The organism is Nitrosarchaeum sp. (genome assembly GCF_025699065.1).
Classification (GTDB): Archaea; Thermoproteota; Nitrososphaeria; order Nitrososphaerales; family Nitrosopumilaceae; genus Nitrosarchaeum.
The window spans coordinates 57,672-113,264 of the sequence record NZ_JAILWF010000006.1; the positions used below are offsets into that span (position 1 = coordinate 57,672).

Genomic DNA, 55,593 nt, shown 5'->3' on the forward strand with positions numbered 1-55,593 from the left:
TGGAAGAATCTTAAGAATGATGGATTACCACGATACTAATTACTTTAGATTGTTTTTCTTATTTTTATGATTCTTCATTATTTCTGTATGCAATTAAAAATCCTAAACCACCACATACAACTCCGATCGCAAGAAAAGCGATAAATCCTCCAATTGGTTCAATAAATGAATCCATAATCGCTGGATATTTTGGACCTAGTTTTCCTTCAGTAAAAATTGAAAGTAGTCCTGTTCCTGCCAACCCCGCATATGTCATAATCATCATTGCACCTGCACCACCTACATTCATTCCGACAAGATGTATTCCAGCTAGTATGTTTGATTTTTTTGTAAATTTTTTCCCCAAAGTAATTTCAAGATGACTGTAAAATAATGCAGTAACTGCAACTGCAACTATTATTATTAAATGAAATATTATTCCTAAAAAGAACCATTTTGCAGTTCCATCAAATGACAATGACAAATACTGAATTATGTTAATTTGACTGTTCATCATTTGTATTGTAACAATTACTAGGGCCATAACTGTGATTAATGCCCCTTGAATTATTGCTGCAATTATGAATCTGTCCACCCATCTTAGTTTCATGTTTTGCATCTATCTGTTATTGTATTATCTTTAATTTATATCCCTAGATTATTTTACTAGGCCATTCCTGAGATAAATCAATTATCTTATTTTTGAAATTTTGCTAATTGCCTAACTATATCGCTGGTAGTAATTATCCCAATTATTTTGTTGTTTTCAGATACTGCCAGTTTACGAATTTTTTTTGCAGCCATTTGTTTTGCAGCTTCTAAAATTGATTTGTTTGGACTTATTGTCTCTAAAGGAAACGATGCTACCTTTTCTACTGTCATATCTAATGGATATTTGTTTGCTGCAACTTTAATTGCAAAATCTCTGTCTGTGATTATTCCCATAGTCTCTGTATCTTTTTTTACAAAAACTGAACCTATTCCTTGCTCCATCATTTTAGAAATTTGATATATTGTCGTAGATTGTGGTGCTATGATCAGTTCTTTTGCCATTATTTCTTTGACAAGAATTTGTGATAGTTCTTTTTCTAAATTATTATTTGATGCTTCATTATTTTTCTTTGATCCGAAAAATCCCATCGCATAACTTTAATGAACAAAAACTTAAAGATTTCTAAATTTCATCTGTTCTTATTTGCTTAAAATCATTAATTTTAACGGTTCATGCTGAGATTATTATAGGATTTTTGATAATTTTTCAAATAATTTATTTCCTATACCATGGTCTTGCCTCTAACCAATCAATTTCAGCAATCATCTGTTCTACTTTTTTTACGATTGCTATTACTGATCTATACTGCTCATACATCTCAATCTCCTCTTCTTTTGATAATACATTTGCTTCTGCATCATCAAAGAATTTGTTTTCTTTATTGAGATGATCAAATAGAAATATAGAATATGTTCGTAGGTATCTGGCAACTGGTTCTCTTGCATCTTGACCACTTTTCCACTTTTTCAGATATTCTGAAATTTTTCTGGCTATATTTCTTCCAAATTCATGCTCTATCATGAATTTTCTAATTTCTTCTTTTAGATTATCATAGCTTGCAACACATGGAAAATACGAATCCTCCTCTCTTGAATGGTGAATTGTGTCTACAAATTCTGATATTACAACAGTAATCTTTTCAAGGTCTACAAATGGAATTTCAGTTCCTTTGTAAATCTCATCTGCACATTTTGCAACTATTTTTTCTAGACGTCTAACTTGATCATGATCTGCTCGTAATTGATTTGTTGCACTCATAATGCTTTAGTATTTTCTTCTTTATTTTAGTTATTTCGTTCAAAACTAAATCTTAAAACACCATTTTTTCAATTATTTTACTAAATCTCCATGGACCACATTGTGCGTCTGAACTTTCACTTTGAAACAATCCTTGTTTGTTTAAATGATTGACAATATGTGCTGAAAATGGTAATGCCCCTGTGGCACCTGGAGAGTTATAGTTCAAAATATGAAAAGACATAGAATCTTCTTCTAAAATCACATCTGGAACAAACTGACCTTTTTCATTAATCACAGATGATCTAATTCCAGCAGTCCCCTTTTCTGTTATTTTTTCCACGTCAATTTTTGGTAAGAATCGCTTAACTCTGTTTATCATTTTCGATTTTGACATTGAAGATTGAATTTCATTTATTGCAAGTTCTTGAAACTGTTTATCAAAAATTGCTTTTCTTGCACCTGAATTTAGCATCTCTAATAATTTTGGAATAAACTCCTTGACGTTCTCTACTTTGTTGTATCCATATGGACTAAACACTGGTACTGCATTTGGTCCAATCTCGCAACTTCCATCAACTCTGATAATCCAATGTGGATCTAAAAATGGATAATCTGGATATTCTGGTACCGAATACACGCTTGTTTTTGTCAAATTGTTGTACTCTTTTGGTGCCTTCCAATATTCTCCTCTAAAGTGTACATCTGTGAATTTCTCTGCAATGCCCATTTTGTGTGCGATATCTATTGACTCGCCCCCTGCAGCATTTATGATAAAGTTTGCAAAAATCTCATGTTCGTTATTTAGTATGATTTTCCATTTATTTTTGATTTTTTTTATTTCAGTTACTTTGGTATCTGTAAGCAATTTTATTTTGTTATTCGTACTATCTTTAATCACAGCATTTGTTAATTTGGAATAGTCAGTAGATCCATCTTTGTATACATAAAGTGCCGATTCACATTTTATCTCTGGTTCGATTTTTTTTAATTCATTTTTTTCCATTAATTTTATGTCGTTATCTTGTAATCCATTTTGTTTCCCCCATCTCAAGTACTTCTCTAAAACTTTGTGTCCTCTCTCATCAAATGCAACTTCAATCACCCCGTCTTTTTTAAATGGTAAATTTTTCAATTTGGAATATTCTTCCCACATCTCATATCCGTTAAAAGATGCTTTTGCAAACATCTTTTTTTTCTCAGGATTGTATAGATATGGTGCATGAACTTTTCCCGTGTTTCTACCACTTGTATGAAATGCAACATTATGAGATTGTTCAATTATTGCAATCTCTTTTGTTTTGTTTAGAAAACTAAGAAAATATGATATTGAAGTTCCAAGAATACCTCCTCCTATAATTATGAGATCGAAATTATGTGTCAATACTTTTCCATTTTACATCGCTCAGTATTAAATTAAATATCTTGTAATCAAGATTAATATCTTATAAAATCTGAGTTTTAGTATGTTGCCTGATAGATGTTCTATAATGGAAAATGGAAAGCAATGTGTTAATCCGCCCGAATTTGTAGTCTCAGTTGTTGTAGAAAAAGACGAATACATGGTTGGAGTTACATGCAATAAACATAAACAGATAGTCTCAGGAAAGATACAATCTCTTCAAACTGAAGAAAAAATACCTCATGGAAAAATAAGTTTTTCACCATTAAAAGCAGTTGGAACTGATTGCATTCATGGTGATTCTGATGATTTTGTTCAATTGGATACACAATTATCCAAAAAATTGAAATAATTTCTTTTTATTTACATTGTATTGCTTTTTAATGTGTTGTCTGATCTAGTGAAAATTGACAACATTTTACTAATTATAAAAAATGCAGGTGCAGTTTCTGAAATTAGAAGCAATTCTTTGAGTATCAAACAAAAAGAGAAATGGATTACAATTGGTGACAATGATGGCCCTGCTCATATGCACATTAACACTGAATTAATTCAAAATGCTGAGTTTATCGAGGAACAAAAGCCTGAACGTACTAGTTTCAGTGTTCAATTTTTTGATAAAGATGGAATTCGTATCTTGGGTGCATTTTTTACAAAGATGTATGATCAAAGTATGAATCTTGATACTGAAAGAAAAAAAACTTTTGATAATCTACGTCAAAAGTATAATTCAAAGATTAAATTTTAAAAAAAACCTTGTCTGAAAAGGACAAGGAGAAAAATTTTATTTATTCTTGTAATAGTTTTTTCTTCTTTTCTTTTTCAGATTGTTGTTTAGCTAATTCTAATTCTTCGTTTGTATGCTTGAATTTTTTCAATCTGAATTCAATTTACATTCTATGTATAAAAACTGCACAGTTTCTCATGGATGGCTCTAAGCGTAAGTCTAGATATGTCAATAACCTACCGAGTAAACGGGTTTTTTATGATTAATTCCTAGTTCCAAATTCTTTATGGTAATCTTTGCCATTTTCGTCCTTGTTTCTTTGGTTGAACTTCCAATATGTGGTGCTAGTACAATGTTTTGTATCTTTGTCAATGGATGCTTTTTTCTAATAGGTTCGCTCTCGTAGACATCCAAAGCAGCTCCTGCGATGATCTTTTTCTTTAATGCTATTGTGAGATCTTTTTCATTAACTATTTTTCCTCGTGCTGTGTTGACCAAGTATGTAGTCTTTTTCATTTTTCTAAATATTTTCATATCAAATAATTGATTTGTTTCTTTAGTATGTGGAACATGGATTGAAATTATGTCACTATGTTTAATCAGTTTGTCTAATGTGACATATTTTACTCCAAGTGACTTTTCTTTATTTTTTGATATAGGTTTTCTGTTATGATAAATTATTTTCATATCAAATGCTTTCGCTCGCTTTGCAAGAGTACTTCCTATTCTTCCCAATCCAAAAATTCCAAGTGTTTTTCCTTGAAGATCAATTCCTACATAGTCATATGCACCATAAATCTGTCTCCATTTTCCTTCTCTGATTGTTCTGTCTCCCTCTGAAACTCGACGTAAAATATCTAGTATTAATGAAAATGCTAAATCTGCAGTTGCATCCGTAAGAACTTCAGGTGTATATCCTACGTGAATTTTCTTTTTTATTGCATATTGTGTATCGATATGATCATAACCTACGCTAAATGTGCTTATGACCTTGAGATTTTTTCCAGCATCTATAATTTCTTTGTCAATCTTATCATATGGAAAACAAATCAGCCCGTCAACATTTTGAATTTTCTTCAATAGTTTTGTTTTTGGAATTGGGATTTTTCCTGAATGAATCTCTATTTGATATTTCTTTTTTAATTCATTTAATGCAAAATTATGTAGTGTTCTGGTGAGAAAAACTCGCTTTTTTTCCAATATTTGTGATATTTGTCTCAAACCATTTATACGATTTCTTTCTAAATAATTAGATGTCAAAATCCGAAACTGAAGAGTTTGCTATTTGTATTGAATGTGGTAATTCTATTGAGAAATGCGTATGTGTATGTCCTTATTGTGGTGAACGAGATAAATGCGAATGTGTGTTATTTGATTCAACTACGGGTGGTTAGCATAATTTATCCATCATATTATTAATGCCTATAAATGAGAATAATTGGTATGGGTTCTGTTGATTTTACTTGGTTAATTGGTGGTCCACAGGGAAGTGGTGTCGATTCTGGAGCTAATGTTTTTTCTAAAGTTTGTGCCGAGATGGGTTATCATATTTTTGGTAAGAGAGAATTTTACTCTAATATCAAAGGCGAACACAGTTATTTTGCAGTTAGAGTCTCTGATCATAAAATTCGTTCAAATGTAAATGACGTTACACTAATGGCGTCATTTGATGCTGAAACAATTTTTAGGCATTTTGATGAGGTTGCAAGTGGCGGCGGAATAATATATGATTCTGATTTGGATAAAATTACTACTGATGAGGTACATACACTTGATAATTATTTTAAAGAAAGATTACATCGAGAACTTGAATCAAAAAACAAACCATTTACGATTGCTGGAGTTCTTGAGATTGCAAAAGAAAAAGGTGTTCATCTATACCCTTTATCCTTTAGAGAAATACTCTCAAATCTTGCTGAAAAAACAGAGAATCCTAAACTTCGTGGATTAATTCGAATGTTTAATGTTATCGCAGTTTCATTATCGTTAGGATTAATCAAAATGCCACTTGATCCACTGCTTTTATCCATTGACTCTATATTTTCAAAAAAACCTCAGATAGCCGAGATTAACAAACAGGCAGCAAATTTTTCATATGATTATGCCAAGTTAAACTTTGGTGCTTTTCCATATTCTTTAACAGGAATTGAAAAACAACATGACACAATTCTTGTTCAAGGTCATTTCGGAACCTCGATTGGAAAAATGGTTAGCGGATGCAGATTTCAATCATACTATCCTATCACCCCAGCTTCAGATGAAAGCGTATATCTTGAATCCAACGAACTTTTGGAAATCCAAAATGATAGACCAGGTTCAACGATTGTAATTCAAACTGAAGATGAGATATCTGCAATGGGTATGATGATTGGTGCAGCACTTACTGGTACACGTTCTTCTACATCTACTTCAGGTCCAGGATTTGCATTAATGACTGAGGCAATAGGTTGGGCAGGAATTAATGAGGTTCCAATTGTTATTACTTTGTATCAGAGAAGTGGACCATCAACTGGTCTTCCTACAAGACACGGCCAAGATGATTTATTGTTTGCAGTTAATGCAGGACATGGTGATTTTCCAAAAATTGTTTATGCATCAGGAGATATTGAAGAGAGCTTCTATGATACAGGTCGATGTTTCAATTATGCAGACGTATATCAAATACCTGTCATTCACATGATGGACAAGTTTCTTTCCAGTTCTGTTGTTACATGCAAAAGATTTGATCCAAAGAAAATTTCAATTGATAGGGGTTTATTGCTAGATAAAATTGATGGTGAGTATAGGCGATTTGCATTTACTGAAGATGGGATATCTCCTCGTTCTAAATTAGGTCTAGATAATGGTGTTTTTTGGAATACTGGAGACGAATCTGATGAATTTGGTCATATTACAGAAGACCCTCAACTTAGAATCAAAATGATGGATAAAAGAATGTCTAGACTGGACCTTGTGTTAGAGCGGGTTCCGCAAGAAGAACAAGTTGTCTCATTTGGAATCCATGATATTACGATAGTTTCTTGGGGTTCTACCAAAGGTCCTATCTTAGATGCTCTTTCTATGCTTAAAAAAGAAGGAATCGATATTGGATTTATTCAAATGAAGCTAATTCATCCTTTCCCAGCTGAACATGTCAAGGCACTTTTAAAGGATGTAAAAACCATCATTGACATTGAGGCAAATCATTCTGGACAGTTAGGTAAGATCTTAAAGCAAAATGTAACCCGAGAAATTGATTATTTTATTTTAAAATACACTGGAAGAGGAATGACAAGCACTGAAATTTATGATTCATTAAAAAAGATAGTTGAAAATAAAGCAAACAAAAGAGAGGTACTAAGTCATGGCGCTTAAACTGGCAGATTACAAAACTAATGTACATAATGATTGGTGTCCTGGGTGTGGTGATTTTGGAATTGTTAATGCATTACAAATGGCGTTGGCAGAAATGGGAATAGAACGTGATAAGGCAACAATTTTTTCTGGAATTGGTTGCTCTGGAAAGACATCTCATTTTATCAACACTTATGGAGTTCATACATTGCACGGAAGAGTTTTGACTTTTGCTCAGGGAGGAAAACTCGCAAATCCGGAGATGACTGTGGTTGCAGTTGGCGGTGATGGAGATGGATTGGGAATCGGTGCTGGTCATTTTGTTGCAGCTGGCAGACGAAATGTTGACATGACTTACATAATATTTGATAACGGAGTTTATGGATTAACTAAAGGACAAGCATCTCCAACGCTAAAACTTGGTGAGAAAACAAAATCCCTTCCTTCACCAAATACTAACTATAATGTAAATCCAATTGGGTTGGCAGTAGCTAGTGGTTTTACTTTTGTAGCGCGTGGTTATTCATATGATGTTAGACATCTAAAAGATTTAATCATAAAGGCTGTTCGTCATAAGGGACTCTCATTTCTTGATGTATTGCAACCATGTCCGACTTACAATGATATCAATACAAGAGATTGGTATGCTGGAGTTGATTTAGCAGAAGAATCCATGGAAAGACACGCTAGAATCTACAAGCTTGAAGATACTCATTATGACTATAGTGTACATTATGACGATGAAACTGAAGATAACGAAAAAATGTCTCAAGCAATGATAAAATCTCTAGAATGGGGAAATAAAATCCCGATAGGAATATTTTATCAAAATGAACTAATTTCTGAATATTCTACCCGACTAATTGATAAAATCCCAAATTACCTTGAAAACCCCCCATCAAAACAAAAGATATCAGAAAACGGTTTGCCTATCACTGATGTTTCAACAATCCTTGATTCCCTCAGAGTTTAACAAGTCTGAAACCTAATAAGTTATAGACTAGTTTAATTTTAGATCACCTTACTGTTGAACATAAACGAGGCAAATAAAATATTTAGAAAATCAATCATTAAAGGTTTCTTTGAACCAGAACTTGTCAATCTTGATTTTAAAAAATCATCAGTCAAACATCCATCCATAAATGACGATGGTTTAATGCAGTCTGATCTACTTCATGTATTTTTTGATGTTGATACCGGCTCCGATTATCCTGATGCTGATGAATGGTTTATTGTAGAGTTGCTTTTTCCGCACGATGTTAAACTACCTGATAATTTGAAAGGAACTGATTACTTTACAACCATTTCAGTTGAAAATGGAAAAACATTTTGGCATCATCGTGAACTCATTCGTTACAAATATGGTAAATCAAAAAAACTTGATGATGCTTTAGAGTTTCTGGAATCAAAATACAAAGAACTACACAGTTTACTTGAACCCCTTCAAAAAGATCTCAAATAATTAATTCCATCGATCTCCACTAAATGAATATATTTTATTTTCAGATTTTGCAGTTTTTAGACGCCATCTTGCTGTTTGAGGATCAAACTTGTAGATTATTTCCAAAATGTCTGATGGTATCTTCTCTGGGTCTAAATGATATGGAAGTAACTCTAAAACAAAATCTATCTTTTCAATTGCATTATCATATGACTGCTTATCATCTGTATCTATAACAAAAATTATTTTTGGATTTCCAAAAAAATTAATGTTAATCTTTAATGCATTTCCGGCACCTCTACGCCTTTTCATCTCTTTGAATACTGCCTTCATTTTTTCCCAGCGTTTAAAATCAAACCATTGAAAAAATTCTTCATTAAATGCAAGTGGTATGTCTATATTTAAAAAACTGACAAAATTTTCATCGTTCGCTTCGATCTCCTCTTGACTGATCATGAATCTGGAATTCAAATATCCATAAATTACTTCAATCTCCCAAGGTGATATTCCATAATATTGCAAGGATATTTTCAAATTCTCATCATTCATCAACTGTAAATCGTGAAAATTGTAATTAAAGCTTCAAATCAAGACTGGATGTGTCCATATCCTCATCAAAATTAAAATTATAGCGTAAAAAATACCTCATTATGAAAAAGGAATTTGTAGTAAGAAGTATCGATTCTGCTCCTGATGGAGCACCATATGTCGTTGTCTCTCTTTCTTCGGTTAAAGATCTAAAAGAAGGAACAATGCAATCACCTCAATCTCCTTTTGGAGCTCCAAAGGTCATGGGCTTTACCAACATGAATGACATGATGAAGGATCTCAACAAGATGTTCTCAGGAATGGGTGGAATGGGTATGCAAAGTGGCGTTACCCAACTTAAACTTGAGATGCACGAATACAAAGAGATGGGTTTGTCTGTGGGTGATAAAGTCTATCTTGAATTAACCAAAGAAGAAACTTTGGGCATATAGTAAATCGACTTTTTATTTTTTGATTATCTTAGATAGTACTGACAAATTTCCACAGATAAAATATGCTTACAGTTCCAATTACAAATAACATTGGTTTCCATGCAAATACTGGGATACTGGGTGTTGCAAGTTTTACTTTATAATTGTCAAAAATTGTGTGAACATTCTTTTTAATTTTATCGTGCCATATTTTGTAATCTACTTGATATTTTTTCATTATCTCTTCTACTTCGTATATTACAGGTGTTCTTTGAGATACAAGATGCTGAAGATAGTCTCTTGAAACTTCAACTTCTGCATGTATTCCTATCAGTCCTTTTTTTAGATCTACCAATCTAATGTGCATCTCCCATGGCTTCTTTAGTTTAAGGTTCAAACCGTTTCCAATTTGATTTGGTTGTTTATGCTCTAATTTGACTTTGGTAAATCCTTCAGATGTAAAAATTTTCATTAAATCTTCAAAACTTTTCTTAACTACGATGTGTAGCTGTTCTACCCCTTTACTGTCTACGTTAATACTATGTTTTAATCCGTCCAAAAATGAAATTGTTTTGGGATATTTTGTTAGATACTCCATTAATTCTGTGCTGAAAAAACCTCTATTTAAAGCAGAACCAATAAAATTTCTAGTGACTTGTTGGATTTGTTAAACCTCTAACGTATACGCATTGATCAGGAGATATGGCCATCTCAGTCGGGCTAATTTTTCTATCTGTAAGTTTAGCTCCTGAGTTTCTAACAATCGCAAATGGTTTTGATTCTGCGGCTTCACCCATCTTATGATTTGCAATTGTTGCAAGATTATCTGCAACTGCTTGAAATGTCACTTTCAATGGATTTCCATCAAGGTCTTTTTCTGCTCTCATGTCTAATACTGGTTCTATTCCTGCACATGCTATTGCTACACCAGATGTTCCAATACGTGATGGCATTAATCTACTATCTACTAGAATAATTCCAACATGGATTAAGAATTTTAAAAAAATCTTTCTCCTGATTTGTTCAGCTATGATGTAGGGATTATTTGGATATAAAATTATTTTTCCTTTTTTGGCATTTGATTTATCAATTCCTGCATTTGGGGCCATTATGTTGTCTGCTGACGTAATGACAAATCCTGCAATTCCGCCAAAAATTTTATCTGATTCTCTTAAAACTATCTCTGCAATTTCTGCTCTCATTTGAAATTTCTTGGATACTTCAATTCCGTCTTTTGATGCTCTAACACTGTTAAGATCAACTAGCCTTCCTTGAGAATTGGAGATAAATTTAGTGGATATTACTATGACATCTCCATTCTGTAATTTTTCATCATTTTTCTCTAATGTTTCAAGTAATGTTTCAAAGACATCAAATTTTTTTTCCTTTCTTTCTGAAACTAGAGGTAATACTGTCAGTGACATGTTGTGAAGTAAAATTTCTTTTCTTTTTTACTGTTGTGTACTGGTGCTCTAGGATTTTACTTTGAATTAGTTGAATCAGAATGGTTTTTTATCTAGATCACTAGCAATGTTTTATGGAATTTCAAATACTCAAAAACCCAATGAGCATATTAGAAGTAAATCTAAACAAAGATGAATCAATTACTGCAGAAGCAGGCGCTTTGGTATTTTTGCAAGGTGAAATCCAAATAGACACAAAAATACGTTCTGGAATTCTAAAAGCAGTCAAAGTCTCACTTTTAGGAAATGAGTCATTTTTTGTAAACAAGTATACTGCAAAACATGATGGATGTGTTTTAGGTTTTACTGGTCCTCCCGTTGGTGATATTGTTGAAATTTCAATTAATAATAATTCTGGATTTATTGTTCAATCAGGTTCTTACATTGCATCGACTCCTGGTGTAGAAATTGATACAAAGTGGCAGGGATTTACAAAGGGAGTTTTTGGAAGCGAACTATTCATGCTAAAAGCAACAGGAGAAGGAAAAATATTTTGTAATGCATATGGTGGAATTATCCAAAAAAATATTTTATCCGGTGAGACATTTATTCTTGATAATTATCATCTTGTTGCATTAAGTATTGATTCTGATTACCAAGTTACAAAGTTTGGAGGACTCAAAAATACTATTCTTGGTGGAGAAGGATTGGTTACAAAAATATCTGGTCCTGCAATAATCTATTTTCAAACAAAGAATCTCAAAGAGTTAATTGATTTACTTGGAGTAAAACACACTCAAGAAACTCAAGGAAATAATTTCAATATTGGTGGTTTTAGAGTTGGAATGTGATTTTACCTCAATATTCTTTAGATTGTTAGATGAATGTCTGAAAAGCTTTTAATCTGTATTAAGGGCTTTTTCGATTATGAATATTACTGAAAAAATACTTGCTCGTGCTTCTGGCAGACAACAGGTTGCTCCAGACGATGTAATATTCGCAAATGTAGATAAAGTAATGGTTCATGATGTATCTGGACCTGGTGTAATCAAAGTATTTGATAAATTAAAAAAACAAGGAGTTAATGTTGACAAATTATGGGATCCGACTAAAGTTTGGGTAGCTGAAGATCACTTTGTTCCTTCAGCAGATAAAATGTCTGCTGAAAATGTGATCAAATTATCTAACTTTACGAAAAACTATGGAATTGAAAAACATTTCAAGTATGGTATGGGTCAATATGGAATCTGTCATACCCTTTCTCATGAAGAGGCACTAGTATTACCCGGTGAGGTGTATGTTGGAGGCGATTCTCATACAAATACTACCGGTGCACTTGGTTCTTTTGCATGTGGATTGGGACATACTGATGTAGCATACGTATTGCTAAATGGAAAGATTTGGTTTAAGGTTCCTCAAACATTATACTTTAAGCTAAATGGAAAACTCCCAGATCATGTAATGGCTAAAGATTTTATTTTAAAAATCATTGGTGATATTTCCACTGAAGGTGGTGCGTACAAAACAATGCAGTTTGGTGGAAGTGGAATTAGTGAAATGTCCGTAGAAAGCAGATTGACAATGTGTAATATGACCACCGAGGCTGGAGCTAAAAATGGAATTGTTGAACCAGATCAAAAAGTTGTTGATTATCTTACAAGCAGAGGCGCTAAGAACATTACACTAGTTCATGGTGATGCTGATGCTGAATATGAAAAGATATACGAATACGAAGGTTCTGAAATGGAACCTCTTGTTGCAAAACCTTTTTCTCCAGAAAATATTGCAATCGTCCGAGAAGCTCCATCTGTTGAATTGGATAAATCATACATTGGCTCTTGTACTGGTGCAAAGTATGAAGACTTGGAAGCTGCTGCTAAAATCCTCAAAGGGCGAACAGTTAAAATTAGAACTGAAATCTTGCCTGCTTCTATCTCTATTTACAAACGAGCAATGGAGAATGGATTGCTCAAAATATTCTTAGATGCAGGTGTTACAGTAGGACCACCTACATGTGGAGCTTGTTGCGGTGCACATATGGGAGTCTTGGCAAAAGATGAAATTTGTATCAGCACTACAAACAGAAATTTTCCAGGAAGAATGGGTCATGTTGATTCTCAAACATATCTTTCATCCCCTCTTGTGGCAGCAGCATCTGCTGTAACTGGAAAGATTACTGATCCGAGGGATTTGAAATGAAAGGTAATGTCATAAAATACGCAAGAGACAATATAGATACTGATGTAATAATTCCAGGTCAATATCTCAAAGTACATGATTATGCTGAGCTTGCAAAACATGCTATGGAAGGACTTGATCCTGATTTTCATTCTAAAGTAAAAGAAGGCGATTTTATTTTATCTGGAAGAAATTTTGGATGTGGATCATCCCGTGAACATGCCCCGATTGCACTTGCTCATTCTGGAATAAAGGCAGTACTTGCTTTATCATTTGCAAGAATATTTTATAGAAACGCAGTTGACGGTGCATTTTTACTTCCTATAGAAATTGATCAAGATGCATACTCTGATATCGCTGAAGGTGATCAGATTGATATCGATTTAAAATCAAATCAAATCAATAATCTCACAAAAAACAAAACCTATAAAATGAAACCCTTTTCTGATATTATTGGAAAAATAATAGAAGCTGGCGGTTTATTCAAATACAAACCAGATTAGGATTAAAATGGGAAAAACACTTTTTGAAAAAATTTGGGATGCACATGTTGTTGTAGAAAAAGAAAACAGTCCATCTCTAATCTACATTGATAGACATCTTGTTCATGAAGTAACTTCTCCTCAAGCTTTTGATGGACTTCGTATGAATAATAGAAAAGTAAGAAGACCTGATCTTACAATTGCAACAATGGATCATAATGTTCCTACAAATAATAGAGGACTTCCAATTTTAGATCAAACATCTTCTGTCCAAATACAAACTTTAGAAAAAAACTGTAAAGATTTTGGAATTAAGCTGTTTGATATTAACAGTCCTAATCAAGGAATTGTTCATGTCATTGGACCTCAATTGGGAATTACTTTACCTGGAACAACTATTGTCTGCGGCGATAGTCATACATCCACTCATGGTGCTTTCGGTGCACTAGCATTTGGAATTGGAACTAGCGAAGTGGAGCATGTCTTGGCATCTCAAACTCTTTGGTTAGAAAAACCAAAGCCCTTTGAAATTAAAGTAGAAGGAAAACGAAAAAACCCTCATGCTGTTACTGCCAAAGATATCATATTATCAATTATCAAAAATATTGGAACTTCTGGTGGGAATGGGACAGTGATTGAGTATTGTGGTGAGGGTATATCTGATCTTTCTATGGAGCAACGAATGACTATTTGTAATATGTCTATAGAAGCAGGAGCCCGTGCAGGCTTGATTGCCCCTGATGAAAAGACTTTCGAATATCTTAGAGGTAGACAATACACTCCAAAAAACTATGAATTCCTAGTTGATTATTGGAGAGAAAATCTAAAAACTGACAAGGATGCAAAATTTGAAAAAAAATATACTTTGCATATTGATAATATCGCACCTCAAGTAAGTTGGGGTACAAATCCTGGAATGACAATTGATGTGACTGAATTAGTTCCATCTCCAGAAGATTTTGCTAAAGGCGATCAAAACCAAAAGAAAGGCGCAGAAAAAGCACTTGAATACATGAATCTGAAATCAGGAACTCCTATGACTGAAATAAAAATTGATAGAGTGTTTATTGGCTCATGTACAAATGCTAGACTGGAAGATCTAATTGAAGCATCTAAAGTTGTTAAAGGCAGAAAAGTATCTCCTACTGTCAAAGCTATGGTTGTTCCTGGCTCTCAGATGGTAAAAAAACAAGCAGAAGACCTAGGTCTTGATAAAATTTTCATTGATGCTAATTTTGAATGGAGAGAATCTGGATGCAGCATGTGTCTTGGAATGAATCCAGATATCTTATCACCTGGTGAGAGATGTGCAAGTACTTCAAATAGAAACTTTGAAGGCAGACAAGGAACTGGTGGCAGAACTCATTTAGTAAGTCCTGTTATGGCAGCAGCTGCTGCAATATTTGGACACTTTGTAGATGTAAGAGAAATGGATTTGAATTGAAATGCTATCTTTTAAAAAAATTAAAACTATTATCACTCCATTAGATAAGGTAAATGTAGATACTGATCAAATTGTACCAAAACAATTTCTAAAACTAGTCCAAAAATCTGGATTTGGAAAATTTCTTTTTTATAATTGGCGATACGATGATCAAGGGCAATTAAAATCTGATTTTGTATTAAATGAGCCTAAATACAAAAATTCCAAAATTCTCGTTGCCGGGGATAATTTTGGATGTGGTTCTAGTCGAGAACATGCAGTTTGGGCCTTGCTAGATTATGGATTCTCAGTAGTCATTACCCCTTCATTTGCTGATATTTTTTATAGCAATTGTTTCAAAAATGGACTATTACCCATTGTTTTAGATGAAAAAACAATTGAAAAACTACAACAAGAAACTGGTGATGTAGAAGTAGATCTGGAAAATCAAATAATCAAAACAAATTCTAAAACAATTTCATTTGATATTGATTTACACAAGAAAAAAATTCTTTTAGAAGGTCTAGATGATATTGCTCAAACTTTATTTTATGAGAAAAAAATTACTGAATTTGAAAACCAATCTAAAATCCCATCTGTTTTATGATTTTTTTTACCGTATTCTCGTTTCTTTCTAAAACCATCGGAGATTCTGCATCTATCCACTCTCTATCTTCTATGTCGTAGGCGCTAATTTTTCCTTCTTTAGATAATTGTTGTAAAATATCAAATGAAAGATTGATCTCTTTTTGTTTTTTTGTTTTAATTCTTTTAATTATGTCTTTTCCTAAAACATAAACTCCTAGGCATTCCGATAACTGTAGTTTCATAGTTGGTTTTTCTTTAAATTCTTTAATTATTCCATCTTCTACAACTGCAAATCCTGTCTCTTCTTTTCTTTTTGTTCTTGTTGCAATACATGCTATGCTATTTTTTTCTTTGAAGACCTTTCTCATCTTGACTAAATCTATGGCGCATAGATTATCTACAAACCACAAAACAAATTCATCTTCTCCTTTGAGATTATTTTCAATATGTAATAGATCTCCCCCAGTTCCACTTTGTGAGTCTTGTACAAATGTGATTTTTTTTCTTTTACTTGTATGGCTAAAATAATTTTTAATCTGACCGCCCAATCCTTGATAGTCTGAAATTATGATGATCTCTTTGATAAAATCAAATGAACTTAGATATTTTGTAATATAATCAATTAACGGTTTACCAAATATTGGCGTCATTGCCTTTGGAAAATATTCGGTATATGGTTTGCCTCTTGTTCCTTTGCCACCAGCTAAAATTATAGCCTTCACAACCTAACGGTATGATTTTTGCTTTCTTCTTCTTGCGCCGGGTCCGCCAAATTTCTTTGGTTCTTTTCTTCTGGCATCACCGCTAATCAGATATTTGTCAAAATCTGTAATTCTTTGTCTAAGATCTTCTCTTGTTGATTTTGGGAATGGGTGGTCTTTTGGATCTTTTTTAGATTTAGTCCAGCCTGTAAGTGCTCTTGAGATGCCGGTAGCTGCTGCACTAGCTTGCCCCATAAATCCACCCCCTCTTACTCTAACTGAAATGTCTATTTTATCTCTCAAATCTCCAGTAATTTCCAATGGAGCTAACATAACCTCTCGAGCAGTTTCTTGAGGTATCATCTCAATTGGTATGTTGTTAATTCTGATTTTACCACGTCCTTTTGTAATGTATACATGCGCACTAGATGTTTTTCTAGTTGCAAAATAAATTTCAGTTTTTGGTGTTGTCATTCAGTCCACCCAATTATTTTTGCAATGTCCCCAATAGTTGTATAGTTTGCTGCAGATTTTGTAATTTTTGCTTGTTTGAATTGAATCTTTTCAAATCCACTTAATTCTCTTGGTGAACCAATGTATGTTCTTAGTCTTTTATGTGCTAATAATCCAGATGGTTTTTTCTTTGGTAACATACCTCGTACCATTCTTGTCATTATTGTGTCTGGTCTTCTTGCATGCACTGGACCATGTTTTGGATGAATGACACTGTTTACCTCTAAAAATTTCCTGTAATGATAAATTATGTTTGTTCTTGTTCCACTTAGCATAATTTTTTCACAATTTACAATTGAAACTCTGTTTCCATTTAACAATAATTTGGCAACATTTGATGAGAGTCTTCCTGCAATGTGATCCGTAGCATCGACTACAATTGGTCTGTCTGTTGATATGACGTTTTCTTGACTAGCCAAGTAGTACAACTCCTTTTCCTGTTGGGTTCTTTTCAATTAATTCTGAAAATGTAATGACTTTTCCGCCTTTTTCTAAAATCTTTGCTGCTGCGGTATTTGAGATTGAAAATGAGCAAAGTGTAATCTTATGTTCGATATCTCCAGTTCCTAATACCTTACCTGGAAATACAACTGTATCTGCATCTTTAGTTAATTGAGCAATTCTGTTTAAATTGATAAATCGTCTTGCAATGGACGGTTTTAATGCATATTTTGCCATCTTTGCCCAAATCGGAGCATCGTTTTTAGCAGATGCCTTCTTTAGATCCTTTGCCATGCGTATGACGACTTGATTAGTCATGTGAATAATCCGGTTTAAAACCCAAATATAATGTGTATGCTTAGTTTATTCTTTTATTTCGTTAATCATTTCTTTAAACTCTGATAATCTATTGCTTAACTCATCTACTCCTGCAAGGATTATCTGTTCTGGCTTTAATGCCCCTGTTGATTCAACTGTTAGTATTCTCTCATTTTCTTTATCTGTCTCAGTTAAAACTGAAATATTTGCTGAATTCCATTTAGCATGCTCTGTTCCGCGGCCAAGTCTAGCATAACATTCAACTTTGATTCTTTGACCAGCAGCTAACTGAACAATTGGAATTTTATCTGAAGTTGCCTTGACAGATTCATCCTCTGATGTAAGATCACTTGATAATATCGTTCTAGTGACATCTGAATCTCCTGAATCTAAAACAAACATCACTTTACAATTAGAACAGCCTGTCTCACTTTTACAATCGCATTTAGATGGTTCATTGAATCTTGATAGATCTGTCTTAATTGGAATCAATCCTAATCTATGTGCTAATCCCTCATCTGGTAGTACCGAAGAATTTTCAATTATATCTACAGTATCAATAGCAAATACTGGAATACCGTTTAGACAAATTCGTCTAAGTGCATTTGCATACTGTAACGGAACTCCTTTGAGCTTGATTGATATTTTTTGATTTTCCTTGTTAATTACCTCTAAAGAAGACAAATCTTAGAAGAAAATTTTCAAAATCCACATAAAAATCTAGCTGGAATTAGGTATGGATCATGGGGGCTTTATTGAGATTTAAGACTGAATTACCCCATTGCGATTATCTTTTAAAAATAGATTGCCATTTAGCTTAAAGTGCTTCATAAAACCTACTGTCTGAATTCGAGAGTATCCTTATCACCTACTGTTTATGTCGTACTGTTCTATTTTGTGAAATTTATTTTTTAGAATGTTCATTGTACCGTGACATGTTTTGTTAAAGGATATGTAATTCCTTTTTTATCATGTCCCATTATGTTAAAGCAGATAAATTCATGAAATTGTTCAAGAGTTACACCTCCACAAATTCTACAGATAAATCGTGTTGGTATTCTACATTTTCCACACAATGAATAATTTAGCAATAAACCTCCACATTTTCTACATGACTCATCAGGCAAACTAATCACCAAAAAAACTATGCTGCTTGTCCTATCTTAATTCTAAAATTATCTTTATGGTTTTTTGAAGTATGTAATTTTTCTTCAGTTGAAGAACAATATCCACATAAAGGATTAACCATGGTTGAATCAAATTCAATTTCTCCTATTGCTTTTTGACAGACAATACAAGATACAATTTTAGTGTCGTAGATATTCAACGATTTACTACCTCCAAAATTTTAATAGATCTGAGATTCTGGTGTGCAATACTGATTACTTTGTTTGGATCTAATTCTGGTTCTGATGATATCAGCATTAATTTACCCTCATGAGGAATTGTGATGATATTTGCTTTATTTCGATATGATACTATTGCATGTATATTTCCAAGTGAATCATCAAACTCTTTTCTCATTGACAAGTCAAGTGCTACTTCCATAAACAACATCTCCATTTTTTGTTTATCATTTTCTAATGGTATGATATTGGAACTAAATCCCCCTGCAATCTTCCTTCCCTTGTTATTTATTATTGCTGCAAATCTTATTCCTTTGATTTGACACATCTGATTACAAATGTAATCATAAATGTAGACTTGTTTACTTTCCATTTAATATTCATCTCCCTCATCTAACAGAATCCATGATAAACCAGCTAGATCTTCCCATTTGAATTCCTGATTTTGTATTCTTTGAAGTGTTTTACCTTTTTTTACTGGGATACTTTTTACCAGCATTTCTGAAGGCTCAGGCTGCCTTTGTATTATGATTGTTGACATGATAGGTTTTTGATTCACAAATATATTGTCATAGATACTGATTTGTGGCATGCCTTATTTTTGATTTTATTTTCTATGAAAAATTAAAAATAGAAATTAAAAATATGTGATCTTAATTTTTTTAATTATTGGTAGTGTGAGGTATGGTAATGATACATTAATTCTAAAGCAACACAAAGATTTCTTTTCAATGTTCTTATTTTGATTAGTTCTGATGCTAGCATCGTACTTTGAACACTATCGTTTGTTTTGATGGTCATTACAATTCGATTGAAAATTATATTTTCTCTTTGAAATAATCTCTGTAATACAATCTCTAAATCTCTAGTTTTTGTCTGCGTCTGTACAAAATATGGTTTGATAACTGTAAAGTTCAAACCATTATTTTCAAACGATTCTATTTGATTCATAGTTTGTTATTCTCTTGCAAATACTTAGTTTTGGTTTCTTGACTGTGGCATGCCTTTTACTGAGTTGCCCATGATTTGCATCCGCACTTTGTGCATTTTAGAACTAGTGGACTGCATGTGTTTGTATCGTATACACTTGGTATCGATGGTGCAAAACAAATTTTGCATAGTTTTGTTGTTTCAAGTTTTTTACCTTTTATTACTGGGAATCTTTGAACCAGTGTTTCTGAAGGCGCAGGTTGCCTTTTTTGGATTTGAATTTGACTCATGGTATAGTAATGTATGAACAAATATTAGACAATGGTTAGTGATTTGTGGCATGCCTTGTTTTTATGATAATTTTGAAAATCTGACAAAGAACGTATTGCTTACAGCAAAATTGTATTTGTTAGAGATAAATACCAAATTAACATAGGATATTTCAGAAATGACTGATGTAACTGTGGTTAGATATTCTTATGAAGGTGAAAAATTTGAAATCTTAGTCAAGCCTGATCCTGCCTTGGATTACAAAATGGGTAAGAAAAAAGACATATCTTCAATATTGATTGCAGATGAAATCTATACTGATTCTGGTAAGGGTACTAAACCATCAACTGAAAAATTGCTCAAGGCTTTCAAAACTGAAGATGTAATTGAGATTGCAGAAATTATGCTAAAAAAAGGAGAACTGAATCTCACTACAGATCAAAGACGTAAGATGCTTGATGATAAGAGAAAACAAATTGTTGCATTTATTGCAAAAACATACGTCGATCCTAGAACTCATTTGCCTCATCCTCCACTAAGAATTGAACAAGCATTAAAGGATGGACGAATCACAATAGAACCACAAAAAAATGTTGAAGAACAAGTTCCAGACATTGTAGAAAAATTACGTTCTATCATAGCTTTGAAATCTGAAAATCTAGATCTTGAAATTACAATACCTGCACAGTATGCATCACAATCATATGCTGTTTTGAAATCTGTCGGAGTTTTAAAAAAAGAAGAATGGCAAAATAATGGTTCTTTAAAAGCAATACTTGAAATACCCGCTGGAGCAAGGCCAAATGTGATTGATAGATTGGGTTCTATAACCAAAGGTTCTGCAACAGTTGAGGTTATGAAGTAATGGAAAATAAAAGAAAATATGTTATACCTGGCGATGTAATCACGACTGGTCCTTTCAGACCAGAACAAAATGTCATTTTGGACGGAAACAAAATTATTTCTACGGCTATAGGAATTTCAGAAATTTTCGATGATTCTATTAAAGTAATTCCATTGACTGGAAAATATATCCCAAAAATCGATGATCTTGTAATTGGCAAAGTCGTATCTCATACCTCGCTTTCTTGGGAATTAGATATCAACTCCTGCTATGTTGGATTTTTACCTGCTCAGGATGTATTTGGACGAGATTTTTCTGCGCATGCTGATGAACTTTCATCTAAATTAAAGGCAGGCGATCTAGTCGCAGCCAGAATTGCTAATTTTGATAGAACCCGAGATCCACTTGTAACAATAGCTGATAGAGATCTTGGTAAGATTGACTCTGGTCACCTAGTTTCAATATCTACTAGTAAGGTACCGCGCTTAATTGGAAAAAGAGGAACTATGATCCAAATGATTGAAATGGCTACAAATGCAGCTATTACGATTGGCCAAAATGGTTGGATTGTTGTCTCCTGTGAGACTCCCGAGGGATTATTAAAGGCAAAAAAGGCAATCAAAATGGTTGATGAAATGGCACATGTTGCTAATTTGACAGATCAAGTGAAAGAAATGTTAGAATCAAAAGGTGAATCATAATGGGCGGAAGAGAAGCAACCCTAGTTCTACTAGATGAAAATGGAATTCGTTGTGACGGTAGAAAAGTTGACGAACCAAGACGAATCATGATTAAAGCTGGTGGATTGAAAAATGCTGATGGCTCAGCATACATTGAATTTGGCGATAATAAAATTTTAGTTGGAGTATTTGGACCACGTGACGTTCATCCAAAACACATGTCAAACACTGATACTGGTATTTTACGAGTTAGATATCACATGGAACCATTCTCTGTAACTGAGAGAAAAAATCCTGCACCATCAAGAAGAGAAATTGAAATTTCCAAAGTTATCAAAGAAGCTTTAGAACCTGCAGTTATGCTGGAGAAATTCCCAAGAACTGCAGTTGATGTATTCATTGAAGTTCTTCAAGCCGACGGCGGTACTAGATGTGCTGCACTTTCTGCAGCATCAGTTGCATTGGCTGACGCTGGGATTCCAATGAGGGATATGGTAGCAGCTTGTGCAGCTGGAAAAGCGGCTGACACAATTATTCTTGATGTTAATAATGAAGAAGACCAAGCAGGACAAGCAGATATGCCTATTGGCTATATGCCAAGTCTAGAAAAGATCACATTACTCCAATTAGATGGTGTATTAACACCAGAAGAATACAAAAAATGTGTAGAGACTGGAATTAAAGGTTGTAAAATTGTTTATGAATTACAAAGAAAAGCACTTACTGACAAATATTTTGGAAACGGGGAAAAATAAATGACATCCACTAGTGTACTTGATGATCTAAAGAAATCTCAAATTCTAGAATTATTAGAACAGGGAAAAAGAGTTGATGGAAGGGCACTAGATGAACCAAGAAACTTGATCATTGAAACAAATGCAATTCCAAAAGCAAATGGTTCTGCAAGAGTTCGATTAGGTGACAGTGAAGTAATATGTGGTGTTAAAATCCAACCCGATAGACCTTTTCCAGACATGGGTGACAAAGGAATCTTCATTTGTACCGCTGAGCTTTTGCCACTTTCTCATCCAACTGTTGAAACTGGACCACCTGGTCCTGACGTAATTGAACTAGCAAGAGTAGTCGATAGAGGTATTAGGGAAAGTCATATGATTGATTTAACTCAACTAGTAATTGAAAAAAACAAATCTGTAGTTGGAGTCTTTGCTGATAATGTTGTAGTAGATTACGATGGCAATTTGTTTGATGCATGTGCTTATGCTGCAACAGCTGCAATCCTCTCATCAAAAACTCCAAAATGGGAGATGAAAAATGATGTACCCACTTTAGTTGAAGGAGAAGAATCAGATGTTCCAATTTCTACTATTCCAGTTTCTGTAACTATGGGTAAAATAGGAAACCACATAATCGTTGATCCAAACGGTGATGAATGGAGCAGTATGGATGCAAGAATTACAATCACTACTGATTCTAATGGAAACATCTGTGCTTTACAAAAAGGAGGAAATGATGGATTTACTTTTGAACAAGTAATAAAATGCGGTGAATTATCAGTCAAAGTAGGCGCAAAAATAAGAGAAAAGTTAAAACAAGCAAAGGAATCTGGTCAATAAAATGGCAAAACAAAAATCACTAAAAGGCTTAGGTGCACGATATGGTATTAAAATTAGAAAACAATATTCAAAAATTCATTTTCAACTAAAAGAAAAAAGACACTGTCCTGAATGTGGTTCTCAGCAGTTTAACCGAGATGCAGTTGGCATATGGTCTTGCAAAAAATGTAGTTTCAAAGTAGCTGGAACAGCATACGATGTCAAACTTTAGTGCAAAAATTATTGTTGATGCAAAAGAAAAAACAAAAGCAATTTTTGATTCAATAAACACTGATAATGATTTTTACCCAGAAAACCCTACAAAAACTAAGATATCTTTTGATAAAAAAATTACAATATCTGTAGAATCTAATCATATGCCACATTTGAGAGCAAATCTTAATTCAACTTTGAGATTAATTCAGGCAAGCTACGATTCTATTGAATCGGTAAAGATATAATGAAATCCCGGAATTTGTATTAACATGTCATCAGGACAAATGCCACCTTGGCTTCAAGAACAACTCATGAAGATGCAACAATCCCAACAAAATCTTCAATCTATAATGACACAAAAACAACATCTTGAAATGGAAAAAGTTGAAACTGAAAAGGCACTTGAGGAATTAAAAAAAGCAGCTGACGATGATAATGTATACAAACATGCTGGCTCTATTTTGATAAAGTCTACAAAAAAAGAACTAATCGATGAACTAGAAGAGCGAAAAGAAATGGCAAAAACACGTGCAACTGTTCTCGAAAAACAAGAATTAAGAATTAAAGAATCACTCAAAGAACAAGAAGCAAAAATTACTGAAATGATGCGAGGCCCATCTGCTGGTACTCAGCAACCAAAACCATCATCTGGAAGTACACAAATTCCAAAACCACAACCAGACGACAATCCTAGAAAATAATCACTATGTTTATTTCAAAAGGATATTAACAAATTAAGAAAATTACATTTAGTGAAACTAGAAAATTTACGAATCATAGTAGATGAACGAGAACGTAAGAGTGGTATTCCTGACTTGCTAAAGTCTGTAGGTCTTAATCTTGAAATGAAGACGTTGCCGATTGGAGATTATATTGTTGCACCTGAAACTGTGGTGGAACGAAAAAGCATTCGTGATTTACTGTCTTCTGTTTTTGATGGTAGGCTTTTTGATCAATGCACTAGACTAAAAGAACACTTTGAATTTCCAATTGTGCTTATGGAGGGAAACGTCGATGAAATTGAAGAAATTACTGATAATCCGATGATTTTTTATGGTGCACTATCAACCGTTGCTTTAGATTTTAAAATTCCAATAATCCCTACTCCCAGTGCAATGCATACTGCAAAATTGCTTGTTTCATTATGTTCTAGAACTGATGCGATTAAAGGACCCTATCTGAAAAAAATAAAAAAATCAACTGATCTAGAAAAACAACAATTATCTTCTCTTTGTAGTTTGCCCGGAGTTGGAGAAAAATTTGCAGTTAGAATGCTTGAAAGGTTTGGAACCCCATTGAAAGTATTTACAGCTACTACCAATGAACTTGCAAAAGTTGAGGGGCTAGGGGATGCAAGAGCTAAAAAAATAAAAAAAGTACTTGAATCTCAAAGTAAACACCTAAAAAAATCAGATCAAAAAACTTTGCATGATTCATGATACTGTTAAATAAATTAACAAATCTGTGTCGGTATGCTAGTCTCAATAAATTGGTTAAAAGATCATCTCTCTGATCAAAACATCATACTTTTAGATACTCGTCCAAAAACTATGTTTTTGTATGGTCACTTACCACAATCTCAGTCACTTACAATAGATCAAGTAATCCAATTTGATCAATATGGTTCTAATTTGGTAGCAGATGAGAAAAAAATCATTGAACTTTTTGGCTCACTTGGAATTGATGATTCAAAAACTGTAATAATTATTGGAGATTCTATGGATCCCTCTGCAGCTAGAATTGCATGGACTCTACTTTACTTTGGACATGAAAAAACATTTTTGCTTGATGCAACCATTATGGACTTGCAAAAAAATGGATTTGAATTAACAAAAAAATCATTTATTCTCCAACCTGCAAAATTTATTCCAAAAATTAAATCTGAAATTCGTGTAGATGCTATACAACTTAAAGATAATCTGAATAAATTCACAATTCTGGATGCAAGAACTCCTCAAGAATTTATGGGAAGTCATATTCCAAATTCAAAATTGATTCCATTTACTGATGGGATAGCATACGATGGAAAGTTGTTTCAACCTAGGGACTTTTTAGAAAATCTTTTCTCTCAAAGTAATGTCTCTAAAGAGAATGAAATTGTATGTTATTGCATGCATGGACACAGGGCATCAAGTTTATTTTTACAATTAATGATTGCCGGTTATCAAAACATCAAATTGTATGATGGGTCATTTGTTGACTGGTATGGAAGGAGACTCCCCCTTGAGTAATTTTCTCTTTAGAGGAGTACCGCACATAGGACACTCTTTTCCAGAAGTATGATTTGTATGACATCCCGGACAATAATGAACCCATTTTCCGACATCTTGAAAAGTATTTGTCATAATAGGTGATATCTTCAAACCAATGTTTTTTGCAACATTTGTAATTGCAAAATCGTCGGAAATAATTTCACCTTGCAGATTAATACAAAGTGCAATAATTGAAATATCTTGTTTTGATAGTTGCGGAAAGTCTCCTGTTTCTTTGGCAGATGCTATTGCAGTATTTGTTGATTCTTTATCTGGATCCATTATTTTTAATCGATTAGTCTCTAAGAGAGTTCCAAGCGCATCCTCATTTTTTTTGATATGCTTTATCTCCTCGTATACTAGAGATGTTGTATAGCAATCACTTGCTGACCCAAATGGGACTCCTGCATAAAATGCACTCGCATCTAATATTCTAAAATCCAAGTTTGCTCATCTGTCTCAGTCCTCGTTTCTTCAATCTAACAAAGACTGCTGGTTTTCTATATTTCTTTATAGTTATCGGTTCCCCATATCCTGCCGATTTTACTACCTGTGCATCCATTACTATACTACAATCATGGGATGATATTATTTCTATTTTTTCATCTGGTACTACTATGGATTCTAATCTGTAAACTGGGGCTACTGGTGTAATGATCAAAACATCCAAACTCTCATGTAGAATTGGGCCACCCAATGAAAAAGAGTGTCCCGTTGATCCACTTGGAGTGGCAATTATGACTCCATCCATCTTTTGCTTAACTGTATCATTTTGAAATTTTATCTCAATTTCGGCAGTTTTTGTAAGGTTTGTCCTGCAGATGTATATCTCATTTAATGCTGGTGGAAACTCTTTACCTCCACTTGATGCCACTACTCTGGTTCGCTTATCTAAAAAGAACTTGTCTTTTAGAATTTTATCAATTGCATCATCTATCTCATCTATTGTTATCTCTGAAAGTATTCCTCTGTTTCCTCCTACGTTAATTGTTAGAATTGGAGTTTCATTTTCAAGATATCTAAAAACTCTAAGCGTTGTACCGTCACCACCTAGAGTAACTACCAAATCGAGATCTTCTTTTTTTAATTCATCTAATGCTTCTACTTTTTTTGCACCTTCTACTTCTACAGGTGCAATTGTGTAAACTTTGGATTTTCTTGCTAAAAACTTTTTTGTAATAACTCTTGCAGCATCTTCAGACTCTTTTGAACCTACTTTACTAACCACTGCTACTTTCTGAAGTTTCAACTAGTTCTACTAAATCTCATTTAGTTAAAAAGATATTTTTTATTTAATTTACTACAAAAACAAATAAGTATGAATCCCATTTGTAAAATAGCATGAATTACGCACATCCTGAAGTTTTAGTAGATACAGAGTGGGTATCAAAAAACCCCCCAAATACAAATAGAAAATTAGTTGAAGTCGATTATGATCCAGTTAACGGATATCAAAAAGGACACATTAAAGGTGCATCTTTAATTTGGTGGAAACGAGACATAAACGATCCTGTCACTAGAGATATTATTAATAAAAAACAATTTGAAACACTAATGTCGAAAAATGGAATTACTGAAAACTCTGAAGTGATTCTTTATGGTGATTTCAATAATTGGTTTGCAGCATTTGTTTTTTGGGTTTTCAAATACTATGGTCATGAAAATATAAAAATCATGGACGGTGGTCGAAAAAAATGGGAACTAGAAAGCAAAGAATACACTACAGATGAACCACAGATTCCTCAATCAACATACAAAGCACAACCTCCCGATGAAGGACTCCGAGCTTATCTGTTTGATGTTAGCAGAGCATTAGGAAGAGAAGATACTGTTATGGTAGATGTAAGATCCCCAAAAGAATTCTCGGGAGAAATCACAGCCCCTCCAGAATATCCAATGGAGCATGCCCAACGTGGTGGACATATTCCAAAGGCAAATAACATTCCTTGGGCAACTGCTGTAAACGATGCAGATGGCACATTCAAATCTGTAGAACTGCTCAAACAAAATTATGAGTCAAAAGGAGTAACTCCAGACAAAGATGTTATCTGTTATTGTAGAATTGGAGAGAGATCATCTCATAGTTGGTTTGTCTTAAAATATCTACTTGGTTACTCAAAGGTTAGAAACTATGATGGTTCCTGGACTGAATGGGGTAACATGATCGGAAATCCTGTGGAAAAATAACTTGTCACTAGACCTTCCAATACTCCAGAAAGGATCATTTTATTTCATAAAAGATGGTATTGGTAATTTTATTTTAGAAGACAAAACCAAACGTGGGCTAACAGTAAAGGAGACATCAGTTGATGAAAAACTAAATGTTCCAGCTGATAAAGGCATGATTCATGACATGGATGGAATTGGACATTGGGTGGTTATTAGATGGTATTTTCCAAAAACCCAATTTAATCTCATTAAAATTTCCGAATACGCTGAAGCAATGGAAAAAAAGTATGCTGAACTAAGGGAGCTTACTTGTCCTGACGATAATGACTGATAACCTTTTTAAAGAAATTCAATTCATAAAAACCAGATGTCATTACTTTTAAAAGATCGCGTTTGGTCAATGGAGGCACCAACAGCGAAACGTGGAGTATATCCTCTTCATGGATTTAAACTTGGACTTTATAGATTACCAATTAAACTAGAAGATCCTTTGGAGATTAAATCTGTACATGATGGTCTCAAAAAGGCATTTGAAATGGATGCATATGCAGATAGAATTTTTGCAACATATCGCTGGAAAGAACAAAACATGAAAGATCCTGATGCAAAGGGATACGAAGAAGTAGAATTATCTGTTACAGTTGAAATTGTTAGTGGTGAAGTGGTTGATATTATTTATCAAATTTTCCCAATTGAGAAATTTGGTGATCCAAATTGGGTTAAAGATTATAGAAAAAAGGCAGATCATTTTGCAAAGATGGTTATTGATACTATCTTGCGTAATACTATTTTGGCAGATAAGATGATTTCATATCTTGCAAAAGCTGAGAAACTTAATCATGCTCAAGCAACACAAAGACTAGAAGATCTTACTCCTCTTGCAAAAATTGTTCTTAATGCTAAACCAAAAGCAACAGAAGCTAATGAAGATGAAATCGAAGAAGATGATGGTGCTGAAATTGAAATTCCAGATGGAGCAAAGCCTGGACCGATTGATGTTGCTTACAAATCAAAGATGAAACCATCTACTCCTTTTGATGCTAATGGATATACAATCAAGACTTGGGGTAGAAAAGGAACGAACAATGGAATTCTTGGTGTATGGGGAGAGTTTGTCTCTGTTGATTATGATATTTGTATTGCCGATGGCGGATGTATAGAGGCATGTCCTGTTGGAGTCTACGAATGGTTCGATACCCCTGGTAATCCAGCATCTGAGAAAAAACCACTCATGTCAAAAGAACCAGATTGCATATTTTGTCTTGCATGTGAAGGCGTTTGTCCACCACAAGCAATTAAGATCTTTGAGCAAAAATAAGTAAATTATTTTGCAACTATAAATAGCGACTAAACATTTTGTCAAATTAGAAGATGGTCCTTAATCCATTTAACGTATTTGTTTTTGATCTGTTTATAATATCTGCCATTATTATTACTGCATACACTTGTAACTTTTACTATCTTACATATCTCTCAATAAAACGAAAAGTGAATCCTACAACAATAGAAATGGGAACTCCTACAATTACTATTCAACTACCAATCTATAATGAAAAATATGTTGCAAAGAGACTAGTTGATGCAGTTTGTGCGATGGATTATCCAAAAGATAAGATGGTGATAATGGTTCTTGATGATTCAGATGATGATACTGTAGAACTTTTGTTTGATGTCGTTAATACATACAAAAAACAAGGATTTCAAATTGAACACATTAGACGTGGTACAAGAAAGGGATACAAAGCAGGTGCTTTGAAATACGCAATGGAGATTACTGATACTGAATTTGTAGCAATCTTTGATGCTGATTTTATTCCACCAAACTGGTTTCTCAAAAAAGCAATTCCTCATTTTGTAAAGCCCAACATTGGACTAGTTCAATGTCGTTGGGGTCATGTAAATGAAAATTATTCTGCAATTACACAAGCACAAGCACTCAGTCTTGATTTTCATTTTCTAATTGAACAAAAAGCAAAAAGTAATTCTAATTTATTTATGAACTTTAATGGAACTGCAGGAATTTGGAGAACTGATTGTATATCTGATGCAGGAGGATGGCATACTGCCACACTTGTTGAAGATCTTGACTTGAGTTATAGAGCTCAAATGAAAGGTTGGAAATGTCTTTTCTTACCAGACATTGTAGTTAACGCTGAACTGCCAGCTCAAATGAATGCCGCAAAAAGACAACAATTTCGATGGGCAAAAGGTTCCATCCAATGCGCAATTAAATTATTGACAGATATTGCTCTAAAACGTAAAATTGGTATCGAAGCAAAAATTCAGGCATTTGTACAGCTAACTCGTCACATTGTTTATCCTTTAATGCTTATTCAATTTCTCACATTACCTGTTCTTTTAGCTTCTAACATGAATCTCTATTTAGTTAGTTTTATTCCAGCTTTGACCATTGCTACGTATCTTGCAATGGGTCCAGGTGCATACATTATGATAATTCAAAGTATGTACCACAAATCCTGGAAATCAAAAGTGAAAATTTTACCAGCACTGCTTGTTTACAATGCAGGAATGTCTGTCAATAACAGTGTAGCAGTGTTTGATGCTATCTTTGGAAAAAAGAATGAATTTCTAAGGACTCCTAAATATGGAATTGTTACCAAAAAAGACAACTGGAAAGACAAGTCATACAATTTACCATTTACAAAAACAACTCTTCTTGAGATCTTTTTTGGAATTTATGGTCTGATGGGAATTTTAATTTCAATTTTTTCAAACAACCCCGTATTTGCACCAATTATTGGGTTACAAACCGTCGGATTTTTCTATATCTCTTTTATGAGTCTCTCTCATACAAGTTTTAAAAGAAATAAATCACTCAATGTTCCTGCTTTAACCAAGAAAGAGAAGATGGAAAAAAGAACATACCAATTAGCAATGATTGGAGTACTTGGAATCATAATCTTTGGTGCGTTTATGTCAATTAACGGCTATCATGCTGATGTTTACCCCCTTGATAGGATACGTGGAAACTTGGATGGCATAATCGGCTCAGCTGATCCAGAAGCCATTAAAATTCATTTAACTGCAATTAAACAAGACTTGGCAATTGTTATGGAAAAATTACCTGAAAGTAAAAACCCAGTTTGGGTATTTCCGACAGAATCTACAAACTTCCTTCGAATAGATCGTGATGTTGAAAATATGCTTGTAACTGCTCAAACACTTACAACCGTTTCTCCCGACAGTGCCGCATTTCAAACTGGCATGACTAACATTGGTGAACGCTCTTTATCTATTCGTCAAAATATTATGGATGCAACTCCGTACATGTTTGTCAGCATTTCTAATATCATATTTAGTACAATGTGGATAGCTGCCATTTTAGGAATATTTGCAATTCTTAAACGAAAGAAAGATCAACTAAACACATTTGATGAAGTACCAGGCGTCTAAGAAATATTCAATTCAGTTCTAATTTCATCTACAGCTCTAATTCCGTAAATATCTCTGATCTGTTGAATTCTAATTGATTCTTTCAGTAGATCTTTGCCAATCGCATTTGTTAGAATTGTAAAGATGTCACTAAATCTTACTTCCCATTTATCTGCACAATCTAAAATTTTACTTACTGCCCACTGTCTTACTTCATGTGGTAATGGAATCTTTTCTCCTGCTTCTATTGACAATCTATCAAATAAATTGATTATCTCGGCAGTTTGTGTTGCCATATTCTCAAGATCTTTTGAATCTCCATACTTTGATTCTGCATGCATTCTGATGTTTGATTGATATTCTGACAGCTTTAGTAATGCCATCACTTCTTTTGATGATTCGCTAGATGCTTTACTTGTAGTGCTTTTTACCTGCTGCATCTCTTCAAAGATCCTATCTGATTTTTTGTGAAATTCTGCAGTTGATGCGTCTTGTCGTTTTAAAATATCTGAGACTGAAGAAATTTTTTCTTCTATTTTGTCTGTCTTCTCAAAAACATTCTTTTTGAAATTTGAAAAATCTTCTTGAACTGATTTTAATCCTTCCCCTACAAATGCTGTAGAATCTGCTCTATGCGATAATGAGTTAATCTCAGTCTCGATTTTATCGATTTTTCCAGATATGCTTTTAATGGAATTTATGCTCAAATTTGATGCAGAATCTGCATTTCCTGCTATAGTAGTAAATTGTTGCTTTAACCCCTCAATGACTCCTCCCAAAGAATCAATCTTGGCAGCTTTACCTGCAACTGCATCAATTGCAATTTTAATTGCGTCTAACTCTGTTCTGAGTTTTGATGCAGAATTTACATCGTCTTTTATTTTTCCCAACTCTTGATTCAAGCTGGATATCACCTGTGATGACACATCAATATTTCCAGTTTTTTTGGTTACTTCTTCAATGCTATTTTTTAGATTGTCAATCTCATTACCGATGTTTGACAATGAATCTGTTTTTCCAGCTACCTTTCTAAGATCATCTCTTACTTCGTCAATTCTTTGTGCAATTTTTATTATCATCTGTGAATTATTTCTCATCGAATTCATACTGTCTTCTACTTGCTGGGCTAACTCTAGAGTTTTTGGAGATGATTTTTGTAATTCATTTATTTTGTGTACTTCTTCTTGTAGTCTAACTGTTTGCTCGTTAATTTTTGTAACTATATTAGCTTGAGTTCTTACTTGATTTAGTCCTGCGAAAAGTTTCTGCGTATCGTCTTCTAAAATGTTAATTTGTTTTGATTGTTTTTGTATATTTTCTAATGTCTGTGCTAAAGTATCAATCATGCCTTTCATTGATACGAGTACCTTCTGATTATCGCTAAAAATTTTTGACATTACTTTGATTTCTTTTTGTAATGCTTTACTAGAATCTGTCACTGATGCTACTTTCTTTAAAATGGCTGCTGGTGTTGGTTCACGTTTTACGGCTTTTTTTGAAACTTTATCTGCTTTCTTTGGCTCCTTTACCACCATATCAATTAACATTGCAATATGATGTTAAAAAAGTTAGGTGTAAAATAAAAAATGTAATGAGTTACTTGTTGACAACTTCTGGTTCATGTAGTAACTCATGAAATGTTTTTTCTGCTAGCCCATTAGAAGTCTCGATAAATCCTCTTGGGCAATATTCACATTGAATCATATAGTACGGTATGGTACCGTACTATTAATGCTTGGGTAATTGTGATGTTACCAATTATGCAGTCAGATACCCCAGGTCATTTCTCTACATTATTTTCAGTTGACCTACTCATCATTCTGCAATTAGATTAATGAACATTCAGCATAAAGAGGTTCAAAATATAACTAATTGAAAAAATATTGTTGAATTCCATAAATCCTTTTTGCTGTATGCGCAACTGTTTTTAAACAAATTCGTTCAAGCTTATTGTGGATATCTCTTTTCTTCAGATTGACCTGTCTGAAATTTCTACAATGTTTGAACAGTTTATAGCTGTCTTTAATCCAATTACTGACTTTCATAGATCATTTGTCACAGATTTAGCTTTTATCATGATTATTGGGGCAATTGTGACTCTTGCTTTTTTTAAAATTAAACAGCCTCTGATCATTGGATATCTCTTTGCTGGTATGTTGTTGGGACCTTTGTCTCCTCTTTGGTCTTGGCTTATTCCTCCTGTGGGTATTCCTGATGTGATGAAAGGCGTGGGAATTCTAACTGATTTATCAGCACTTAATCTTTTTTCAGAAATTGGTGTTATACTACTTCTTTTTGTAATAGGAATTGAATTTCCTTATGCAAAAATCAAAAGCATTGGAAAAATGGCTATCGGTGTTGGTACGGTTGGCCTATTTATGACACTTGGTGTAATCTTTTATGCTGCAACTATGCTTGGATTAAATTCCATGGATTCTCTATTTATTGCTGCAGCACTTTCAATTTCCAGTACTGCTGTTATTGTAAAGATTTTAGAAGAGATGGGAAGAATCAAACGAGAATCAACTATTCTTGTATTGGGAATATTGATTGTAGAAGACATAATTGCTGTAATTTTAATTTCATCTTTACAATCAATCGCTTTGGTTGGAACTGTATCCATAGAATCTGTTTTGATTGTAATTATTGTTGCAATCGGAATGATTGTTGGAACATTTACTCTTGGAACCCGACTCATCACACCTCTAATAGATAGAGTAGCGGCAACTGAGCATCGTGAAATTTTGTTACTTAGTGTGTTAGGTGTATGTTTTGGTTACGCTTTATTGGCAAATCTTGTTGGTTTGTCCGTTGCTATAGGGGCGTTTCTTGCAGGAGTGCTAGTTGCAGAATCTAAATCCTCTGAAGTTTCCAAACTGTTGGCAAGTCCGATTAAAGACATGTTCGTAGCTATCTTTTTCATATCAGTTGGTGCACTGATGGATGTTTCTCAGCTTCAAAACTATATTGTTTTGGCTATTGCTCTAATTGCAATTGCAATCGGTATGAAATTTGGAGGAAACGTTATTGGCAGTATTATATTCCGTCAAAAACGTGGAAAGGCAATTCGTTCTGCATTCACACTAGCTGCTCCTAGAGGCGAATTTTCAATTGTTATAATCAAAACTGGAGTTGATATTGGTGCTGTAAGTACATTTTTGTTCCCATTGATTGGTGTGATTTCTATTGTAACTGCATTTATCACGCCATTTATGATACGTGCCAGTGATAAGGTAATACCAATATTTGAAAAGAAAAATGTCTGATGAACTAAAAAAATTATCTGAACAAGTTCATGATGGTGTAACTACATTTGATTTTGAAGGAAAAGACGTTCCATGTATTATTTTAGAAGAAAGAAAGTATGATGAAATAATTTCTAAAGTTGCTGGAAAATCCCTTGCAATTAATACTGATCTTAACATATTGCAAGATGGGCTAGGTCATGTTTTTGTAGAAGTTATCTTAACATTTTCTCAAGATGGGATTGTTGAAAAACTTTTAATCAATGCAAATAAAGATTTATTCTTTTTTGAGTCTCTTGCAAAAACTTCAATGATTGCACTCTCCTCCCCAAAATCTACATATGGAAAAGATAATGTCTTTATGATTCAGCTACCCAAGCCTGAAAAAGCTGAAAATGCGTTAGAAATTATACAACGCGGGTTGGAACAAAATAATCAAAGATAGATGGTGCAGTTACCGGGATTTGAACCCGGGTCACGAACTTGGCAAGCTCGAATATTAACCAAACTGTACTATAACTGCAACAATCCTAAGGGATGAATTTGGATATTAAACTGTTTTTAACTAATGTAACGTAGTTAACTTATGGATGAAATACTGATGGAGAAAATTAAGCAAAAGATCCATGATACTATTTCAAACAAAGAGGAAATACAACAGCTAATTCAATTCCTATCTGATATTGATGATTCAAAATCATTTGCACTTGGTATTGTTGTTGGAAGACTATACAACGCATTTTATTATCAAACAAAAAGAATTCTAGGTCGTGAACCAACAGACATCGAATTTGCAGAATTTTTAGAATTTGTTAAAAGTAGAAAATCTGATTTAGAAAATTTATGGTGACATCTTTTTTTGCCAGTCAATTACTTTGATGTTTGGAGTTCCTGGTATTTTTACACATGCACTTCTGAGAGCTTCTTTTGCTTTTTCTAAATGTGGTGCATTAACATAAAATTCCATAATGCATTGATTACGTGCAACTCTAGCGCCTAAACTTGTAGCTTTGCCCCAAGCTCTTCTCATTCCTTCTGAAATTCTATCTGCACCTGCAGTTGCAACCATTTTATTTTCTCTTAGTAATACATGAGGATAAATTCTGAGTCTACCAAAATAACCTGTTTCTCCAGTAACTTCTTCGAGTTTTTTACTTGCTGATAATCTACATGATTCGATTGCCATATGTCTAATCTGGACTTTTTCGTTTACAAGTAATTGGACACAATAATCATAGTTTGCTCTTTTTCCTCCTTGAAATTTTGCAATTTTTATCTGTGGGTTGCCTTTGATGAAGTCTTTTCTACAGAATGGTTGCCCCTTTCCAACTCTATAATTAGCGCCATGCATGATAATTTCACCCTGAATGCCCATATTTTAACGGTTAGACAACCTTCATTCGTATCTCCAATGCTTATATGGAAAACCATCAACCTTCTCTCATTATGGAAGATACCCCTTTAGTGAAAGGTGAATTGGTCTCAGATCAAACTTGTATCATAGATAAAGAAATGATTCATGAACTTCAACTCAAAGGATTTGGTGAAATTGAAAAAGAAAAATTATTCTTAAAGTCATTTGAGTCTCTTTATCTGTTATATTCTGATAAATTGATTCTTCGTAAGGGTAAAAAGCAAATTAATTTTGATGATTTATTGAGTGTCTGCCAAAAAAATGATCCTGAAACTCTAACAAAATTTTTGATTTATCGAGATTTGAAAACTAGAGGATATGTTGTAAAAGATGGATTTGGATTTGGTTCTGATTTTAGAGTTTATGAACGAGGACAATTTGGTGAAAAAGGGGCAAAATTTCTAATTTTTGGTCTCAATGAAGGTCAGCAAGAGAAAATGGGCACCCTTCAGAAAAAAATTGAACAAATAACTCAGATGGGCAAAGAACCTGTAATTGCTGTTATTGAAAGACGTGGAGAAGTAATTTATTATAAAATTAACCGAATGAATTTTTATGAAAACAAAACAGGTCTAGAAGAACTATCTCAACTCTAAACTTCAAATACCCATTCAGGTGAATATTTCAAAAGATTGTTTCTTTCTGCATCCATAAAGTCATGAACTTGAACATACTGTGTCTTGTTTTCCCACAAGTCTTCAAAATCTTTAATCTTTCTATCTATTCGGGATTTATCATTCCATGATGTAAATACGTCTACTGATTCAAAATCTCTAATGTTGGTAGAAAGCGATGATGATGTTCCAGTAAATGCTACTGCATCTCCGGTTCCATCTTTGAATATGCCAATTCTTTCTGAAAACAAATTTGAAACCATTTCTGAATTTGTAATCGCTATTTTTAATTCAATTTGGCCATTATTTATGAAATCTTGTAGCTTTTGAATTTTAACATCTTTGATTAACTTTCCATCAAAACGTTTGGTGTATTTTTCATTGAAGAGTTTTGTTAGTAAGTTAAGATCTGATATTTTGAATCTATTGCCTGTAATCATTCTTAATCTTGCTTTACCTGAAGTAAAATTATCAAAACCAAATGCAATACCTGCTAGATTTCGTATTGATAAAAAGTCAACACATCTGTCGTACTCTGTACAGGTAGATAGACATGGAAAGAAAAATTCTGCAACTATATCATTTCTATCTGAACGATACTCTTCTTCAAACTTGATGTCTCGTAATCGCAATATTTTTTTAATATGATTTTGTTATTTAAACAAACAATTCTTTGCCAATTTTACTAATATTCAATGATTTGTTAGTTACTTGTGTCATTTTACTTATAAAGAAATCTTTGATCAAAAGATGGCATGTTTGATTTTATTGAGCAATTAAATTTTTGAAAGAATTTTTTTCTTTTTTTCTTGAAATTCTTTATTTGTAATTATTCCTGCTTTTTTTAATTCTGCAAGTTTTTCAATTAATTCTAGATGTTTGCGTGTTGGATTTTTGAAATCCTTTCCCATTTGAATGCCTGATTTTGTACCTTTTTTTAATTTATTACCTATATTGCTGCTCTTTTTGATAATTTTTCCACCGATGCTAACTCCCTTTTTCTTTGCTTGTCTAATAATTTCTTCAGATTTCTGTTTTGTCATTTCATTTACTAGGGTGTGCTTTTTTGCCATGTTGCTTAATTCACGTGTTTTTCTACGTGCAAGATGAGCGTGAAACTTTAGATCTTTGAGAATTTCATTCTTGGTTTTTCTTTTAAATCTCCTTGTATACTCTTCAATGACTAAAATTGGAAATGGACTAAACTCTACATCTAGATAATATTTTATGATTGTGTCATCAGGTAATGTCTTTAGATATTCTTTAATTGATTTTTCTGATTTTATTTCCATATTTTTAACTTGATGTAATCTCATAAAAAGATTCAAGTATATAATGAAATGATCGATAAAAATTATTTACGAATTTTTGAATATATTATTAATCCTGTAACTATCACGGTTCCAATAATAACTCCAATTAACCATTCTTGGGAAAACAACTCAAAATTTGTAATAATTACAATTCCAATTAAATTTGCAATTATCATTTATCAATGCAATAATTGTTAAATTCTTAGCCCATTATTATTCAATTTTATCTTTCTTTTTCATGTAAAGGTATTTTAAACTTGAAAATTGGATTTGTTTGCTCATAAATTGACCGTAGAAAATGAAAAAATTACTCGTTCAGCTTGGTTTGTCCTTGGAACCATTAGCTGCTTGGGGTTAATTGCAATGTATGCTGAAACGATGATCCTGCCAGCAATACCTACCCTTATCGAAGAATTTGACATGCCATATAGCACGTCCTCGTGGATTTTATCTTCATACATGATTGCAGGCGCAGTTGCAACCCCGATTGCTGGCAAGTTATCTGATGTGTATGGCAGAAAAAAAATATTGCTAATTGTAATGTCAATTTATTCTGCAGGAATCTTAGCAGGAGGATTTGCAGATAATTTACCATTTATGATTGCAGCAAGAGTAGCTCAGGGGGTGGGCATTTCTATGTTCCCAATCGCATTTGGAATAATTAGGGAAGTGTTGCCTGAAAAGAAATTAGCAGTTGGACAATCAATTTTTACTGCAACGTTTCCAGCTGGTGCTACATTAGGTTTGTTGATGGGTGCAAATATTATTCAAAATTATGGTTGGCATGCAACATTCTTTACAGTTTTTCCTATTGCTGTATTGCTTGGTTTATTCATATTGAAATTCATTCATGTAAAATCACTATCAAATATTTCAGAAAATAAAATTTCTTTAGACATCAAAGGTTCCATCTTTCTTGCCATTACAATAATTTCATTTCTAGTTGGTATCTCTTACTTGGAAAACAACACAGGAGATGTTTTTGAATCCATTGTATTTTTTGCTATAACCGTTATATCCTTAATAATATTTATCGCAATAGAGAAAAAAGTAAAATCCCCCTTAATTGATATAAAACTCTTGAAAAATAAAATGCTACTTTTTGGAATGTTGATTTTGCTTATTGCAGGATTATGCACTTTCATGGTGTATCAAACAATTCCAATTATGATACAAAGCCCACAACCATTAGGTTTTGGAGGTTCAGAACTAACAACTGCAACAGTTCAGATGCCATTTATGGTAATTTTTCTAGTTGGTAGTATCTTGTCAGGTTTTGCACTAGAGAGGATTGGAAACAAGAGACTCACAGTAATTGGAACAGTGGTGGGTACTGTTGGATTCTTTAGTCTTTTGATATTCCATTCTACAGATTACATGGTAACAGTTACTCTAGCGATAATTGCTGCAGGGTTGTCCCTTGCATTTATTGGTGGATTTAACATTGTTTTGTTATCTACTCCAATTCAGTTTGCAGGAATAGCACTTGGCATGACATTACTTTTTAATTTGATTGGTCAATCCATTGGGCCTTCTATTGCAGGAATGTTTCAGCAAATGCATCGAGGTACAATAGAGGGAGTTTCAGGTAGCTTTCCAACCCATGAAGCATACACTATGATTTTTGTTACAGCATTTGCAATATCACTTGTATCTGTTGGTTTTGCCATTACGCTAAACCGAAAAATTACTGCATAAATCGAACCTAAAATTAATGAATTATCAAAAATTAAATGCTCCCGTCGGGATTTGAACCCGAGATCACTGCCTTGAGAGGGCAGTATGCTTAGCCGGACTACACCACAGGAGCTTGTTCCAAAACAATCTCAATCTCAATTTAAAGGAAATGTTTTGACAATGAGTCTTTGGTAAAAATTAGTAAGTACGTTGCTTTATACAAAATTCTAAATTAATAATTTTATGGACTTGAAAAAATTTATTGAAGAACAATCTTTGGCGACTTTCCCTGTTGGTCTTGGAGGATGTAGAGCAATTAATTCATTTTTTGATTCTTGCGACTATGATATTACAATATTTGATAATAAATCTGAGACAGAAAAAATTATCTCATATGATAATAACTTTATAAAAATTCATCATGGTTCATTAAATGAAACCAAGTCTAATATTCTTGTAAAATACGATGGAATGCAAATTATTCATGATGAATCATGGGAACTTCGAATGTTTCTATCAAAAATAAAAGAGAAACGTTCTATTCTTTACAAAGATAATGCAAAAAATTGTCTGTTTAATTCTCTTTTTTGTTGTGAAAAAACCAAAGAAGGAATTAACACTTCAAATGTATTTTCGTCTTGTTGGCAAATTTGTGCATCTTATTTTTTGGCCGATGCAATTTATTCTCTAAATCTATCTGCTCCAAACCCAACTCACATGTTGGATACGATGCGAAAATTCAAGAAAAATCAAATAAATGAGCACATTTCAATTATAAATCAAACTATTGGAATTGAAAGAGCCACTATTCCACTTTTAGAAAGAATGATCAAATCAACTCTCGGTTTTTCTGATAAAATAGAACAAAATAATCATTCAAAAATAATTCAACAAAAATCAGACTATTTCATAAAAAACTCGATGCTTTCAGATTGCTATTTTTATTTGGGATATGTGAATAGGGATAATTTTGAAAAGATCAAAGACAAAATAGACCACCAGCCAGATCTAATCCACATACTCCGAGTAGCCTTTGATATTGAAGCTGACTCTAATCTGCTTGAACAACAGGCAAAACTCATTCAAAAATCATGCAATACTGTTCTGAGCCTTGTCTCTAGTGCGTAATTTTCTATAATCCTGTACTAACATTTTAAAATAAGTAATTACATTGCGTATCTATGACAGATCAAGCATGTGGATGCGAAGCAGACAGCGGCGATCCAACTTACTCATGTGATTGTGATATGCAAGGTCATTGTATATGCAGCGCAGATTGCAAATGTAAAACTGACGTTTGTAAAGAAGCAGTCAAACAACTGTAAATCAAAGTTGTTTTAATTTTATTTTTTCTTTTTAATTATTCTTCTTCTTCAATTCCCCAAGATTTTACTAATTCCTTTTGGAATTTGTCGGATTGTTTTTCATCTAATGAAAATCCACAATTTTTATGAGTTGGAACTACAGTCATTCCGTCAAGCTTAAACTCTACTTCATACAAGTGAACTTTTGAGCATTCACACATTCTGTAAATTCTTGATTTTTCCTCTATATTTGCTTATTTGAATAACGTTTAACTATCCGTAACGCTCATTTTTTTGTGAAATGAAGGCATTGTTTTTAGTTTTAGCTATTTCTTCAATTATGATTTTAGGTTCATATTCAATTCCAACTGCAATGGCTCAAGTTCAAGCAGGTGGTGTTGAACTTCCAGGTGATCCAACATGGTTTGCAGGAGAGGGTCTCAAAAAAGGTGATTTCTTTTCATATTCTTTATGTCATGTAAATTATCGTGAATGCGTTCCTTTTGAAATGGATTTATGGATTAAAGGTGATGTAAAAACTGGAAGTGAAGACAAGTGGCTTGTTGATGTTGTAGTTTATGATGGAAATAAAATAATTAAAGGAAATATGGAAATTGGAAAACTAGCTCCTGAACCATCTGGAGGAACTGACAATCTTTTGGTGTATAGAAGTGCATTCAAATCTTCTATTGTATGGTTATCTGCTTTTGCAAATGGATATGATGTAGGTGGTGATAAAGGACCAAAAAAATTCTCTGCTAAATCTTGGGGAAAAATTGGAAACATTGGTGGTGAACAAATAATCCCACTTGCTATTGAAAAAGTAACTGTAAGAGCTGGAACATTTGATACTGTTGATATCTCATGGAAGACCGGCGGTGTTAGAAGCCATGTTTATGTTGTTGATAATTTCCCATTTCCAGTAAAAGCTCATACATATACTCATGTATCTTCTGGAATCCCACCTACAGAATATGAGTTTGAATTACTAGAATACAAACAAAATATTGTTAATGATCCATTTGCAAATGTTTCTTCTACTGACAATATTTCTGATTTTAAAGGATGTCCAAGTACTGATGCTTTAAACAAGTCAGTAAAGAAACCAACCAAAAATTTTGAATATCAAATCCATGCTTACTATAGTCCAGATTTCCCAGTTGAGGGATGTCCAATGAAATGGCAATTAAATTTCCTTAGTAAATTTCATGACACTGAATTTTTGAATCAAGTTCAGTTTGATCTTATGGTTGTAGATGACAAATTTACTTTACCACCATTACGTTCTGTTGCACAAGATCAGGGATATGATTATCTATATTCACCATCTGGTCAAGCCACTATTGACATGACTGTTAATCATAAACCTGGTATTGCTCATTTTGTTGTTTATGTATATGGATTATCCCCACAGGGAATAGTTCCATCAAACCCAATTGATTATCTTGTAATTGATCTTCCAATATCTGCAAAGACTGGTGGTTCCACTACCTCAAACATCCCATCTTGGATTAAAAATACCGCTGGATGGTGGGCTGATGGCTCAATTGATGACAACTCCTTTGTTCAAGGAATCCAGTTTTTGATCAAAGAGAACATAATTAAAATTCCACCAACATCCCAAGGCACCAGTTCTACTGCTAAACAAATTCCATCTTGGATTAAAAATAATGCTGGATGGTGGGCTGATGGCTCAATTGACGATAAATCCTTTATCGAAGGACTCCAATTTTTGATCAAAGAAGGAATTATGAAAGTTCCTCGAGCAGCTTCAACTTCTAGTTCAAGTAGCTCTGGTCCTGCATCATGGCTTGATTAAAAATACTATTTTCATGTACATTCAAATTGTTTGATTTTCAAGTTGATTAAATGACAGGGTTATTCAGTTATCCGAAACGACATCTAAAAAAATTAGTTAAAAACGGAGATTATTCAGAGGCACTTGAATTTGGAAAGAGTTTGGAGGAAAAATTTTCAAATGATCCTGATTATATGTTTATGATGGGGAGCATCTATTTTATTTTAGAAGACGCAAAAAGAGCAATTCCGTATTTTGAAAAAGCAGCTCAAATGGCTCCCGACGATGTAGAGACTTTGACTCTAAAAACAAATGTTCATCTTGCATTACAACAAAAAGATGAAGCAATTGATTGTTGCAAAAGAATCATAAAACTGCAACCAGAAAACTATGAAGCACACGGTCTGCTTGAAAAGTTAGAATCTCTTTAAAGCATTTAATCTGTTTTATTTTTCATCTCATATGCATTTTCTAATAACCAATCACAAAACTTTGTAACGTTTTGATCAAATTCAGTCCAGATGTGAACTGAATGAGGCAAAATGTCAATCTTCCAGTTATCTGTAAACACTCTGACTCCTTCTTTGTTATCATACATGTAAGCGTCTTGAACTTTAATATCTCCTAAAACTTCTTTTGCCTTTTCTTTAATTAATTCTCGGTTAATTGGAAATCTCTTTTTATCATAATCTACAATCAAGCTAAGATCTCTTTTTCCATACATCTCAAACTCTTCGATTCTTCCTTCTTTTGGAAAATTAACGACTAGTTTGATATTGTATTTTTTGCCAACTTCCTTGCCAATCTCTACTATTCTTGCATATGCCATGCCTGGATTTTTCTTTAACATGAAGCGAATTTGTGGTAGATTTGATTTTAGCTGTTGTTGAAGATCTGTTACTATTTCTGTGAATAACATGATATTATTAATTTGAAACCGGTTATATTCATTAATCTTGTGACCTGATTAGTTTTTTTAGATGTAAAAATAATTGTCATTATGGCAATGCCGATGGATTATAACGGTGTACGAATCGATGATGGTTCTGAAAGAACAGATAATGTTAATGACTACAAAATAACTTGCATGGATTTTATCAAAGAAATATCTCATGATTATGAAGCATGGGTTGATTATTACAAACTTCCAGAAGATGAAGACAAAATTAGACGAAATGGAATTCGCTCAACTATAGAAAGAACAAATGACTGGATTGCTAAAGTTGCCCAAACAATCAAAGCAGTTGATGTTGTTATGAATGATGGAATTCAAAAGATGGCAGAATCTACAGCAGGAAAACCATTAGAGTTTGGTGTTTTTGTAAATGGTAAATCAAGTTACACCATGGCAAAACCTGGAATTATAGATGTAAATGTAAAATCAAGCGGCAGGCAGGGAAGAAAGACAAAGCTAGGTTTTCATTTTAAAGATGATAGATTTAGAATTGAATCTACATGTGGTGCATTTTTAGATGAATCTGATTTGCCAACAAAAGAATTTGATCTAATGGATATTCATCTAAAACTACATGCAGAAAATGCAAAACAACGTGATGTCATATCATTTACTGTTACTGTTAGTGAAATGGAAAATGATGCAGAGTTTGAACGAAGGGGATTAACCACTATTGTTCATATAGTGTAATCTCTATTGCAACTCTTTTTTCTTCCGCTCTTTTTTCACCGGGATATTTTAACTGAGAAATCTTTTTCTCTAGTTTTTCGTCTTCAACTACTTTTGCCTTGCCCGTATACCTCGAATTGCCATATTCTATGATTACATCTGGATTTGTCATGGCATTTTTGAACCAGTCTCCATCTGGTCTATGTCTTGAAAAATAGATTTTTTCATTATACTTTACAGCACGAAGCATTACTGAATGTATTTTGCCTGTCTTTCTGCCTTTTGTGCTTAATACTGCACGAAATACTTGGCTCATTACCATTAGGCAATACTTCTGTCAAGTAATTTAACCTCATTGCTAGAAAATTATGATATTTGGTATGATAAGCAAATCTGACTACAGTAACTCATGTCAGTTAAACTCGAAGATATGCCTGAAAATACAGCCACAGCCGATGACTTTGTTGGAAAAAAAGTCATAGACAGAGAAGGAATCTCTTATGGCAAAGTCAAACATATTCACATTAATCAAAAAACTCTAATCGTTTCAGGAGTTACCATTCATCAAGGATTTAACAAAGACTATTTCCTTGGTGCTGATTACATTGATAAATTCACAGAGGAAACTTTACTGCTTGGTAGACCTCCAATTAGAACTGGAATTCCAGCAGTTGACATTGATGGTCATAAAATAGGCAAAGTAAAACGATTACACAAAAACCCTGATACTCACGAACTAGAGTCTATTGAAATCGGAGATGGCATATTGCACTCAAAAATAATCTCTAAATCTGAAATTTGGGGAATTGGCGAAAAACTTATTCTTAAAGTAACAAAAGAAGGATACAAAAAATTAGAATAATCTATTTTAAGAATTCTTTAGTTATGGTTTTTTATTGCAATTAAGACAGATAGGAATTCCTTTATCCAATGTAATCTCGACATTTGATGTGTGACACTTTTGACAGAGCCCTTTCATGTTGTGACTGACTAAAATGACCTTTAAATTTTTTGTGAGATAATTAACACTTAACAATTTATAATTGTAATAATCGATCAGAATATGTACTCAGTAGAGACTAGATCTCTTTCAAAAACTTTTGGTACTGTAAAAGCTGTAAATGATATCTCTTTTGCAGTTGAATCTGGTGAAATATTTGGATTTCTTGGTCCTAACGGTGCAGGTAAAAGTACTACAATTATGATACTTACCACGTTACTCAAACCAACATCTGGCCAAGCTCTTGTTTCTGGATTTGATGTAATGACACATGCAAAACAAGTTCGTCAAAGTATAGGATATGTACAACAAGAATCTACTGTTGATGAATATCTATCAGGAAGAGAAAACTTGCTATTGCAAGCAAGACTCAATCATATCCCAAAAGATCAAATCAATAAAAGAATTGATGAAATTTTGGAATTAATTGAATTAACTGATAAGCAAAATGATTCTGTAGTTACTTATTCTGGTGGCATGAGAAAGAGATTGGATATTGCAGGTGGATTATTGCATCATCCCAAAATATTATTTTTAGACGAGCCTACGGTGGGCTTGGATATTCAAACACGTAGAAAGATTTGGGAATACATAAAAAAAATACATCAGGAATTCAATATGACTATTTTTCTTACAACTCACTACATGGAAGAAGCTGATCAACTATGTGATAGAATTGGAATTATTGATCACGGACAGATTCAAATCATTGATACTCCAGAAAATATGAAAAATGCCATGGGTAATGAAGTGATATCTTTAAAATTTGAAAGCAAGAATTCTGATGATTTTTTATCACAACTGCATAAAATTGAATATGTTAAAAAGATAAACAAAGATAATGACAAGTTAACAATTTTTACATCAAATGGAACACAAGTAATTCCTGAAATTTTTAAAATCTCATCCACACTTGAAATTAAAATTATTTCCATCTCGTTGACTCAGCCAACTTTGGATGATGTCTTTATCTCTTACACCGGTCGGGAAATGCGAGATGATGATGCAGGATTTAATCGAAAGCGTGAACATGCAAAGATGAAGAGGTTACGTGCATGAATTCTCTGATGTATGATACTTATACTGTATTTTGGAGAGAGATGAAAAGATACAAAAAATCTCGTAGTGGAGTTTTAATTCGATTAATTCAACCTGCAATCTGGATTATTGTAATTGGTAACACTTTTTCTGGAACTCAACCCTTGATTCAATCTGTTGGATTTGAAGGAGAATACATTGAATTTATGGCGCCAGGTGTGATAATACTCACTGCAATTTTTACGAGTATTTTTGGTGGAGTCAATACATTGTGGGATAGACGGTATGGATTTATGAACAAGGCATTAACATCTCCAATTTCACGTTCCTCTATTGCATTGGGAAAAATGTCGGCAATCTCTTTAATCTCTGCAATGCAATCTAGTCTAATTATAGGAATTGCTTTGGCAATCGGTGTAAATTTTCCAAATCTGTTAATGATTGCACCAATAATGGCAATTGTGATATTATTTTCTCTTGGTTTTTCTGGAATTTCTGTTATCGTTGCTGCAACTGCAAAGTCTCAAGAGACTTTTTGGGGAGTGATTAATTTTCTTGGAATGCCTTTATTCATGTTGAGTCCAGCCCTTTTTCCACTAGAGTTACTCCCTGATTGGTTGGCAACTATAGCAAAATTCAATCCTGTAACCTACACCGTTTTACTTGTTCGAGAGATGATGACTGGGGTTTCTGAAGGAGGAATTTCTGCATTCTTAAGTATTGGAGTAATTGCTGTATTTGTTTTAGTAATGATTGGTTTGGCAAGCTATGTCTTTACACGAGAAGTCAACAAACCATTTTAGCATAATTTAATCATATAAAAATAAACATATGATTTCTATATAGTCCATGGAGTGATATTGTTTTTTCGTAATCTATTATTGTCATTGCTAAATAAATTACGAAATATGATACTTCAATGATAACAAAGAAAACATCATTGCTTATGATCGCAACTATAGTTGCTATTATGGCACCACTAAGTGCAAATGCCGCAACAGCCCCCGATGTTCCTAGTTCTGATAAGACATACAATCTTAATGGAGCAGGTGCAACATTTCCATTTCCTTTGATTGATTTATGGAGAGTTGAATATCACAATGATTTTGACAACGTGAACCTAAACTATCAGTCAATTGGCAGTGGAGGTGGAGTAAAGCAACACATTGAGAAGACTGTGAATTTTGCAGCATCTGATGCACCATTGACTTCTAGTGAGAGAGAATTAGCTCCAAAAACACTCCATATCCCTGAAACTATTGGAGGAGTTACAGTGGTATACAATATTCCTGAAATACCAAATAGCGGATTGAAATTAACTGGAAAGATAATTTCAGATATCTTTATGGGAAAGATTACTAAATGGAATGATCCTGCCATTAAAAATATTAACCCTGAACTTAATCTTCCTGGAAAAGAAATTTTGGTTGCACATCGTTCAGATGGATCTGGAACAACATTTGTGTTTACTGACTATCTTTCAAAAATTGATCCTGATGGTTGGGATAAACAAGTTGGAAAAGGAAAATCTGTTCCTTGGCCAACAGGTTTAGCTGCTGCAGGAAATGAAGGAGTTTCAGGAATAGTAAAATCCACAAAGTATTCTATAGGTTATGTTGAGTTAGCATATGCATTCCAAACTGGAATGTCTTTTGCACACATTCAAAACGGTGACAAAACTAATTTCGTTGAACCAACTATAGATACTATCAGTAATGCCGCAGCCGGAATCATATCTAAACTTCCAGCAGCAGAAGCAGATTGGTCTGCAGTATCTATTGTGAATGCACCTGGACCTAACTCATATCCTATTGCAAGTTTCTCATATCTTCTTGTGTATGAAGATCTAGCAAAAGTGACAAAGAGTAAAGATGAAGCAAAAGCTATAATCCACATGATTCATTGGATGATAACTGATGGACAGCAATTTTCATCTAGTCTATTGTATGCTCCTCTACCTACCCAAGTTATAGATTTGGATAAAAAAGGACTATCGCGTGTTACATATGACGGTGAAGTTCTTTGGAATGGAGGTTCTGCAAAACCAAGTTCAAAACTTCCAGATTGGATTAGAAACAATGCAAAGTGGTGGGCAGATGGCTTGATCACAGACGATGACTACATCAAAGGACTACAATATCTTATTTCAGAAGGTATTCTCAAAATCTAATTTTTTTCTTTTTTTGTAATTATATTTTCATGTTTTTATTTTGATAATTATTTTTAAAATTATATTTTTAAGATTTAATATTAACATCTCAAATTTTTTTATTTCTGTTTTTGTTCTATATAGTATTACGACAACTATCTATCATTATGTTCTATATGTAGAAAATGTTGATCTGGTTTATACTCTCTGATTAATTTATTTCATCAATGAATACAAAAAACGCAATAGCTATGACGACATTAAGTGTAATTGCAATATTTGCAATTATGTCAATAACCGTTTCAGCAAATGAAGCATTTGCTGTATCTATAACCAATTATAAAATGGTTGAAGACACATATGCCAAAGTAACGTTCACATTTAGAGATGGAGTAGAAGAAACTTATTTTCCAGTCTTTAAAATGACCACATCTTATGTTGCAAACTCTGCTGCTGAATTCCAATTACAAGGAATTGTTGGGGACTATCCACTTCTCAATGAAGCTATGGATCAAGAATATGATTTCAGATTAGCTCCGGCTGAAACTCAATATAACTATAAAAAATTCATAGTTGATGTTGATTTAGTAAAAGGAGGAGTAGTTCAAAAAAATCTTCATTATGTTGATTGTAAAGTGAGTGGCTCAACTACTGACACTGTATTGGATAATGCAGAAGGCTATACAACAACAAAAACTGGATTTGCAATCATTAATGTGATTGACTTTGATTGTATGGGAGTAGTGCAGAAAACATACGCAAACGAGTATGACAGAAACGTGTATTCACAAAACAACCTTGTTGATTATGGGAAACATTCCCAAAAATTAGCTGAAGACGTTCATTCTTATGCAACATTTTATTTTAATGATGGTGCTGAACGAATAGATTTTCCAGTCTTTAAACTAAATACTGGATTTGACGAAAAATCAAAGGACCGTCCAAGCTTTACAGTTCAAGGAATTGTGAAACCTCATAAGCTGTTAGATAATGCAATTGAAAAAGCAAAAAAAGTTGCAGGTCAGCCATCATTATACAATGATGACTTTCAAGTCAATGTAGATTTTGCAAATGATTCTAAGACATTTAGAACGCTCAAATATTCTGATTGTCGAATAGAGGAATACAAAGTAGATACATTATTTGATAAAGAAGAGGGTTACACTGGAAAAAGTGGGTTTGCAATTGTTGAAGACATAACTGTAACATGTGCTGGATTAACTACAAAAAATTATCCAAGTGAAAACACTGTACAATCCAATCCCTATATGATGGGTGGAATGACTCAGGCATTTACTACGATAATTTTACCACATGGTGAAAAGGAAACTCTCAATTTTCCATTCTTCAAACAAACATCTTCCACCGTTACAAAGGTTAGCCAAAAAATAAGCCGATTGACACCTTCGTTCCAACTGCAAGGTGTTGTTGGTGATACTCCAGTTTTGTACAAAGCTGTAGATCTAATAAGAACACGTGGGCCTGCAGGTACAGACTATCAAGGTTTGTTTTCAGTGGTTGTGGATATAGTGCACAACGGCAAATTGGTCAAAACATACAACTATGATCAATGTCGTGTAGCAAGCTATGATGTAGATACTTCTTTTAATGCTGAAGAAGGATATGTGGGTGCAAATGGATTTGCCTTAGTTGGCACTTACAACTTTGAATGTACTGGATATCATCCATCAAATCCATCTTTTGAAGCAATGAATGTATCTGAAAAAGCACAGAATCAAAGCACCAGTGATCTAAGAAATACAGATTCATGGCGAATTGGATTTACTGTGAAACAATAAATCTTCTCCATTCTTTTTATTTTTTATTAAACAGTTTGTATTTGTTCTATTCTTTAGAAATGATACTTTGAATGTTCTCATCGATTGCAATTTCTGCAATATCTCCCGAATATTCTACAATTCTTCTCAAGTCTTCTAAAACAAATTTAATTACTGTGGAATTTTTTTCAGCATCTTTGATTTTTGCCATTATCTCTTTTTCCTCATTAATCACTTGACTTATGCTCTCTGTGACATTTTCCCCTTTTTGAAAATCATGATTTTGAACCGCAGTAATTGCATCTTCAAAAACTTGTAGGGCTTTTTCAGATAATTTTTTAATTTTAATTATAATTTTTGAATCAATTTCATCTTCGACAAATTTAATTCTCTTTGCAATTAGACTTGCGTGATCTCCTATTCTTTCTATTTTGCTTACTATGGTTCTATATTCAAGACAGTTTGATGGTCGTTTTAATCCCATATCCTCAAGTACGCTTTGATTTTCAACTGCCAAGACTAAATTTCGTCGCATGTATAGCCCAAATCTATCGACCTCGTCATCCATATTGACAATTTCATCTGCATGTGGAATGTCCATTTCTTCTAATGCTTCTATTGATTCTTTTATCATGTTGGTTGCCATTAGATACATTCTTTTTAATGCAGATTCAAATGATAATTCTGGCAATCTAGTTAAAATCTGAATAGTTATTGCATCGGAACTGGATTCCACAATCTCTGTACCTATCATAGATGAATGAACTAGATCACGTACGCTTCTGGAATGTTCTGTAGGAATCTTCATTCCTTTGGTCTTTATCCGAATAGTTTTGTATCCTGCAAGATATGCTGCAATAATTTTTCGTTTAACTGATTCTCCTGAATCCTTTTGACTGGAGTTTATGATCGCTATAGTCTCATTTTTATCATTACTATGTTCTCTTGGAAATAGTGTTAATGATTCATTTGAGTTTTTTACTACAGTCACATTTTCCCCAACTTTAATTTTTAATTCCTCGACCCATTCTTTTGGTAATGATATTATGTATGTGGAACCTCCACTCAACTGTATTTTCCTTGTCTGTTTGGTGTTTTCAGTTATTTTCACTGCTTGTATTATTGAATTTTTCCTAATTACAATTTAGTTTACGAACTATATAGAATTATGATCATCCTGTAAAGTATGGTGATATGTTAGATATGTAAATTTTACATCAAAACAGCGTGAGTAAAGTAAATCTGAATTTAAAAAAAAGAAAAGTGATCTCAGATAAAATATTCAAGATCGGAGCTACAGCTGCTGGAACGTATGTTTTGGTAGTAGTGGTATTAATTGCATTCCAACTAGTCTCAGAATCTTATCCTGTTTGGGAAGAGGAAGGGTTATCATTTATTACAAAAACTGATTGGAACGCAGTTGAGGGAAGAGAATCATTTGGTGCTTTGCCATATATTTTGGGCACTCTGACCACATCCGCAATTGCAATGATGATAGGGGTTCCTCTAAGTATTGGAATTGCAATGTTTATTTCAGATGCACCACCAAAAATTGGTGCGCCATTAGGATTTTTAGTAGAACTTTTAGCTGCAGTTCCCAGTGTAATTTATGGTCTATGGGGGTTATTTGTTTTTAGAATATATTTTAGAGATTGGTTTGAAACTCCAATACATGATGCGTTTGGAGATAATATTTGGTTATTTTCTGGTAATCCATATGGATTGGACATTCTAACTGCAAGTGTTATACTTGCAATCATGATAATCCCAACTGTTTCAGCAGTATCTCGTGAAATAATGAAGGCAGTTCCTCAACAACAAAAAGAAGCAGCTTACATGCTTGGTGCAACAAAATGGGAGATGTTCAAACTTGCAATATTTCCATATTCAAAAACAGGTCTGATAGGAGCTTCTATCTTGGGTCTTGGCAGAGCTGTAGGTGAAACAATGGCAGTCACAATGCTGATTGGAAACGCAACTGGAATTGGTGCAATCCCTTCATCGCTATTTGGTCCGAGTCAAACCATGTCAAGTATTATTGCAAATGAATTCGTTGAAGCATCACCTGCGTCTATTCACATGCCTGCACTAATTGGGATTGGATTAATTCTTCTATTAATTGCAATTGTGATTAATGTCATTGCACATTTGCTTGTGACAAAAATGCTCAAAATAAAAGAAGGTGCAATAAATAATTGAGTTCAATTCAAAATAGAAGACAAGAGTATCGTTCTTTATTCAAACAAAATGTTGCAAAAAGATTACTTGTAGATAAGATTGTACGAATAATTGTTTTTTCATGTGTAATCATTGCAATTATTCCGTTAGGCAGTATCTTAGTTGAGGTATTCAAAAATGGAATAACTGCAATTAGTATTGAATTTTTAACTGAAACTCCTGGCTCTGTGGGTTCTGGAGAAGGAGGCATTGGACCTGCAATTCAAGGAACTCTGATAATTATAGGGCTGTCTAGTTTGATTGGGGTTCCAATTGGTGTAATGTCTGGAATTTTTCTTTCTGAATATGGTGACAACAAGCTCGCAAGATCGGTTCGATTCTTCAATGACGTCTTTATGGAGTTTCCATCGATTATTCTTGGAATCTTTGCATTTTTGATAATTGTTTTAGTTCTTGGTCATTTCTCAGTTTGGGCTGGAGCATTTGCCCTGTCTTTGATTATGTTTCCTATTGTTGCAAGAACTACTGAAGAATCCTTGAAGATGGTACCTACAACTTACCGTGAAGCTGGAACTGCATTGGGACTTACAAAATGGATTATCACATTTAGAATTGTAATTTCTGCTGCAAAAAGTGGAATGGTTACTGGAATTTTATTATCTGTATCTAGAATCGGTGGTGAGACAGCTCCATTAATTATGACAATTCTTGGAAGCAGCCAATTCTTTAGCAGTATGGATACTCCGATGGATGCTTTACCTTTGAGAATATGGCGGCTTTCTTTGTTGCCTTATGATAGTGCTCAACTTCAGGGATGGGGGGCTGCATTAGTTTTGATCATGATCATACTTGGAATTAATTTGGGAGTCAGATACTATTTTGCAAATAAAAAAAATACTTTCTTTAGAAATTTGATTAAACAAAGGAAAAATGTTATAAAATGACCACCTTGAGTACAAAACCAACTGATATGACGACATCTCATCTTACTAATATCGACTCGAAACCTATTGAATCGAAATACAAAATGATCGCAGAAAACGTTACAGTAAGTTATGACGGTATAGAAGCAGTGAAAAATGTCACAATGAAATTCAAAGAAAAATCTGTTACCGCATTGATTGGTCCATCTGGTTGTGGAAAAACTACGTTTCTTAGGTGTTTAAACAGAATGCACGATATGACAAAAAATGCTAAAGTTACCGGTAAAGTCATGATTGATGATATTGATCTTTATTCAAAAGATATTGATCCAATTTATCATAGAAGAAAAGTTGGAATGGTTTTCCAAAAACCAAACCCATTTCCAACAATGTCTATTTTTGATAATGTAACTGCAGGACTTCGACTAAATGGAATTCGCGATAAACGAATTCTAGATGAAATCGTTGAGGATTCTTTGAAGATGGCTTATCTGTGGGATGAAGTAAAAAATGATCTAAAAAAATCTGCAATTGAATTATCTGGTGGACAACAGCAACGTCTCTGTATTGCTCGGGCACTTGCAATACAACCTGAAGTGCTATTGATGGATGAACCAGCATCAGCACTTGACCCAATCGCCACTCAAAAAATTGAAGAAACAATTACAGAATTAAAAAAAGATTATGCTATTATCATTGTAACTCATAATATGCAACAAGCAATACGTGTTTCCGATTATACTGGATTCATGTATCTAGGTGACCTAATAGAATTTCGTGAAACAAAGAAACTATTTACAGATCCTAAAGACGAACTAACCGCAAAATATGTGCAAGGACATTTTGGTTAAATGACTCGTTTAATAGATCCATCGTTGCATAAGCTGTCATTTATCATGTCTGAAATGGGAGATATGGTAATTGAATCCATTTCTTTGGCTATTGATTCGTATCTGACAGGGACAAATACAAAAGATCAAGTTCTCAAATTATCTGATTCTATACGTGTAAAATACTATGAAGTAGAAGATCTCACATTTGATATGCTATTAAAATATCAACCTGTTGCAGATGACTTTAGATTAATTCGTTCATCCACAGAAATTTCATACGCATTTTCTAGATTTGGAAGGTATGCTTATGATATCACTCTTGTTCGTGATTTGTTTGGTGATGTATCTGAATGCACTAATGCATCACTTGTTGAATCTACAAAAAAAGTAAAACACATGATCAAAGAAGCTGTTTTATCCTTTGCTGAATTGGATATACGAAAAGCTATTGAAATTAGAGAAGATGAAAAATTCATTGATCGAATTTATCGTGAAAGATTACCAAAACTCATAGAATCTACTAATACTAGATGTGCTCTTGCTGAAGCCCTTTTGTTAAGATATTTAGAACGAATTGGTGATCATGCGGTATTTATGAGTGATGCAATTAATTATATTGTTACTGGCAAACACCGCCCAACCGATGAAAGAATTGCTTCACATACAAAAACTGAACAAAATTAACGATCATATTTTAATTATTTTTTAATATGTATTAACTCGTGAAAGTATTCGTAGATCTAAAAATTTACTCATTATCTAGATAACAGTTTTAACATCCATATCTTTACATTGAATTCATGGGACATATGTTTTCATGGATAAAATCAAATGATAAAGAAATTTTATTGATTCTTGATAATTTAGCTAAAAAAGCAGTTGAAACTGCTGAAGCACTAGTTGTTTTATTTTCAGATCTTAGTAATGTGGAACAACATGCAAAAATCAAACGACTTGAAAACGAAGCTGATGTTCTTACTCGTGATATTTTTTCTGAATTAAATAAAACATTCATCACTCCTCTAGATCGTGAGGATATGCAAAGAATAGCCTCAAAAATAGACGATGTGATTGATTTCATGGATGGAATTTCTGCAAGAACCCATAGTTACAAAATCACTACGACCCCTCCATATGCTTTAGAAATGGCAAGAGAATTGGTTAACGCAACAAAAGAAGTTCAATATATTGTATCAAAATTAAACAATATTAAAAATGCTCAAGATATGATATTGCATTGCAGAACTACAAGTAAAATCGAACATACTGTAGATGACTTGTATCGACAATCTATTGAAAAACTTTTTGAAAGTGATGACGCAATTCACATAATAAAACTAAAAGATATTTACGAAACAATGGAAACTGCATCTGA

General features: G+C 33.4%; 76 protein-coding genes and 2 tRNA genes (2 of these 78 running past the window's edge). 46 read left to right on the top strand and 32 right to left on the bottom strand.

The window, feature by feature from the left end:
* A protein-coding gene (locus K5782_RS07610; protein ID WP_297465451.1) for a hypothetical protein crosses the window boundary here: on the top strand, positions 1-39 show its end. 102 nt of this gene lie to the left of the window's left edge; only the last 39 of its 141 coding nucleotides appear in the window; the start codon falls outside the window, past its left edge; it ends in the stop codon at positions 37-39.
* Positions 40-64: 25 nt separating this feature from the next.
* Here K5782_RS07610 and K5782_RS07615 read toward each other — a convergent pair whose 3' ends face one another.
* From K5782_RS07615 to K5782_RS07630, 4 genes are all read right to left on the bottom strand, one after another.
* Positions 65-598: a hypothetical protein gene (locus tag K5782_RS07615; RefSeq protein ID WP_297465453.1), complete on the bottom strand. Its 534-nt coding sequence runs from the start codon at positions 596-598 to the stop codon at positions 65-67.
* A 77-nt stretch (positions 599-675) separates the two neighbouring features.
* A complete protein-coding gene (locus K5782_RS07620) occupies positions 676-1,119 on the bottom strand; it encodes a CBS domain-containing protein (protein WP_297465454.1) in 444 nt (147 codons plus the stop codon).
* Between the two features lie 127 nt (positions 1,120-1,246).
* Positions 1,247-1,789 (bottom strand): hemerythrin domain-containing protein, encoded by a 543-nt coding sequence (locus K5782_RS07625; RefSeq protein WP_297465457.1) that lies wholly within the window; start codon positions 1,787-1,789, stop codon positions 1,247-1,249.
* Between the two features lie 52 nt (positions 1,790-1,841).
* Positions 1,842-3,152 carry an FAD-dependent oxidoreductase gene (locus tag K5782_RS07630; RefSeq protein ID WP_297465459.1) on the bottom strand — a complete coding sequence of 437 codons (1,311 nt, stop codon included), beginning with the start codon at positions 3,150-3,152 and terminating at the stop codon, positions 1,842-1,844.
* An 82-nt stretch (positions 3,153-3,234) separates the two neighbouring features.
* On the opposite strand from K5782_RS07630, the gene K5782_RS07635 reads away from it, so the two are divergent.
* Together K5782_RS07635 and K5782_RS07640 are read left to right on the top strand one after the other, a co-directional pair.
* Positions 3,235-3,522 (top strand): hypothetical protein, encoded by a 288-nt coding sequence (locus K5782_RS07635; protein ID WP_297465460.1) that lies wholly within the window; start codon positions 3,235-3,237, stop codon positions 3,520-3,522.
* 21 nt (positions 3,523-3,543) lie between these two features.
* Positions 3,544-3,918 (top strand): ChuX/HutX family heme-like substrate-binding protein, encoded by a 375-nt coding sequence (locus tag K5782_RS07640; protein ID WP_297465462.1) that lies wholly within the window; start codon positions 3,544-3,546, stop codon positions 3,916-3,918.
* Positions 3,919-4,125: 207 nt separating this feature from the next.
* Here K5782_RS07640 and K5782_RS07645 read toward each other — a convergent pair whose 3' ends face one another.
* The gene (locus tag K5782_RS07645) at positions 4,126-5,097 is read right to left on the bottom strand and encodes a D-glycerate dehydrogenase (protein WP_297465464.1); all 972 of its coding nucleotides are present in this window, start codon (positions 5,095-5,097) and stop codon (positions 4,126-4,128) included.
* Between the two features lie 53 nt (positions 5,098-5,150).
* Between K5782_RS07645 and K5782_RS07650 the strand changes: the two genes are divergently transcribed.
* The 4 genes from K5782_RS07650 to K5782_RS07665 are packed head-to-tail and all read left to right on the top strand — an operon-like array spanning position 5,151 to position 8,692.
* The gene (locus tag K5782_RS07650) at positions 5,151-5,291 is read left to right on the top strand and encodes a hypothetical protein (RefSeq protein ID WP_297465466.1); all 141 of its coding nucleotides are present in this window, start codon (positions 5,151-5,153) and stop codon (positions 5,289-5,291) included.
* A 49-nt stretch (positions 5,292-5,340) separates the two neighbouring features.
* Positions 5,341-7,251, top strand: a complete 1,911-nt coding sequence (locus K5782_RS07655; RefSeq protein ID WP_366069564.1) for a 2-oxoacid:ferredoxin oxidoreductase subunit alpha — start codon at positions 5,341-5,343, stop codon at positions 7,249-7,251.
* Complete coding sequence (locus K5782_RS07660) at positions 7,241-8,203, top strand: 2-oxoacid:ferredoxin oxidoreductase subunit beta (protein ID WP_297465471.1); 963 nt, start codon at positions 7,241-7,243, stop codon at positions 8,201-8,203. The genes K5782_RS07655 and K5782_RS07660 overlap by 11 nt, the downstream gene beginning before the upstream one ends.
* 54 nt (positions 8,204-8,257) lie before the next feature.
* On the top strand, positions 8,258-8,692 hold the full coding sequence (locus tag K5782_RS07665) for a hypothetical protein (protein ID WP_007549815.1): 435 nt from the start codon (positions 8,258-8,260) through the stop codon (positions 8,690-8,692).
* On the opposite strand, the gene K5782_RS07670 is transcribed toward K5782_RS07665, so the two are convergent.
* A complete protein-coding gene (locus tag K5782_RS07670; protein ID WP_297465473.1) occupies positions 8,693-9,220 on the bottom strand; it encodes a hypothetical protein in 528 nt (175 codons plus the stop codon).
* Positions 9,221-9,321: 101 nt separating this feature from the next.
* Between K5782_RS07670 and K5782_RS07675 the strand changes: the two genes are divergently transcribed.
* Positions 9,322-9,651 (top strand): hypothetical protein, encoded by a 330-nt coding sequence (locus K5782_RS07675; RefSeq protein ID WP_179365893.1) that lies wholly within the window; start codon positions 9,322-9,324, stop codon positions 9,649-9,651.
* A 28-nt stretch (positions 9,652-9,679) separates the two neighbouring features.
* Here the strand turns inward: K5782_RS07675 and K5782_RS07680 are convergent, their stop codons facing one another.
* Both K5782_RS07680 and K5782_RS07685 read right to left on the bottom strand, forming a co-directional pair.
* The gene (locus K5782_RS07680) at positions 9,680-10,228 is read right to left on the bottom strand and encodes a hypothetical protein (RefSeq protein ID WP_297465476.1); all 549 of its coding nucleotides are present in this window, start codon (positions 10,226-10,228) and stop codon (positions 9,680-9,682) included.
* Between the two features lie 49 nt (positions 10,229-10,277).
* Positions 10,278-11,054, bottom strand: coding sequence for a coenzyme F420-0:L-glutamate ligase (locus K5782_RS07685; protein WP_297465478.1), 777 nt, complete (start codon positions 11,052-11,054; stop codon positions 10,278-10,280).
* Between the two features lie 113 nt (positions 11,055-11,167).
* Here K5782_RS07685 and K5782_RS07690 point away from each other — a divergent pair, with 113 nt between their 5' ends.
* From K5782_RS07690 to leuD (K5782_RS07710), 5 genes are all read left to right on the top strand, one after another.
* Positions 11,168-11,884: a TIGR00266 family protein gene (locus K5782_RS07690; protein WP_297465481.1), complete on the top strand. Its 717-nt coding sequence runs from the start codon at positions 11,168-11,170 to the stop codon at positions 11,882-11,884.
* A 76-nt stretch (positions 11,885-11,960) separates the two neighbouring features.
* On the top strand, positions 11,961-13,232 hold the full coding sequence (locus tag K5782_RS07695; protein ID WP_297465482.1) for a 3-isopropylmalate dehydratase large subunit: 1,272 nt from the start codon (positions 11,961-11,963) through the stop codon (positions 13,230-13,232).
* A complete protein-coding gene (leuD, locus tag K5782_RS07700) occupies positions 13,229-13,714 on the top strand; it encodes a 3-isopropylmalate dehydratase small subunit (protein ID WP_179365897.1) in 486 nt (161 codons plus the stop codon). The genes K5782_RS07695 and leuD (K5782_RS07700) overlap by 4 nt, the downstream gene beginning before the upstream one ends.
* A 7-nt stretch (positions 13,715-13,721) precedes the next feature.
* The gene (leuC, locus tag K5782_RS07705) at positions 13,722-15,137 is read left to right on the top strand and encodes a 3-isopropylmalate dehydratase large subunit (protein ID WP_297465484.1); all 1,416 of its coding nucleotides are present in this window, start codon (positions 13,722-13,724) and stop codon (positions 15,135-15,137) included.
* A 1-nt stretch (position 15,138) separates the two neighbouring features.
* Positions 15,139-15,723, top strand: coding sequence for a 3-isopropylmalate dehydratase small subunit (gene leuD / locus K5782_RS07710; protein ID WP_297465487.1), 585 nt, complete (start codon positions 15,139-15,141; stop codon positions 15,721-15,723).
* Here leuD (K5782_RS07710) and K5782_RS07715 read toward each other — a convergent pair.
* From K5782_RS07715 to K5782_RS07765, 11 genes are all read right to left on the bottom strand, one after another.
* Positions 15,701-16,426 (bottom strand): nucleotidyltransferase family protein, encoded by a 726-nt coding sequence (locus K5782_RS07715; RefSeq protein ID WP_297465489.1) that lies wholly within the window; start codon positions 16,424-16,426, stop codon positions 15,701-15,703. The two genes, leuD (K5782_RS07710) and K5782_RS07715, sit on opposite strands and share 23 nt — an antisense overlap.
* 3 nt (positions 16,427-16,429) lie before the next feature.
* Positions 16,430-16,879, bottom strand: a complete 450-nt coding sequence (gene rpsI / locus K5782_RS07720; protein ID WP_007549830.1) for a 30S ribosomal protein S9 — start codon at positions 16,877-16,879, stop codon at positions 16,430-16,432.
* Complete coding sequence (locus K5782_RS07725) at positions 16,876-17,337, bottom strand: 50S ribosomal protein L13 (protein ID WP_297465493.1); 462 nt, start codon at positions 17,335-17,337, stop codon at positions 16,876-16,878. Before K5782_RS07725 ends, rpsI begins: the two co-directional genes overlap by 4 nt.
* Positions 17,330-17,677, bottom strand: a complete 348-nt coding sequence (locus K5782_RS07730) for a 50S ribosomal protein L18e (protein WP_297465495.1) — start codon at positions 17,675-17,677, stop codon at positions 17,330-17,332. Before K5782_RS07730 ends, K5782_RS07725 begins: the two co-directional genes overlap by 8 nt.
* Positions 17,678-17,722: 45 nt before the next feature.
* Positions 17,723-18,361, bottom strand: a complete 639-nt coding sequence (locus K5782_RS07735) for a DNA-directed RNA polymerase subunit D (RefSeq protein ID WP_297465497.1) — start codon at positions 18,359-18,361, stop codon at positions 17,723-17,725.
* Between the two features lie 236 nt (positions 18,362-18,597).
* Complete coding sequence (locus K5782_RS07740; RefSeq protein ID WP_297465499.1) at positions 18,598-18,804, bottom strand: hypothetical protein; 207 nt, start codon at positions 18,802-18,804, stop codon at positions 18,598-18,600.
* Between the two features lie 17 nt (positions 18,805-18,821).
* Positions 18,822-19,004, bottom strand: coding sequence for a hypothetical protein (locus tag K5782_RS07745; RefSeq protein ID WP_297465501.1), 183 nt, complete (start codon positions 19,002-19,004; stop codon positions 18,822-18,824).
* Positions 19,001-19,396, bottom strand: a complete 396-nt coding sequence (locus K5782_RS07750) for a DUF6659 family protein (protein ID WP_297465503.1) — start codon at positions 19,394-19,396, stop codon at positions 19,001-19,003. Before K5782_RS07750 ends, K5782_RS07745 begins: the two co-directional genes overlap by 4 nt.
* Complete coding sequence (locus K5782_RS07755; RefSeq protein ID WP_297465505.1) at positions 19,397-19,564, bottom strand: hypothetical protein; 168 nt, start codon at positions 19,562-19,564, stop codon at positions 19,397-19,399. It lies immediately after the preceding gene.
* A gap of 125 nt (positions 19,565-19,689) precedes the next feature.
* On the bottom strand, positions 19,690-19,974 hold the full coding sequence (locus tag K5782_RS07760) for a hypothetical protein (protein ID WP_297465507.1): 285 nt from the start codon (positions 19,972-19,974) through the stop codon (positions 19,690-19,692).
* A gap of 56 nt (positions 19,975-20,030) precedes the next feature.
* The gene (locus K5782_RS07765) at positions 20,031-20,243 is read right to left on the bottom strand and encodes a hypothetical protein (RefSeq protein WP_297465509.1); all 213 of its coding nucleotides are present in this window, start codon (positions 20,241-20,243) and stop codon (positions 20,031-20,033) included.
* Positions 20,244-20,401: 158 nt separating this feature from the next.
* Here K5782_RS07765 and K5782_RS07770 point away from each other — a divergent pair, with 158 nt between their 5' ends.
* Genes K5782_RS07770 through K5782_RS07810 form a run of 9 tightly spaced genes read left to right on the top strand, consistent with a single transcriptional unit; the run spans position 20,402 to position 25,747 of the window.
* Complete coding sequence (locus K5782_RS07770) at positions 20,402-21,088, top strand: ribosome assembly factor SBDS (RefSeq protein WP_048109434.1); 687 nt, start codon at positions 20,402-20,404, stop codon at positions 21,086-21,088.
* Positions 21,088-21,768, top strand: a complete 681-nt coding sequence (gene rrp4 / locus K5782_RS07775; protein ID WP_007549844.1) for an exosome complex RNA-binding protein Rrp4 — start codon at positions 21,088-21,090, stop codon at positions 21,766-21,768. Before K5782_RS07770 ends, rrp4 begins: the two co-directional genes overlap by 1 nt.
* The gene (gene rrp41, locus K5782_RS07780) at positions 21,768-22,502 is read left to right on the top strand and encodes an exosome complex exonuclease Rrp41 (RefSeq protein WP_007549845.1); all 735 of its coding nucleotides are present in this window, start codon (positions 21,768-21,770) and stop codon (positions 22,500-22,502) included. Before rrp4 ends, rrp41 begins: the two co-directional genes overlap by 1 nt.
* Positions 22,503-23,321 (top strand): exosome complex protein Rrp42, encoded by an 819-nt coding sequence (gene rrp42 / locus K5782_RS07785; protein ID WP_007549846.1) that lies wholly within the window; start codon positions 22,503-22,505, stop codon positions 23,319-23,321.
* A gap of 1 nt (position 23,322) precedes the next feature.
* Positions 23,323-23,532: a 50S ribosomal protein L37 gene (locus K5782_RS07790; protein ID WP_007549847.1), complete on the top strand. Its 210-nt coding sequence runs from the start codon at positions 23,323-23,325 to the stop codon at positions 23,530-23,532.
* On the top strand, positions 23,519-23,761 hold the full coding sequence (locus K5782_RS07795) for a KEOPS complex subunit Pcc1 (RefSeq protein WP_297465513.1): 243 nt from the start codon (positions 23,519-23,521) through the stop codon (positions 23,759-23,761). Before K5782_RS07790 ends, K5782_RS07795 begins: the two co-directional genes overlap by 14 nt.
* 24 nt (positions 23,762-23,785) lie before the next feature.
* The gene (locus tag K5782_RS07800; RefSeq protein WP_297465515.1) at positions 23,786-24,217 is read left to right on the top strand and encodes a prefoldin subunit beta; all 432 of its coding nucleotides are present in this window, start codon (positions 23,786-23,788) and stop codon (positions 24,215-24,217) included.
* Positions 24,218-24,268: 51 nt separating this feature from the next.
* A complete protein-coding gene (locus K5782_RS07805; RefSeq protein WP_297465517.1) occupies positions 24,269-24,955 on the top strand; it encodes an ERCC4 domain-containing protein in 687 nt (228 codons plus the stop codon).
* 33 nt (positions 24,956-24,988) lie between these two features.
* Positions 24,989-25,747: a rhodanese-like domain-containing protein gene (locus K5782_RS07810; RefSeq protein ID WP_297465519.1), complete on the top strand. Its 759-nt coding sequence runs from the start codon at positions 24,989-24,991 to the stop codon at positions 25,745-25,747.
* Here K5782_RS07810 and K5782_RS07815 read toward each other — a convergent pair.
* Positions 25,706-26,212 (bottom strand): nucleotide-binding protein, encoded by a 507-nt coding sequence (locus K5782_RS07815; protein ID WP_007549854.1) that lies wholly within the window; start codon positions 26,210-26,212, stop codon positions 25,706-25,708. The two genes, K5782_RS07810 and K5782_RS07815, sit on opposite strands and share 42 nt — an antisense overlap.
* Complete coding sequence (locus K5782_RS07820) at positions 26,202-27,017, bottom strand: NAD(+)/NADH kinase (RefSeq protein WP_007549856.1); 816 nt, start codon at positions 27,015-27,017, stop codon at positions 26,202-26,204. Before K5782_RS07820 ends, K5782_RS07815 begins: the two co-directional genes overlap by 11 nt.
* A 92-nt stretch (positions 27,018-27,109) precedes the next feature.
* Here K5782_RS07820 and K5782_RS07825 point away from each other — a divergent pair, with 92 nt between their 5' ends.
* Genes K5782_RS07825 through K5782_RS07840 form a run of 4 tightly spaced genes read left to right on the top strand, consistent with a single transcriptional unit; the run spans position 27,110 to position 31,351 of the window.
* Positions 27,110-27,955 (top strand): sulfurtransferase, encoded by an 846-nt coding sequence (locus tag K5782_RS07825; RefSeq protein ID WP_297465522.1) that lies wholly within the window; start codon positions 27,110-27,112, stop codon positions 27,953-27,955.
* A 1-nt stretch (position 27,956) separates the two neighbouring features.
* Positions 27,957-28,268 carry a hypothetical protein gene (locus K5782_RS07830; RefSeq protein ID WP_297465524.1) on the top strand — a complete coding sequence of 104 codons (312 nt, stop codon included), beginning with the start codon at positions 27,957-27,959 and terminating at the stop codon, positions 28,266-28,268.
* A gap of 36 nt (positions 28,269-28,304) precedes the next feature.
* On the top strand, positions 28,305-29,255 hold the full coding sequence (locus K5782_RS07835; RefSeq protein WP_297465526.1) for a 4Fe-4S binding protein: 951 nt from the start codon (positions 28,305-28,307) through the stop codon (positions 29,253-29,255).
* A 53-nt stretch (positions 29,256-29,308) separates the two neighbouring features.
* A complete protein-coding gene (locus K5782_RS07840; protein WP_297465528.1) occupies positions 29,309-31,351 on the top strand; it encodes a cellulose synthase family protein in 2,043 nt (680 codons plus the stop codon).
* Here K5782_RS07840 and K5782_RS07845 read toward each other — a convergent pair.
* Positions 31,348-32,865, bottom strand: a complete 1,518-nt coding sequence (locus tag K5782_RS07845) for a chemotaxis protein (RefSeq protein ID WP_297465530.1) — start codon at positions 32,863-32,865, stop codon at positions 31,348-31,350. The genes K5782_RS07840 and K5782_RS07845 overlap by 4 nt on opposite strands.
* 462 nt (positions 32,866-33,327) lie before the next feature.
* Between K5782_RS07845 and K5782_RS07850 the strand changes: the two genes are divergently transcribed.
* Positions 33,328-34,596, top strand: a complete 1,269-nt coding sequence (locus tag K5782_RS07850; protein WP_366069566.1) for a cation:proton antiporter — start codon at positions 33,328-33,330, stop codon at positions 34,594-34,596.
* The gene (locus K5782_RS07855; RefSeq protein WP_297465534.1) at positions 34,589-35,020 is read left to right on the top strand and encodes a hypothetical protein; all 432 of its coding nucleotides are present in this window, start codon (positions 34,589-34,591) and stop codon (positions 35,018-35,020) included. The genes K5782_RS07850 and K5782_RS07855 overlap by 8 nt, the downstream gene beginning before the upstream one ends.
* Before the next feature lies 1 nt (position 35,021).
* Here K5782_RS07855 and K5782_RS07860 read toward each other — a convergent pair.
* Positions 35,022-35,098 (bottom strand) — tRNA-Gly (locus K5782_RS07860).
* Between the two features lie 63 nt (positions 35,099-35,161).
* Here K5782_RS07860 and K5782_RS07865 point away from each other — a divergent pair.
* The gene (locus K5782_RS07865) at positions 35,162-35,425 is read left to right on the top strand and encodes a hypothetical protein (RefSeq protein ID WP_297465537.1); all 264 of its coding nucleotides are present in this window, start codon (positions 35,162-35,164) and stop codon (positions 35,423-35,425) included.
* Here the strand turns inward: K5782_RS07865 and K5782_RS07870 are convergent.
* The gene (locus tag K5782_RS07870) at positions 35,417-35,926 is read right to left on the bottom strand and encodes a 50S ribosomal protein L16 (protein WP_297465539.1); all 510 of its coding nucleotides are present in this window, start codon (positions 35,924-35,926) and stop codon (positions 35,417-35,419) included. The genes K5782_RS07865 and K5782_RS07870 overlap by 9 nt on opposite strands.
* A 95-nt stretch (positions 35,927-36,021) precedes the next feature.
* On the opposite strand from K5782_RS07870, the gene endA reads away from it, so the two are divergent.
* On the top strand, positions 36,022-36,585 hold the full coding sequence (endA, locus tag K5782_RS07875; RefSeq protein WP_297465540.1) for a tRNA-intron lyase: 564 nt from the start codon (positions 36,022-36,024) through the stop codon (positions 36,583-36,585).
* On the opposite strand, the gene K5782_RS07880 is transcribed toward endA, so the two are convergent.
* From K5782_RS07880 to K5782_RS07890, 3 genes are all read right to left on the bottom strand, one after another.
* Positions 36,582-37,235 (bottom strand): DNA repair helicase, encoded by a 654-nt coding sequence (locus K5782_RS07880; RefSeq protein ID WP_297465542.1) that lies wholly within the window; start codon positions 37,233-37,235, stop codon positions 36,582-36,584. The genes endA and K5782_RS07880 overlap by 4 nt on opposite strands.
* Positions 37,236-37,379: 144 nt before the next feature.
* On the bottom strand, positions 37,380-37,895 hold the full coding sequence (locus K5782_RS07885) for an SHOCT domain-containing protein (RefSeq protein WP_297465544.1): 516 nt from the start codon (positions 37,893-37,895) through the stop codon (positions 37,380-37,382).
* Between the two features lie 62 nt (positions 37,896-37,957).
* On the bottom strand, positions 37,958-38,092 hold the full coding sequence (locus K5782_RS07890) for a hypothetical protein (protein WP_297465546.1): 135 nt from the start codon (positions 38,090-38,092) through the stop codon (positions 37,958-37,960).
* 109 nt (positions 38,093-38,201) lie between these two features.
* On the opposite strand from K5782_RS07890, the gene K5782_RS07895 reads away from it, so the two are divergent.
* On the top strand, positions 38,202-39,614 hold the full coding sequence (locus tag K5782_RS07895) for an MFS transporter (RefSeq protein ID WP_297465548.1): 1,413 nt from the start codon (positions 38,202-38,204) through the stop codon (positions 39,612-39,614).
* 36 nt (positions 39,615-39,650) lie between these two features.
* Here K5782_RS07895 and K5782_RS07900 read toward each other — a convergent pair.
* Positions 39,651-39,726, bottom strand: a tRNA-Glu gene (locus tag K5782_RS07900).
* Positions 39,727-39,836: 110 nt separating this feature from the next.
* Between K5782_RS07900 and K5782_RS07905 the strand changes: the two genes are divergently transcribed.
* Complete coding sequence (locus tag K5782_RS07905) at positions 39,837-40,721, top strand: hypothetical protein (protein WP_297465550.1); 885 nt, start codon at positions 39,837-39,839, stop codon at positions 40,719-40,721.
* A 53-nt stretch (positions 40,722-40,774) separates the two neighbouring features.
* Positions 40,775-40,918: a hypothetical protein gene (locus K5782_RS07910; RefSeq protein WP_007549872.1), complete on the top strand. Its 144-nt coding sequence runs from the start codon at positions 40,775-40,777 to the stop codon at positions 40,916-40,918.
* Positions 40,919-40,953: 35 nt separating this feature from the next.
* On the opposite strand, the gene K5782_RS07915 is transcribed toward K5782_RS07910, so the two are convergent.
* The gene (locus K5782_RS07915; RefSeq protein ID WP_297465552.1) at positions 40,954-41,118 is read right to left on the bottom strand and encodes a hypothetical protein; all 165 of its coding nucleotides are present in this window, start codon (positions 41,116-41,118) and stop codon (positions 40,954-40,956) included.
* Between the two features lie 80 nt (positions 41,119-41,198).
* On the opposite strand from K5782_RS07915, the gene K5782_RS07920 reads away from it, so the two are divergent.
* Positions 41,199-42,716 (top strand): peptidase, encoded by a 1,518-nt coding sequence (locus tag K5782_RS07920; protein ID WP_297465554.1) that lies wholly within the window; start codon positions 41,199-41,201, stop codon positions 42,714-42,716.
* Positions 42,717-42,766: 50 nt separating this feature from the next.
* On the top strand, positions 42,767-43,126 hold the full coding sequence (locus K5782_RS07925; RefSeq protein ID WP_297465557.1) for a tetratricopeptide repeat protein: 360 nt from the start codon (positions 42,767-42,769) through the stop codon (positions 43,124-43,126).
* 5 nt (positions 43,127-43,131) lie between these two features.
* On the opposite strand, the gene K5782_RS07930 is transcribed toward K5782_RS07925, so the two are convergent.
* Positions 43,132-43,614, bottom strand: a complete 483-nt coding sequence (locus tag K5782_RS07930; protein WP_297465559.1) for a hypothetical protein — start codon at positions 43,612-43,614, stop codon at positions 43,132-43,134.
* A gap of 81 nt (positions 43,615-43,695) precedes the next feature.
* Here K5782_RS07930 and K5782_RS07935 point away from each other — a divergent pair, with 81 nt between their 5' ends.
* Positions 43,696-44,340 carry a hypothetical protein gene (locus K5782_RS07935; RefSeq protein ID WP_297465561.1) on the top strand — a complete coding sequence of 215 codons (645 nt, stop codon included), beginning with the start codon at positions 43,696-43,698 and terminating at the stop codon, positions 44,338-44,340.
* Here the strand turns inward: K5782_RS07935 and K5782_RS07940 are convergent.
* Complete coding sequence (locus K5782_RS07940) at positions 44,321-44,641, bottom strand: nitroreductase/quinone reductase family protein (protein WP_297465563.1); 321 nt, start codon at positions 44,639-44,641, stop codon at positions 44,321-44,323. The genes K5782_RS07935 and K5782_RS07940 overlap by 20 nt on opposite strands.
* Before the next feature lie 87 nt (positions 44,642-44,728).
* On the opposite strand from K5782_RS07940, the gene K5782_RS07945 reads away from it, so the two are divergent.
* From K5782_RS07945 to K5782_RS07965, 5 genes are all read left to right on the top strand, one after another.
* The gene (locus K5782_RS07945; protein ID WP_297465565.1) at positions 44,729-45,181 is read left to right on the top strand and encodes a PRC-barrel domain-containing protein; all 453 of its coding nucleotides are present in this window, start codon (positions 44,729-44,731) and stop codon (positions 45,179-45,181) included.
* 201 nt (positions 45,182-45,382) lie between these two features.
* On the top strand, positions 45,383-46,378 hold the full coding sequence (locus tag K5782_RS07950) for an ATP-binding cassette domain-containing protein (RefSeq protein ID WP_297465567.1): 996 nt from the start codon (positions 45,383-45,385) through the stop codon (positions 46,376-46,378).
* Positions 46,375-47,160: an ABC transporter permease gene (locus K5782_RS07955; protein WP_297465570.1), complete on the top strand. Its 786-nt coding sequence runs from the start codon at positions 46,375-46,377 to the stop codon at positions 47,158-47,160. Before K5782_RS07950 ends, K5782_RS07955 begins: the two co-directional genes overlap by 4 nt.
* Positions 47,161-47,276: 116 nt before the next feature.
* Positions 47,277-48,527 (top strand): phosphate ABC transporter substrate-binding protein PstS, encoded by a 1,251-nt coding sequence (gene pstS, locus K5782_RS07960; RefSeq protein ID WP_297465572.1) that lies wholly within the window; start codon positions 47,277-47,279, stop codon positions 48,525-48,527.
* Between the two features lie 206 nt (positions 48,528-48,733).
* Positions 48,734-50,305 (top strand): hypothetical protein, encoded by a 1,572-nt coding sequence (locus K5782_RS07965; protein WP_297465575.1) that lies wholly within the window; start codon positions 48,734-48,736, stop codon positions 50,303-50,305.
* A 46-nt stretch (positions 50,306-50,351) separates the two neighbouring features.
* On the opposite strand, the gene K5782_RS07970 is transcribed toward K5782_RS07965, so the two are convergent.
* The gene (locus K5782_RS07970; protein ID WP_297465577.1) at positions 50,352-51,395 is read right to left on the bottom strand and encodes a phosphate uptake regulator PhoU; all 1,044 of its coding nucleotides are present in this window, start codon (positions 51,393-51,395) and stop codon (positions 50,352-50,354) included.
* Between the two features lie 116 nt (positions 51,396-51,511).
* Here K5782_RS07970 and pstC point away from each other — a divergent pair, with 116 nt between their 5' ends.
* The 5 genes from pstC to K5782_RS07995 all read left to right on the top strand — a co-directional run.
* Positions 51,512-52,483 carry a phosphate ABC transporter permease subunit PstC gene (pstC, locus tag K5782_RS07975; RefSeq protein WP_297465579.1) on the top strand — a complete coding sequence of 324 codons (972 nt, stop codon included), beginning with the start codon at positions 51,512-51,514 and terminating at the stop codon, positions 52,481-52,483.
* Complete coding sequence (gene pstA, locus K5782_RS07980) at positions 52,480-53,406, top strand: phosphate ABC transporter permease PstA (protein WP_297465581.1); 927 nt, start codon at positions 52,480-52,482, stop codon at positions 53,404-53,406. The genes pstC and pstA overlap by 4 nt, the downstream gene beginning before the upstream one ends.
* Before the next feature lie 83 nt (positions 53,407-53,489).
* Positions 53,490-54,236 carry a phosphate ABC transporter ATP-binding protein PstB gene (gene pstB, locus K5782_RS07985; RefSeq protein WP_366069568.1) on the top strand — a complete coding sequence of 249 codons (747 nt, stop codon included), beginning with the start codon at positions 53,490-53,492 and terminating at the stop codon, positions 54,234-54,236.
* Positions 54,237-54,902, top strand: coding sequence for a PhoU domain-containing protein (locus tag K5782_RS07990; RefSeq protein ID WP_179365935.1), 666 nt, complete (start codon positions 54,237-54,239; stop codon positions 54,900-54,902). It abuts the gene before it with no gap.
* Positions 54,903-55,018: 116 nt separating this feature from the next.
* Positions 55,019-55,593 carry the 5' portion of a DUF47 family protein gene (locus tag K5782_RS07995; RefSeq protein ID WP_297465586.1) on the top strand. The gene runs 55 nt beyond the window's last position, so 575 of the gene's 630 nt are visible here — the first part of the coding sequence; its start codon is at positions 55,019-55,021; the stop codon falls past the right edge of the window.

Coding starts and splice junctions, on each gene's coding strand:
- K5782_RS07615 (WP_297465453.1), bottom strand. CDS start 598: ATGCAAAACATGAAACTAAGATGGGTGGACAGATTCATAATTGCAGCA.
- K5782_RS07620 (WP_297465454.1), bottom strand. CDS start 1,119: ATGGGATTTTTCGGATCAAAGAAAAATAATGAAGCATCAAATAATAAT.
- K5782_RS07625 (WP_297465457.1), bottom strand. CDS start 1,789: ATGAGTGCAACAAATCAATTACGAGCAGATCATGATCAAGTTAGACGT.
- K5782_RS07635 (WP_297465460.1), top strand. CDS start 3,235: ATGTTGCCTGATAGATGTTCTATAATGGAAAATGGAAAGCAATGTGTT.
- K5782_RS07650 (WP_297465466.1), top strand. CDS start 5,151: ATGTCAAAATCCGAAACTGAAGAGTTTGCTATTTGTATTGAATGTGGT.
- K5782_RS07655 (WP_366069564.1), top strand. CDS start 5,341: ATGGGTTCTGTTGATTTTACTTGGTTAATTGGTGGTCCACAGGGAAGT.
- K5782_RS07660 (WP_297465471.1), top strand. CDS start 7,241: ATGGCGCTTAAACTGGCAGATTACAAAACTAATGTACATAATGATTGG.
- K5782_RS07670 (WP_297465473.1), bottom strand. CDS start 9,220: ATGAATGATGAGAATTTGAAAATATCCTTGCAATATTATGGAATATCA.
- K5782_RS07675 (WP_179365893.1), top strand. CDS start 9,322: ATGAAAAAGGAATTTGTAGTAAGAAGTATCGATTCTGCTCCTGATGGA.
- K5782_RS07680 (WP_297465476.1), bottom strand. CDS start 10,228: ATGGAGTATCTAACAAAATATCCCAAAACAATTTCATTTTTGGACGGA.
- K5782_RS07685 (WP_297465478.1), bottom strand. CDS start 11,054: ATGTCACTGACAGTATTACCTCTAGTTTCAGAAAGAAAGGAAAAAAAA.
- K5782_RS07690 (WP_297465481.1), top strand. CDS start 11,168: ATGGAATTTCAAATACTCAAAAACCCAATGAGCATATTAGAAGTAAAT.
- K5782_RS07695 (WP_297465482.1), top strand. CDS start 11,961: ATGAATATTACTGAAAAAATACTTGCTCGTGCTTCTGGCAGACAACAG.
- leuD (WP_179365897.1), top strand. CDS start 13,229: ATGAAAGGTAATGTCATAAAATACGCAAGAGACAATATAGATACTGAT.
- leuC (WP_297465484.1), top strand. CDS start 13,722: ATGGGAAAAACACTTTTTGAAAAAATTTGGGATGCACATGTTGTTGTA.
- leuD (WP_297465487.1), top strand. CDS start 15,139: ATGCTATCTTTTAAAAAAATTAAAACTATTATCACTCCATTAGATAAG.
- rpsI (WP_007549830.1), bottom strand. CDS start 16,879: ATGACAACACCAAAAACTGAAATTTATTTTGCAACTAGAAAAACATCT.
- K5782_RS07730 (WP_297465495.1), bottom strand. CDS start 17,677: ATGACTAATCAAGTCGTCATACGCATGGCAAAGGATCTAAAGAAGGCA.
- K5782_RS07750 (WP_297465503.1), bottom strand. CDS start 19,396: ATGGAAAGTAAACAAGTCTACATTTATGATTACATTTGTAATCAGATG.
- K5782_RS07755 (WP_297465505.1), bottom strand. CDS start 19,564: ATGTCAACAATCATAATACAAAGGCAGCCTGAGCCTTCAGAAATGCTG.
- K5782_RS07760 (WP_297465507.1), bottom strand. CDS start 19,974: ATGAATCAAATAGAATCGTTTGAAAATAATGGTTTGAACTTTACAGTT.
- K5782_RS07765 (WP_297465509.1), bottom strand. CDS start 20,243: ATGAGTCAAATTCAAATCCAAAAAAGGCAACCTGCGCCTTCAGAAACA.
- K5782_RS07770 (WP_048109434.1), top strand. CDS start 20,402: ATGACTGATGTAACTGTGGTTAGATATTCTTATGAAGGTGAAAAATTT.
- rrp4 (WP_007549844.1), top strand. CDS start 21,088: ATGGAAAATAAAAGAAAATATGTTATACCTGGCGATGTAATCACGACT.
- rrp41 (WP_007549845.1), top strand. CDS start 21,768: ATGGGCGGAAGAGAAGCAACCCTAGTTCTACTAGATGAAAATGGAATT.
- rrp42 (WP_007549846.1), top strand. CDS start 22,503: ATGACATCCACTAGTGTACTTGATGATCTAAAGAAATCTCAAATTCTA.
- K5782_RS07790 (WP_007549847.1), top strand. CDS start 23,323: ATGGCAAAACAAAAATCACTAAAAGGCTTAGGTGCACGATATGGTATT.
- K5782_RS07795 (WP_297465513.1), top strand. CDS start 23,519: ATGTCAAACTTTAGTGCAAAAATTATTGTTGATGCAAAAGAAAAAACA.
- K5782_RS07800 (WP_297465515.1), top strand. CDS start 23,786: ATGTCATCAGGACAAATGCCACCTTGGCTTCAAGAACAACTCATGAAG.
- K5782_RS07810 (WP_297465519.1), top strand. CDS start 24,989: ATGCTAGTCTCAATAAATTGGTTAAAAGATCATCTCTCTGATCAAAAC.
- K5782_RS07825 (WP_297465522.1), top strand. CDS start 27,110: ATGAATTACGCACATCCTGAAGTTTTAGTAGATACAGAGTGGGTATCA.
- K5782_RS07835 (WP_297465526.1), top strand. CDS start 28,305: ATGTCATTACTTTTAAAAGATCGCGTTTGGTCAATGGAGGCACCAACA.
- K5782_RS07840 (WP_297465528.1), top strand. CDS start 29,309: ATGGTCCTTAATCCATTTAACGTATTTGTTTTTGATCTGTTTATAATA.
- K5782_RS07845 (WP_297465530.1), bottom strand. CDS start 32,865: ATGGTGGTAAAGGAGCCAAAGAAAGCAGATAAAGTTTCAAAAAAAGCC.
- K5782_RS07850 (WP_366069566.1), top strand. CDS start 33,328: ATGTTTGAACAGTTTATAGCTGTCTTTAATCCAATTACTGACTTTCAT.
- K5782_RS07855 (WP_297465534.1), top strand. CDS start 34,589: ATGTCTGATGAACTAAAAAAATTATCTGAACAAGTTCATGATGGTGTA.
- K5782_RS07865 (WP_297465537.1), top strand. CDS start 35,162: ATGGATGAAATACTGATGGAGAAAATTAAGCAAAAGATCCATGATACT.
- K5782_RS07870 (WP_297465539.1), bottom strand. CDS start 35,926: ATGCATGGCGCTAATTATAGAGTTGGAAAGGGGCAACCATTCTGTAGA.
- endA (WP_297465540.1), top strand. CDS start 36,022: ATGGAAGATACCCCTTTAGTGAAAGGTGAATTGGTCTCAGATCAAACT.
- K5782_RS07885 (WP_297465544.1), bottom strand. CDS start 37,895: ATGGAAATAAAATCAGAAAAATCAATTAAAGAATATCTAAAGACATTA.
- K5782_RS07890 (WP_297465546.1), bottom strand. CDS start 38,092: ATGATAATTGCAAATTTAATTGGAATTGTAATTATTACAAATTTTGAG.
- K5782_RS07905 (WP_297465550.1), top strand. CDS start 39,837: ATGGACTTGAAAAAATTTATTGAAGAACAATCTTTGGCGACTTTCCCT.
- K5782_RS07910 (WP_007549872.1), top strand. CDS start 40,775: ATGACAGATCAAGCATGTGGATGCGAAGCAGACAGCGGCGATCCAACT.
- K5782_RS07915 (WP_297465552.1), bottom strand. CDS start 41,118: ATGTGTGAATGCTCAAAAGTTCACTTGTATGAAGTAGAGTTTAAGCTT.
- K5782_RS07920 (WP_297465554.1), top strand. CDS start 41,199: ATGAAGGCATTGTTTTTAGTTTTAGCTATTTCTTCAATTATGATTTTA.
- K5782_RS07925 (WP_297465557.1), top strand. CDS start 42,767: ATGACAGGGTTATTCAGTTATCCGAAACGACATCTAAAAAAATTAGTT.
- K5782_RS07930 (WP_297465559.1), bottom strand. CDS start 43,614: ATGTTATTCACAGAAATAGTAACAGATCTTCAACAACAGCTAAAATCA.
- K5782_RS07935 (WP_297465561.1), top strand. CDS start 43,696: ATGGCAATGCCGATGGATTATAACGGTGTACGAATCGATGATGGTTCT.
- K5782_RS07940 (WP_297465563.1), bottom strand. CDS start 44,641: ATGGTAATGAGCCAAGTATTTCGTGCAGTATTAAGCACAAAAGGCAGA.
- K5782_RS07945 (WP_297465565.1), top strand. CDS start 44,729: ATGTCAGTTAAACTCGAAGATATGCCTGAAAATACAGCCACAGCCGAT.
- K5782_RS07950 (WP_297465567.1), top strand. CDS start 45,383: ATGTACTCAGTAGAGACTAGATCTCTTTCAAAAACTTTTGGTACTGTA.
- K5782_RS07955 (WP_297465570.1), top strand. CDS start 46,375: ATGAATTCTCTGATGTATGATACTTATACTGTATTTTGGAGAGAGATG.
- pstS (WP_297465572.1), top strand. CDS start 47,277: ATGATAACAAAGAAAACATCATTGCTTATGATCGCAACTATAGTTGCT.
- K5782_RS07965 (WP_297465575.1), top strand. CDS start 48,734: ATGAATACAAAAAACGCAATAGCTATGACGACATTAAGTGTAATTGCA.
- pstB (WP_366069568.1), top strand. CDS start 53,490: ATGATCGCAGAAAACGTTACAGTAAGTTATGACGGTATAGAAGCAGTG.
- K5782_RS07990 (WP_179365935.1), top strand. CDS start 54,237: ATGACTCGTTTAATAGATCCATCGTTGCATAAGCTGTCATTTATCATG.